This is a genomic window from Lentzea sp. NPDC102401 (assembly GCF_044765805.1).
Classification (GTDB): domain Bacteria; phylum Actinomycetota; class Actinomycetes; order Mycobacteriales; family Pseudonocardiaceae; genus Lentzea; species Lentzea sokolovensis.
The window spans coordinates 408640-465099 of record NZ_JBIWKS010000001.1; the positions used below are offsets into that span (position 1 = coordinate 408640).

57 protein-coding genes (2 of these 57 cut by a window edge) are annotated in these 56460 nt (G+C 69.0%); 24 read left to right on the forward strand and 33 right to left on the reverse strand.

The window, feature by feature from the left end:
• The 3 genes in view from ACIRG5_RS01960 to ACIRG5_RS01970 are tightly spaced (each overlapping or abutting the next) and all read left to right on the forward strand, a layout consistent with a single transcriptional unit that may run on beyond the window.
• A protein-coding gene (locus ACIRG5_RS01960; protein ID WP_402898702.1) for a thiolase domain-containing protein crosses the window boundary here: on the forward strand, nt 1-667 show its 3' portion. The gene continues 476 nt to the left of window position 1, outside the view; 667 of the gene's 1143 nt are visible here — the last part of the coding sequence; its start codon lies beyond the left edge, outside the window; its stop codon occupies nt 665-667.
• Nucleotides 664-1524: a TIGR03619 family F420-dependent LLM class oxidoreductase gene (locus tag ACIRG5_RS01965; RefSeq protein WP_402898706.1), complete on the forward strand. Its 861-nt coding sequence runs from the start codon at nt 664-666 to the stop codon at nt 1522-1524. Before ACIRG5_RS01960 ends, ACIRG5_RS01965 begins: the two co-directional genes overlap by 4 nt.
• A complete protein-coding gene (locus ACIRG5_RS01970) occupies nt 1521-1961 on the forward strand; it encodes a nuclear transport factor 2 family protein (protein WP_402898707.1) in 441 nt (146 codons plus the stop codon). Before ACIRG5_RS01965 ends, ACIRG5_RS01970 begins: the two co-directional genes overlap by 4 nt.
• Before the next feature lie 65 nt (nt 1962-2026).
• On the opposite strand, the gene ACIRG5_RS01975 is transcribed toward ACIRG5_RS01970, so the two are convergent.
• Nucleotides 2027-3253: a cytochrome P450 gene (locus ACIRG5_RS01975; protein ID WP_402898710.1), complete on the reverse strand. Its 1227-nt coding sequence runs from the start codon at nt 3251-3253 to the stop codon at nt 2027-2029.
• Nucleotides 3254-3381: 128 nt separating this feature from the next.
• On the opposite strand from ACIRG5_RS01975, the gene ACIRG5_RS01980 reads away from it, so the two are divergent.
• Nucleotides 3382-4509 (forward strand): steroid 3-ketoacyl-CoA thiolase, encoded by a 1128-nt coding sequence (locus ACIRG5_RS01980; protein WP_402898713.1) that lies wholly within the window; start codon nt 3382-3384, stop codon nt 4507-4509.
• Here ACIRG5_RS01980 and ACIRG5_RS01985 read toward each other — a convergent pair.
• Genes ACIRG5_RS01985 through ACIRG5_RS01995 form a run of 3 tightly spaced genes read right to left on the reverse strand, consistent with a single transcriptional unit; the run spans nt 4493 to nt 7060 of the window.
• Nucleotides 4493-5437, reverse strand: a complete 945-nt coding sequence (locus ACIRG5_RS01985) for a hypothetical protein (protein ID WP_402898716.1) — start codon at nt 5435-5437, stop codon at nt 4493-4495. The two genes, ACIRG5_RS01980 and ACIRG5_RS01985, sit on opposite strands and share 17 nt — an antisense overlap.
• A gap of 10 nt (nt 5438-5447) precedes the next feature.
• Entirely contained in the window at nt 5448-6302 is an 855-nt protein-coding gene (locus tag ACIRG5_RS01990; RefSeq protein ID WP_402898719.1) for an SDR family oxidoreductase, read from the reverse strand.
• Entirely contained in the window at nt 6299-7060 is a 762-nt protein-coding gene (locus ACIRG5_RS01995) for an SDR family oxidoreductase (protein WP_402898722.1), read from the reverse strand. The genes ACIRG5_RS01990 and ACIRG5_RS01995 overlap by 4 nt, the downstream gene beginning before the upstream one ends.
• Nucleotides 7061-7123: 63 nt before the next feature.
• Between ACIRG5_RS01995 and ACIRG5_RS02000 the strand changes: the two genes are divergently transcribed.
• Genes ACIRG5_RS02000 through ACIRG5_RS02015 form a run of 4 tightly spaced genes read left to right on the forward strand, consistent with a single transcriptional unit; the run spans nt 7124 to nt 10419 of the window.
• Nucleotides 7124-7891 carry an enoyl-CoA hydratase family protein gene (locus tag ACIRG5_RS02000; protein ID WP_402898724.1) on the forward strand — a complete coding sequence of 256 codons (768 nt, stop codon included), beginning with the start codon at nt 7124-7126 and terminating at the stop codon, nt 7889-7891.
• Nucleotides 7866-8663, forward strand: a complete 798-nt coding sequence (locus ACIRG5_RS02005) for a CoA transferase subunit A (protein WP_402898726.1) — start codon at nt 7866-7868, stop codon at nt 8661-8663. Before ACIRG5_RS02000 ends, ACIRG5_RS02005 begins: the two co-directional genes overlap by 26 nt.
• A complete protein-coding gene (locus ACIRG5_RS02010; protein WP_402898728.1) occupies nt 8660-9373 on the forward strand; it encodes a CoA-transferase subunit beta in 714 nt (237 codons plus the stop codon). The genes ACIRG5_RS02005 and ACIRG5_RS02010 overlap by 4 nt, the downstream gene beginning before the upstream one ends.
• Nucleotides 9370-10419 carry an NAD(P)H-dependent flavin oxidoreductase gene (locus tag ACIRG5_RS02015; protein WP_402898731.1) on the forward strand — a complete coding sequence of 350 codons (1050 nt, stop codon included), beginning with the start codon at nt 9370-9372 and terminating at the stop codon, nt 10417-10419. Before ACIRG5_RS02010 ends, ACIRG5_RS02015 begins: the two co-directional genes overlap by 4 nt.
• Here ACIRG5_RS02015 and ACIRG5_RS02020 read toward each other — a convergent pair.
• Genes ACIRG5_RS02020 through ACIRG5_RS02035 form a run of 4 tightly spaced genes read right to left on the reverse strand, consistent with a single transcriptional unit; the run spans nt 10403 to nt 13982 of the window.
• Nucleotides 10403-11533: an acetyl-CoA C-acetyltransferase gene (locus ACIRG5_RS02020; RefSeq protein ID WP_402898732.1), complete on the reverse strand. Its 1131-nt coding sequence runs from the start codon at nt 11531-11533 to the stop codon at nt 10403-10405. The two genes, ACIRG5_RS02015 and ACIRG5_RS02020, sit on opposite strands and share 17 nt — an antisense overlap.
• Before the next feature lie 24 nt (nt 11534-11557).
• A complete protein-coding gene (locus ACIRG5_RS02025) occupies nt 11558-12154 on the reverse strand; it encodes a TetR/AcrR family transcriptional regulator (RefSeq protein ID WP_402898735.1) in 597 nt (198 codons plus the stop codon).
• A 14-nt stretch (nt 12155-12168) separates the two neighbouring features.
• The gene (locus ACIRG5_RS02030) at nt 12169-12912 is read right to left on the reverse strand and encodes an SDR family oxidoreductase (protein ID WP_402898738.1); all 744 of its coding nucleotides are present in this window, start codon (nt 12910-12912) and stop codon (nt 12169-12171) included.
• Complete coding sequence (locus tag ACIRG5_RS02035; protein ID WP_402898740.1) at nt 12909-13982, reverse strand: acyl-CoA dehydrogenase family protein; 1074 nt, start codon at nt 13980-13982, stop codon at nt 12909-12911. Before ACIRG5_RS02035 ends, ACIRG5_RS02030 begins: the two co-directional genes overlap by 4 nt.
• A 55-nt stretch (nt 13983-14037) precedes the next feature.
• Here ACIRG5_RS02035 and ACIRG5_RS02040 point away from each other — a divergent pair, with 55 nt between their 5' ends.
• From ACIRG5_RS02040 to ACIRG5_RS02065, 6 genes are read left to right on the forward strand one after another with little or no spacing between them, the layout of a single operon-like run.
• On the forward strand, nt 14038-15513 hold the full coding sequence (locus ACIRG5_RS02040; protein ID WP_402898743.1) for a FadD3 family acyl-CoA ligase: 1476 nt from the start codon (nt 14038-14040) through the stop codon (nt 15511-15513).
• The gene (locus ACIRG5_RS02045; RefSeq protein ID WP_402898746.1) at nt 15510-16340 is read left to right on the forward strand and encodes an enoyl-CoA hydratase; all 831 of its coding nucleotides are present in this window, start codon (nt 15510-15512) and stop codon (nt 16338-16340) included. Before ACIRG5_RS02040 ends, ACIRG5_RS02045 begins: the two co-directional genes overlap by 4 nt.
• Nucleotides 16340-17431, forward strand: coding sequence for an acyl-CoA dehydrogenase family protein (locus tag ACIRG5_RS02050; RefSeq protein ID WP_402898749.1), 1092 nt, complete (start codon nt 16340-16342; stop codon nt 17429-17431). Before ACIRG5_RS02045 ends, ACIRG5_RS02050 begins: the two co-directional genes overlap by 1 nt.
• Nucleotides 17428-18243 (forward strand): acyl-CoA dehydrogenase family protein, encoded by an 816-nt coding sequence (locus ACIRG5_RS02055; RefSeq protein WP_402898752.1) that lies wholly within the window; start codon nt 17428-17430, stop codon nt 18241-18243. Before ACIRG5_RS02050 ends, ACIRG5_RS02055 begins: the two co-directional genes overlap by 4 nt.
• The gene (locus tag ACIRG5_RS02060) at nt 18240-19208 is read left to right on the forward strand and encodes an acyl-CoA dehydrogenase family protein (RefSeq protein WP_402898755.1); all 969 of its coding nucleotides are present in this window, start codon (nt 18240-18242) and stop codon (nt 19206-19208) included. Before ACIRG5_RS02055 ends, ACIRG5_RS02060 begins: the two co-directional genes overlap by 4 nt.
• 3 nt (nt 19209-19211) lie before the next feature.
• The gene (locus tag ACIRG5_RS02065; RefSeq protein ID WP_402898758.1) at nt 19212-19793 is read left to right on the forward strand and encodes a hypothetical protein; all 582 of its coding nucleotides are present in this window, start codon (nt 19212-19214) and stop codon (nt 19791-19793) included.
• On the opposite strand, the gene ACIRG5_RS02070 is transcribed toward ACIRG5_RS02065, so the two are convergent.
• Nucleotides 19790-20179, reverse strand: coding sequence for a helix-turn-helix domain-containing protein (locus ACIRG5_RS02070; protein ID WP_402898761.1), 390 nt, complete (start codon nt 20177-20179; stop codon nt 19790-19792). The genes ACIRG5_RS02065 and ACIRG5_RS02070 overlap by 4 nt on opposite strands.
• Before the next feature lie 42 nt (nt 20180-20221).
• Between ACIRG5_RS02070 and ACIRG5_RS02075 the strand changes: the two genes are divergently transcribed.
• Nucleotides 20222-21037 carry a class I SAM-dependent methyltransferase gene (locus ACIRG5_RS02075; protein ID WP_402898763.1) on the forward strand — a complete coding sequence of 272 codons (816 nt, stop codon included), beginning with the start codon at nt 20222-20224 and terminating at the stop codon, nt 21035-21037.
• Here ACIRG5_RS02075 and hsaB read toward each other — a convergent pair.
• The 8 genes from hsaB to ACIRG5_RS02115 are packed head-to-tail and all read right to left on the reverse strand — an operon-like array spanning nt 21023 to nt 28556.
• Nucleotides 21023-21541, reverse strand: coding sequence for a 3-hydroxy-9,10-secoandrosta-1,3,5(10)-triene-9,17-dione monooxygenase reductase subunit (gene hsaB / locus ACIRG5_RS02080; protein ID WP_402898764.1), 519 nt, complete (start codon nt 21539-21541; stop codon nt 21023-21025). The genes ACIRG5_RS02075 and hsaB overlap by 15 nt on opposite strands.
• 17 nt (nt 21542-21558) lie before the next feature.
• Nucleotides 21559-22461 carry an iron-dependent extradiol dioxygenase HsaC gene (gene hsaC / locus ACIRG5_RS02085; RefSeq protein ID WP_402900846.1) on the reverse strand — a complete coding sequence of 301 codons (903 nt, stop codon included), beginning with the start codon at nt 22459-22461 and terminating at the stop codon, nt 21559-21561.
• Nucleotides 22462-22477: 16 nt separating this feature from the next.
• Complete coding sequence (hsaD, locus tag ACIRG5_RS02090) at nt 22478-23287, reverse strand: 4,5:9,10-diseco-3-hydroxy-5,9,17-trioxoandrosta-1(10),2-diene-4-oate hydrolase (RefSeq protein WP_402898767.1); 810 nt, start codon at nt 23285-23287, stop codon at nt 22478-22480.
• Nucleotides 23288-23297: 10 nt separating this feature from the next.
• Nucleotides 23298-24464, reverse strand: coding sequence for a 3-hydroxy-9,10-secoandrosta-1,3,5(10)-triene-9,17-dione monooxygenase oxygenase subunit (hsaA, locus tag ACIRG5_RS02095; protein WP_402898770.1), 1167 nt, complete (start codon nt 24462-24464; stop codon nt 23298-23300).
• Entirely contained in the window at nt 24461-25480 is a 1020-nt protein-coding gene (gene dmpG, locus ACIRG5_RS02100; protein ID WP_402898773.1) for a 4-hydroxy-2-oxovalerate aldolase, read from the reverse strand. The genes hsaA and dmpG overlap by 4 nt, the downstream gene beginning before the upstream one ends.
• A complete protein-coding gene (locus ACIRG5_RS02105; RefSeq protein ID WP_402898776.1) occupies nt 25437-26324 on the reverse strand; it encodes an acetaldehyde dehydrogenase (acetylating) in 888 nt (295 codons plus the stop codon). The genes dmpG and ACIRG5_RS02105 overlap by 44 nt, the downstream gene beginning before the upstream one ends.
• Before the next feature lie 10 nt (nt 26325-26334).
• Nucleotides 26335-27105 carry a 2-keto-4-pentenoate hydratase gene (locus ACIRG5_RS02110; protein ID WP_402898778.1) on the reverse strand — a complete coding sequence of 257 codons (771 nt, stop codon included), beginning with the start codon at nt 27103-27105 and terminating at the stop codon, nt 26335-26337.
• Nucleotides 27099-28556, reverse strand: a complete 1458-nt coding sequence (locus ACIRG5_RS02115; RefSeq protein ID WP_402898780.1) for an FAD-binding protein — start codon at nt 28554-28556, stop codon at nt 27099-27101. Before ACIRG5_RS02115 ends, ACIRG5_RS02110 begins: the two co-directional genes overlap by 7 nt.
• Before the next feature lie 132 nt (nt 28557-28688).
• Between ACIRG5_RS02115 and ACIRG5_RS02120 the strand changes: the two genes are divergently transcribed.
• Genes ACIRG5_RS02120 through ACIRG5_RS02140 form a run of 5 tightly spaced genes read left to right on the forward strand, consistent with a single transcriptional unit; the run spans nt 28689 to nt 33437 of the window.
• Complete coding sequence (locus tag ACIRG5_RS02120; RefSeq protein ID WP_402898783.1) at nt 28689-30260, forward strand: FAD-dependent oxidoreductase; 1572 nt, start codon at nt 28689-28691, stop codon at nt 30258-30260.
• Nucleotides 30257-31393 carry a Rieske 2Fe-2S domain-containing protein gene (locus ACIRG5_RS02125; RefSeq protein WP_402898785.1) on the forward strand — a complete coding sequence of 379 codons (1137 nt, stop codon included), beginning with the start codon at nt 30257-30259 and terminating at the stop codon, nt 31391-31393. The genes ACIRG5_RS02120 and ACIRG5_RS02125 overlap by 4 nt, the downstream gene beginning before the upstream one ends.
• Nucleotides 31390-31629 carry a hypothetical protein gene (locus ACIRG5_RS02130; protein ID WP_360039310.1) on the forward strand — a complete coding sequence of 80 codons (240 nt, stop codon included), beginning with the start codon at nt 31390-31392 and terminating at the stop codon, nt 31627-31629. The genes ACIRG5_RS02125 and ACIRG5_RS02130 overlap by 4 nt, the downstream gene beginning before the upstream one ends.
• The gene (locus ACIRG5_RS02135) at nt 31622-32593 is read left to right on the forward strand and encodes a 2Fe-2S iron-sulfur cluster-binding protein (protein ID WP_402898788.1); all 972 of its coding nucleotides are present in this window, start codon (nt 31622-31624) and stop codon (nt 32591-32593) included. Before ACIRG5_RS02130 ends, ACIRG5_RS02135 begins: the two co-directional genes overlap by 8 nt.
• A gap of 10 nt (nt 32594-32603) precedes the next feature.
• Nucleotides 32604-33437, forward strand: coding sequence for a MaoC/PaaZ C-terminal domain-containing protein (locus ACIRG5_RS02140; RefSeq protein ID WP_402898790.1), 834 nt, complete (start codon nt 32604-32606; stop codon nt 33435-33437).
• Here ACIRG5_RS02140 and ACIRG5_RS02145 read toward each other — a convergent pair.
• From ACIRG5_RS02145 to ACIRG5_RS02170, 6 genes are read right to left on the reverse strand one after another with little or no spacing between them, the layout of a single operon-like run.
• The gene (locus tag ACIRG5_RS02145; protein WP_402898793.1) at nt 33417-34559 is read right to left on the reverse strand and encodes a lipid-transfer protein; all 1143 of its coding nucleotides are present in this window, start codon (nt 34557-34559) and stop codon (nt 33417-33419) included. The two genes, ACIRG5_RS02140 and ACIRG5_RS02145, sit on opposite strands and share 21 nt — an antisense overlap.
• Nucleotides 34556-34939, reverse strand: coding sequence for a MaoC family dehydratase (locus tag ACIRG5_RS02150; RefSeq protein WP_030481674.1), 384 nt, complete (start codon nt 34937-34939; stop codon nt 34556-34558). The genes ACIRG5_RS02145 and ACIRG5_RS02150 overlap by 4 nt, the downstream gene beginning before the upstream one ends.
• Entirely contained in the window at nt 34926-35810 is an 885-nt protein-coding gene (locus tag ACIRG5_RS02155; protein ID WP_402900849.1) for a bifunctional MaoC family dehydratase N-terminal/OB-fold nucleic acid binding domain-containing protein, read from the reverse strand. The genes ACIRG5_RS02150 and ACIRG5_RS02155 overlap by 14 nt, the downstream gene beginning before the upstream one ends.
• A complete protein-coding gene (locus tag ACIRG5_RS02160; RefSeq protein WP_402898796.1) occupies nt 35810-36937 on the reverse strand; it encodes an acyl-CoA dehydrogenase family protein in 1128 nt (375 codons plus the stop codon). Before ACIRG5_RS02160 ends, ACIRG5_RS02155 begins: the two co-directional genes overlap by 1 nt.
• Entirely contained in the window at nt 36927-37889 is a 963-nt protein-coding gene (locus ACIRG5_RS02165) for an acyl-CoA dehydrogenase family protein (RefSeq protein WP_402898799.1), read from the reverse strand. Before ACIRG5_RS02165 ends, ACIRG5_RS02160 begins: the two co-directional genes overlap by 11 nt.
• Nucleotides 37889-39790 carry an acyl-CoA dehydrogenase family protein gene (locus ACIRG5_RS02170; RefSeq protein ID WP_402898801.1) on the reverse strand — a complete coding sequence of 634 codons (1902 nt, stop codon included), beginning with the start codon at nt 39788-39790 and terminating at the stop codon, nt 37889-37891. The genes ACIRG5_RS02165 and ACIRG5_RS02170 overlap by 1 nt, the downstream gene beginning before the upstream one ends.
• 159 nt (nt 39791-39949) lie before the next feature.
• On the opposite strand from ACIRG5_RS02170, the gene kstR reads away from it, so the two are divergent.
• Both kstR and ACIRG5_RS02180 read left to right on the forward strand, forming a co-directional pair.
• Nucleotides 39950-40525 (forward strand): cholesterol catabolism transcriptional regulator KstR, encoded by a 576-nt coding sequence (gene kstR, locus ACIRG5_RS02175; RefSeq protein ID WP_245821835.1) that lies wholly within the window; start codon nt 39950-39952, stop codon nt 40523-40525.
• A 77-nt stretch (nt 40526-40602) separates the two neighbouring features.
• Complete coding sequence (locus ACIRG5_RS02180) at nt 40603-41004, forward strand: hypothetical protein (RefSeq protein ID WP_402898804.1); 402 nt, start codon at nt 40603-40605, stop codon at nt 41002-41004.
• Here ACIRG5_RS02180 and ACIRG5_RS02185 read toward each other — a convergent pair.
• The 8 genes from ACIRG5_RS02185 to ACIRG5_RS02220 form a co-directional block, all read right to left on the reverse strand.
• Entirely contained in the window at nt 40976-41155 is a 180-nt protein-coding gene (locus tag ACIRG5_RS02185; RefSeq protein ID WP_402898807.1) for a hypothetical protein, read from the reverse strand. The genes ACIRG5_RS02180 and ACIRG5_RS02185 overlap by 29 nt on opposite strands.
• A 190-nt stretch (nt 41156-41345) precedes the next feature.
• Complete coding sequence (locus ACIRG5_RS02190; RefSeq protein WP_402898810.1) at nt 41346-45446, reverse strand: CHAT domain-containing protein; 4101 nt, start codon at nt 45444-45446, stop codon at nt 41346-41348.
• Nucleotides 45446-48094, reverse strand: a complete 2649-nt coding sequence (locus ACIRG5_RS02195) for a hypothetical protein (protein ID WP_402898813.1) — start codon at nt 48092-48094, stop codon at nt 45446-45448. Before ACIRG5_RS02195 ends, ACIRG5_RS02190 begins: the two co-directional genes overlap by 1 nt.
• Nucleotides 48087-48818 (reverse strand): PP2C family protein-serine/threonine phosphatase, encoded by a 732-nt coding sequence (locus tag ACIRG5_RS02200; protein WP_402898816.1) that lies wholly within the window; start codon nt 48816-48818, stop codon nt 48087-48089. Before ACIRG5_RS02200 ends, ACIRG5_RS02195 begins: the two co-directional genes overlap by 8 nt.
• A complete protein-coding gene (locus ACIRG5_RS02205; RefSeq protein ID WP_402898819.1) occupies nt 48815-49297 on the reverse strand; it encodes an FHA domain-containing protein in 483 nt (160 codons plus the stop codon). The genes ACIRG5_RS02200 and ACIRG5_RS02205 overlap by 4 nt, the downstream gene beginning before the upstream one ends.
• Complete coding sequence (locus ACIRG5_RS02210) at nt 49285-49914, reverse strand: 4Fe-4S single cluster domain-containing protein (protein WP_402898822.1); 630 nt, start codon at nt 49912-49914, stop codon at nt 49285-49287. The genes ACIRG5_RS02205 and ACIRG5_RS02210 overlap by 13 nt, the downstream gene beginning before the upstream one ends.
• Nucleotides 49908-51785, reverse strand: a complete 1878-nt coding sequence (locus ACIRG5_RS02215; RefSeq protein WP_402898825.1) for an AAA family ATPase — start codon at nt 51783-51785, stop codon at nt 49908-49910. The genes ACIRG5_RS02210 and ACIRG5_RS02215 overlap by 7 nt, the downstream gene beginning before the upstream one ends.
• On the reverse strand, nt 51775-52929 hold the full coding sequence (locus ACIRG5_RS02220; protein ID WP_402898827.1) for a hypothetical protein: 1155 nt from the start codon (nt 52927-52929) through the stop codon (nt 51775-51777). The genes ACIRG5_RS02215 and ACIRG5_RS02220 overlap by 11 nt, the downstream gene beginning before the upstream one ends.
• Before the next feature lie 156 nt (nt 52930-53085).
• On the opposite strand from ACIRG5_RS02220, the gene ACIRG5_RS02225 reads away from it, so the two are divergent.
• Together ACIRG5_RS02225 and ACIRG5_RS02230 are read left to right on the forward strand one after the other, a co-directional pair.
• A complete protein-coding gene (locus ACIRG5_RS02225; RefSeq protein WP_402898830.1) occupies nt 53086-53718 on the forward strand; it encodes a hypothetical protein in 633 nt (210 codons plus the stop codon).
• A gap of 3 nt (nt 53719-53721) precedes the next feature.
• Complete coding sequence (locus ACIRG5_RS02230) at nt 53722-54825, forward strand: TIR domain-containing protein (protein ID WP_402898833.1); 1104 nt, start codon at nt 53722-53724, stop codon at nt 54823-54825.
• A 37-nt stretch (nt 54826-54862) separates the two neighbouring features.
• Here the strand turns inward: ACIRG5_RS02230 and ACIRG5_RS02235 are convergent, their stop codons facing one another.
• Entirely contained in the window at nt 54863-56230 is a 1368-nt protein-coding gene (locus tag ACIRG5_RS02235) for a cellulose binding domain-containing protein (protein ID WP_402898836.1), read from the reverse strand.
• Nucleotides 56215-56460, reverse strand: the 3' portion of a protein-coding gene (locus tag ACIRG5_RS02240) for a beta-N-acetylhexosaminidase (protein WP_402898839.1). 1158 nt of this gene lie beyond the right edge of the window; 246 of the gene's 1404 nt are visible here — the last part of the coding sequence; its start codon lies off the right edge, out of view — the gene reads right to left on this strand; the stop codon is at nt 56215-56217. The genes ACIRG5_RS02235 and ACIRG5_RS02240 overlap by 16 nt, the downstream gene beginning before the upstream one ends.

The following is a 56460-nucleotide window of genomic DNA, read 5'->3' on the forward strand; positions in this document are numbered from 1 at the left end:
CGGCGCGATGGTCGCCGCCAAGGATCGGCGCAACGGCGCCAAGAACCCCTACGCGCACCTCAAACAACCGGACATCACCGTCGAGTCGGTGCAGGCCTCCACCATGTTGTGGGACCCGATCCGTTACGACGAAACGTGTCCCTCCTCGGACGGCGCCTGTGCGGTGGTGATCAGCGCGGAACCCACGTCGGGCCAGGCCGCCTGGATCCGCGCGACCGCGATGCGCACCGAGCCGACGACGTTCGCCGGACGCGACCAGGTCAACCCTCAGGCGGGCCAGGACGCCGCGAGGGCGTTGTGGAAGCAGGCTGGCATCACCGACCCGCTGTCCGAAGTGGACGCCGCCGAGATCTACGTGCCGTTCTCGTGGTTCGAGCCGATGTGGCTCGAGAACCTCGGCTTCACCGACATCGGCCAGGGCTGGAAGCTCACCGAGGCCGGCGAGACCGAGATCGGCGGCCGCCTGCCGGTGAACCCCAGCGGCGGCGTGCTCTCGTCCAACCCGATCGGCGCCTCCGGTCTGCTGCGCTTCGCCGAAGCGGCCATGCAGGTCATGGGCACCGCGGGAGACCATCAGGTCGACGGCGCGCGGGTCGCGCTGGGCCACGCGTACGGCGGTGGTTCGCAGTTCTTCGCCATGTGGGTCGTAGGATCGGAGAGGCCGTGAAGTTCACCGTCGGTATCGCCATGAGCCCGCTCGACCAGCTGACCGAGCTGGCCCAGTGCGCCGAGGAGTGCGGCTACGCCTCGATCGCGCTGCCGGACTCCCTGTTCTTCTCGGAGAAGGTCTCCGCGGACTACCCGTACACCCCGGACGGCTCCCGCATGTGGAACGCCGAAACGCCGTGGGTGGACCCGTTCGTCGCCGCCGCCGCGATGGGCGCCGTGACGTCCAGGATCAACTTCTACACGCAGGTGCTGAAACTGGGCTCCCGCAACCCGTTGCTGCTCGCCCGCCAGGTCGGCTCGGTCGCGCACATGACCGGCAACCGCTTCGGGTTCGGCGTCGGCCTCGGCTGGTCGCCGGAGGAGTTCGAGTGGTGCGGTGTGCCGTACAAGAACCGCGGCCCGCGCGTGGACGAGATGATCGACGTCCTCAAGCTGGTGCTCGGCGGCGGAATGGTCGAGTACCACGGCGACTACTTCGACTTCGACCGGCTGCAGATGTCGCCGGCACCAACGTCGCCGGTGCCGTTCTACGTCGGCGGCCACTCCGCCGCCGCGTTGAAACGCGCCGCCCGCGTCGGTGACGGCTGGACGTCGGCGATGATCAAGTTCGAGGAGCTCAAGTCGGTGATCGCCCAGCTCACCGACCTCGGCTGCTTCGAGCGGCCGTTCGAAATCCAGGCCGTGTGCATCGACCGGTTCGGACTCGACGGCTACAAGCAGCTCGACGAGATCGGCGTGACCGACACGATCGTCGTGCCGTGGCTGTTCTACGGCGTCGGCTTCGACGGCAGCCTGCAGGCCAAGAAGGACGGACTTCGGCGCTTCGCCGACGAGGTGATCGGAGAGTTCGCGTGACCGCAGTGACCTGGACGGCGTCCAAGACCGAAACCCCCGCCCGTTTGGCCTCGTGGCGTTCCATGGAGGCCGTGTCGAGCGGTCTCAAAGAAGACTGGCTGGCGCTGTTCGCCGAGGACGCGGTGGTCGAGGACCCGGTGGGTCCGTCGATGTTCGACGCCGAGGGCAAGGGCCACCACGGCAAGGAGGCGATCGCGGCCTTCTGGGACCTCGCGATCGCGAACGTCGAACGCTTCGAGTTCGCGATGCACGACTCGTTCGCGGCGGGCTCGGAGTGCGCGAACGTGGGCACGATCAGCGCGTTCCTGCCCGGCGGTGCGCGCGTCGACACCGAAGGCGTGTTCGTCTACAACGTGGGCGAGGACGGGCTGATCAAGTCGATGCGGGCGTTCTGGGAGACCGAACGCGCCCTCGCGACGCTCCGCGTCGAACCCTGACGTTGAAGAGGCGTCTGCAAGTACTACCAACTCTGAGTTGGCGGTACTTGCAGACGCCTTGACAGCTAGGAGTACTGGACTCGGAACTCCTTGATCCCGTTGAGCCAGCCGGACCGCAGGCGGCGCGGCTCCGCGACCTGCTTGATGTTCGGCATGGCGTCCGCGATCGCGTTGAAGATCAGGTCGATCTCCAGCCGGGCGAGGTTCGCGCCGATGCAGAAGTGCGCGCCGCTGCCGCCGAACCCGAGGTGCGGGTTGGGGTCGCGGAGGATGTCGAACTTCTCGGGCGCCTCGAAGACCTCCTCGTCGAAGTTGGCCGACGAGTAGAACATCCCGATCCGCTGGCCCTGCTTGATCTCCACGCCACTCAGTTCGGTGTCGGCCATCGCGGTGCGCTGGAACGACACCACCGGCGTGGCCCACCGGACGATCTCGTCGCCGGTGGTGGCCGGCCTGGAGTCCTTGTACAGCTCCCACTGCTCGGGGTGGTCGAGCAACGCCTTCATGCCGTGCGTGATGGCGTTGCGCGTGGTTTCGTTTCCGGCCACGGCGAGCAAGAGCACGAAGAACCCGAACTCCTCCGACGCGAGCCCAGCGCCGTCCACGTCCGCCTGGACGAGCTTGGTGACGATGTCCTCACGTGGGCACTTCCGCCGATCCTCAGCCATCGTCCACGAGTAGCCGAGCAGTTCAGTGGCGGCGGTGAGCGGCTCGATCTCGAACTCGGGGTCGTCGTAGGCGATCATCTGGTTGGACCAGTCGAAGATCTTGCGGCGGTCGTCCTGCGGGATGCCGATCAGCTCCGCGATGGCCTGCAACGGCAGCTCACAGGCGACGTCCGAGACGAAGTCGCCGGTGCCCTTGTCCAGCGCCTCCGCCACGATCCGCTCGGCGCGTTCGGTCAACGCGTCACGCAGGCTGTTCACCGCCCGAGGCGTGAACCCACGCGAGACGATCGCACGCTGCTTCGTGTGCGTCGGCGGGTCCATGTTCAGCAGGAGCAGCCGCTGCATCTCGATGTTGTCGCGCGGCATGTCGTCCTTGAACCGGATGATCGCCGTGTTCTCACGGCTGGAGAACAGGTCGCTGTTGCGCGAGACCTCCTTGACGTCGTGGTGCTTCGTCACCACCCAGAAGCCCTCGTCGGGGAACCCGCCCTTGCCCAGCGGCTTGGAGTTCCACCAGATCGGCGCGGTCTGGCGCAGTTCGGCGAACTCCTCGAACGGCAGCCGGCTCGCGTACATGTCGGGGTCGGTGAAGTCGAAGCCTTCCGGGATGCGCGGCTTGCTCACAGGCACCTCCTAGGTGGAACGCGTTCTATCCGATTCAAACACGCTTGCGGCTTGTATTGAAGGCCCCAGACGGCCAATCTGGAGCAACACAGGAACGTGTTCTAGTTCTCCAGGCCTAGGAGGCTCGCGTGGGCAGTCCGGTGATCGTGGGAGCGGTGCGCACGCCCATCGGCAGGCGGAACGGCTGGTTGTCCGGCCTGCACGCCGCCGAGCTCCTCGGTGCGGCACAACGAGGTCTTCTTGACAGGACGGGTCTCGATCCGTCCACTGTCGAACAGGTCATCGGCGGCACCGTCACCCAGGCGGGCGAGCAGTCGAACAACATCACCAGGACGGCCTGGCTGCACGCGGGCCTGCCGCACACCACCGGCTGCACCACCGTCGACGCCCAGTGCGGCTCGGCGCAGCAGTCCACGCACCTCATCGCGGGTCTCATCGCGGCGGGCGCCATCGACGCCGGCATCGCGTGCGGGGTCGAGGCCATGAGCCGGGTGCCGTTGCGCAGCAACATCGGCGACACCGGCATGCCGCGGCCCGACTCGTGGACCATCGACCTGCCCAACCAGTTCGTCGCCGCGGAACGGGTGGCGGAACGGCGCGGGATCGGGCGCGAGGAGGTCGACCGGTTCGGTGTCCAGTCGCAGAACCGGGCGCGGGCGGCGTGGGCGGCGGGCCGGTTCACCGCCGAGGTGGTGCCGGTGAAGGTCGGCGAGGACCTCGTGGACACCGACCAGGGCCTCCGCGAAACCAGTCTGGAGGCGTTGGCGGCGTTGAAACCCGTCGTGCCGGACGGCGTGCACACCGCCGGGACCTCGTCGCAGATCTCGGACGGCGCGTCCGCTGTGATGGTCGTGGACGAGGAGTTCGCACGGGCGCACGGGCTCAAGCCGCGCGCTCGGATCGTCACGCAGTGCCTGGTCGGGTCGGACCCGTACTACCACCTGGACGGACCGGTCGACGCCACCGCGCGGTTGCTGAAGCGCAGCGGCATGAAGATGGCGGACATCGACCTGTTCGAGGTCAACGAGGCGTTCGCGTCCGTCGTGTTGTCGTGGGCGGCGGTGCACCGGCCGAACCTGGACCGGGTCAACGTCAACGGCGGCGCGATCGCGATCGGTCACCCCGTGGGCAGCAGCGGCACCCGGCTGATCACCACGGCGTTGCACGAGTTGGAGCGCAGGGACGCTTCGACGGCGTTGATCACGATGTGCGCGGGCGGTGCCATGGCCACCGGCACGATCATCGAGCGGATCTGAGGTCTGCTGCCGGGTAAGGGGTCCGCCGGCTCTCGTGCTGGAACCGGCGGTAGAAGTCCTTCATCACCGCTGCGACGTCGTTGTGGCGGTGGAGGATCGCCGCGACCCGTGGCGGAACTCCCTGTGAGCGCAGCTGGTACGCGAACCACATCACCAGGTGCGTGACCGTGTAGAAACGGTCGTAGTCCCGGTTCTCGGCGAAGAACGCGGTCTCCTCCTCGGACAGGTCGAACCGGGAGGAGATCGCGAGGCCGTAGTCGGCGAAGTACAGGCGTTCGCCGTCGGTCAGGACGTTCTGGAAGTGGCCGTCGAAGTGCAGCAGGCCGCGGGAGTTCATGAACTCCACCCCGGTCGCCATCTCCCGTTCGACCATCTCGCAAGCGCTTTCTAGGTCGTCCTGGGTGTTCAGCCAGTCGTGCAGGTTCTGCGGGACGTACTCCAGGAACAGCGCGATGCTCGCAGTCGACTTCTTCAGCGCCTCGATGCGGGGACCCACCTCCGGTCCCCAGTAGTCGACTGCCTGATCAAGTTCCGCGGACAACGTCTGGCCTGGGTGCGGCAGGACCCGCCAGTGGTACGTCAGCGAGAAGCCCTCGTGCTCGCCCGCCAGCACCCAGTCCGTCGTCATGGTGTGCACGGCCAGCTCACGCCAGGCGCCGAAGCCCGCCGACCCGATCAAGCCGACGCCGTAGTGGGCGTGCACGGGCAGGTCGTAGAGGTTCGCCGTCGATCCGGCGTGCCGCAGCTCCAGGTCGGTCAGCGGCAGCCGCTTCACGAAGACCGGGATCCCGCCGACGTACACCAACGCCGTCGGCCCGCCGATTCCCGCCCCTCTCGGCTCGGCGGCGTCTACCAGGTCACCGAGTTCGCGGTCGCTGAGCAGCGCCAACGCGGCCGAGACGGTCCTGTAGGAGTCCAGACGGGTCACACGATCGAAGTTACTCGGCTCCGTAGACCGGCGTCGGGTGGTCGTCGGCGACCAGCTTGCGGACGACACTCCCCAGTTCCTCGGGAGACCAGCGCTCGCCCTTGTCGATCTCCGGTCCGCGCTGCCACCCGTGCACGACGCAGACACGTCCGCCGTCGACCTCGAACATCCGGCCGGTCACGTCCCCGGCCTCCTCACTGCCGAGCCACACGACCAGCGGCGAGACGTTCTCCGGGGCCATCGCGTCGAACCCGTCCTCCGGCGCCGCCATCGTGTCCGCGAACGTCGCCTCGGTCATCCGCGTGCGGGCGGCCGGAGCGATCGCGTTGACCGTGATGCCGTACCGGGCCAGTTCGGCGGCCGCGACCAGCGTCATCGACGCGATGCCCGCCTTGGCCGCCGAGTAGTTCGCCTGCCCGACGCTGCCGAAGATCCCCGCACCGGACGACGTGTTGATCACCCGGCCGGACACCGCACCGCCTGCCTTGTGCACGGCACGCCAGTGCGCGGCGGCGTGGTGCAGCGTCGCGAAGTGGCCCTTCAGATGAACGCGGACGACCTCGTCCCACTCGTCCTCGCCGCAGCTCACGATCATGCGGTCGCGCACGATGCCGGCGTTGTTGACGAGCACGTCCAGTCCGCCGAACTCCGACACCGCGGTGTCGACCACCCGTTGCGCACCTGCCCAGGTGCCGACGTCGTCGGTGTTGACGACGGCCCGTGGCCCGATCAGCTCCGCCACCTCGCTCGCGACCGCCGCGGACAGGTCGTTCACCACGACCCGAGCCCCCGCCGCACCGAACGCCAGCGCGTGGGCACGGCCGATGCCCCGCCCGGCCCCTGTCACGATCACAACCCGGTTCATGAAGAGCCCCCATCGGCAGCGGTCAGGAACGCGGGTGTCTCTCCCCCGCCGTGCACGACCAAGGTCGCGCCGCTGACGTAGGACGCCAGCGGTGAAGCCAGGAACACCGCGCACGCGCCGATCTCGTCCGGCGACGCGAGACGCCCCAACGGCACGGTCCGCGCCACGGCCTCGATCCCCGCCTCGGAGCCGTAGTGCAGATGCGACTGTTCTGTGCGCACCATGCCCACGGCCAACGCGTTGACCCGTACCTTCGGCGCCCACTCGACGGCCAGTGACGAGGTCAGGTTGTCGAGCCCGGCCTTCGCGGCGCCGTAAGCGGCGGTTCCGGGCGACGGACGCCGTCCGCTGACGCTGCTCACGTTCACGATGGACCCGCCGGAGTCCTGCTTCTGCATGACCTCATTGGCAGCTTGAGACACCAGCAACGGCGCCAGCAGGTTCAACTCGACGATCTTGGAGTGGAACCGGGGCGAGGCCCTGTCCGCCAACGCGAACGGCGCCCCACCCGCGTTGTTGACCACGACGTCGAGCCTGCCGTGTTCGGCGACGATCCCGGACACCAAGGCAGCCACCTGCTCCGCGTCCCGCACATCGCACGACACGAAAGACGCTCCATCCACCTCCGATGGACGCCGAGCACACGTCACGACGACAGCCCCGGCCGAGAGGAACGCACGGGTGATGCCCAGACCGACACCCCGCACGCCGCCCGTCACGAGGACGACTGCTCCGTCGAGGTCCAGTTCCACCAGCACCTACCCCGGTCGCTTCGGCACTGCTAAGTTACCAAGCAATCGCTTGGTTCGGAAGGCGGCTCCATGGGAATCTCCAGCAGCCACACCGAAAACGGCATCATCGAGGTCACCGTCGACTATCCCCCGGTGAACGCCATCCCGTCGCAGGGCTGGTTCGAGCTGGCCAGGGCCATCACGGCCGCGGGCGAAGATCCAGATGCCCGCGTGGTGATCCTCAGGGCGGAGAACCGCGGCTTCTGCGCGGGCGTCGACCTCAAGGAGATCCAGCGCGCCGAGGGCTACAACGCGCTCGTCGCGGCCAATCGGGGGTGCGCCAAGGCTTTCGCGGCCGTGTACGACTGCGAGGTGCCGGTGATCGCCGCGGTGAACGGGTTCTGCCTCGGCGGAGGCGTCGGGCTGGTCGGCAACGCGGACATCATCGTCGCGTCCGACGACGCCACGTTCGGGCTGCCCGAGGTCGACCGGGGCGCGCTCGGCGCGGCCACGCACCTGGCCAGGCTCGTTCCGCAGCATCTGATGCGCACGCTCTACTACACGGCCCGCAACGTCAGCGCGCAAACGCTGCACCATCACGGCAGCGTCGTCGAGGTCGTGCCGCGCGCACAACTCGACGACGCGGCGCGCGAGATCGCCAAGGAGATCGCCAAGAAGGACACGGCGGTGATCCGCGCGGCCAAGGAGGCCATCAACGGCATCGACCCGCAGCGCGTGCACCAGAGCTACCGCTTCGAGCAGGGCTTCACCTTCGAACTGAACCTCACCGGCGTGTCCGACCACGCCCGGCAGGCCTTCCTGGACGGAAACCATGCGCGACAAGCGAATGACAGCTGACGAGGTCGTCGGCGAGATCAAGGACGGGATGACCGTCGGCATCGGCGGCTGGGGCTCGCGGCGAAAGCCGATGACCCTGGTCAAAGCGCTGCTGCGGTCCGGCGTCAAGGATCTGACGGTCGTCACGTACGGCGGTGCGGACGCCGGGTTGCTGTGCGCGGCGGGCAAGGTCCGCAAGCTCGTCTACGGCTTCGTCTCGCTCGACTCGATCCCGTACGACCCGTGGTTCAAGCGGGCGCGCGAGACCGCCGCGATCGAGGTGCTGGAGCTGGACGAGGGCATGTTCCAGACCGGGCTTCGGGCTGCCGGGCACCGGTTGCCGTTCCTGCCGATCAGGGCCGGTCTTGGCTCGGACGTGCTGAAGTACGCGCCGGAACTCAGGACCGTGCGGTCGCCCTACGACGACGGCGAAGAACTGGTCGCGATGCCGGCGTTGAAGCTCGACGTCGCGTTGGTGCACCTCAACCGCGCGGACAAGCACGGCAACGCGCAGTACCTCGGGCCGGACCCGTACTTCGACGACCTGTTCTGCCTGGCCGCGGACCGGCGTTACGTCTCGTGCGAGCAGATCGTGGAGACGTTCGACGGACCGCCACAGACGTTGCTGCTCAACCGGATGATGGTCGACGGCGTGGTGGAAGCACCGGGTGGGGCGGGGTTCACGAGCTGCGTCCCCGACTATCCGCGCGACGAAGCGCTTCAGCGTTCCTATGCCGAAGCGGCCTCCGACCTGGAGAAGTGGCCGGAGTTCTACGAGAGGTTCCTCGGATGAGCGACATCACGCGAGCCGAAGTCTGCGTGGCGGCCTGCGCCGACCTGTTCCTCGGAGCCGGGGAGACGCTGGCCAGCCCGATGGGCCTCATCCCGTCTCTCGGCGCCAAACTCGCCCGCCTCACCACCGAACCGGACCTGCTGCTGAGCGACGGTGAGGCGTTCCTGCTCACGCCCGAGTCCACTGTGGAGGGATGGCTGCCGTACCGGAAGGTGTTCGACGTCGTCGCGCACGGCCGCCGGCACGTCGTGATGGGCGCGAACCAGGTCGACAGGTTCGGCAACCAGAACATCTCCGCGATCGGCGACCACGCCAAGCCCACCCGGCAGCTGCTCGGGTTCCGCGGCGCGCCCGGCAACACCGTCAACCACCGCACCAGCTACTGGGTGCCGCGGCACAGTCCGCGCGTGCTGGTCGAGGCCGTGGACGTGGTCTCGGGCGTCGGCTACGACCGCGCCGTCGGGCCGTTCCACGACATCCACCGCGTCGTCACGAACCTCGCCGTGCTCGACTTCGACACCCCGGACCACTCGATGCGCATCGTCTCCGTGCACCCCGGTGTGTCAGTGGACGAGGTCCAGAAGCAGACGTCGTTCCAGCTCATCGCTCAGGACGTCACCGAGACCCGGCTCCCGACCGACGAGGAACTCGACCTGATCAGGACCAGGCTCGATCCGGGCAGCAAGCGCGACAGGGAAGTCCCGCAGTGAGAACCGCGCTCACCGACCTGGTCGGCGTCCGGCACCCGGTCGTGCAGACCGGCATGGGCTGGGTCGCGGGACCGCGCCTGGTCTCCGCGACCGCCGAAGCAGGCGGGCTCGGCATCCTCGCCTCGGCGACCATGACCTACCCGGAGCTGGAAGCCGCCATCAAGGAGACCCGGTCCCGCACGTCCGCGCCGTTCGGCGTGAACCTGCGGGCGGACGCCTCCGACGCGCCGGAGCGGATCGACCTGCTGATCCGCGAACAGGTGAAGGTCGCTTCCTTCGCGCTGGCACCGAAACCGGACATGATCGCGAAGCTGAACGACGCCGGGGTCGTCGTGATCCCGTCGATCGGGGCGGCGAGGCACGCGGAGAAGGTCGCGAAGTGGGGCGCCCACGCGGTGATCGTCCAGGGTGGCGAGGGCGGCGGCCACACCGGCGGCGTCGCCACGACCCTGCTGCTCCCCAGCGTGCTGGACGCCGTCGACATCCCGGTGATCGCGGCCGGTGGCTTCTTCGACGGCCGAGGCCTCGCGGCGGCGCTCGCGTACGGCGCGGCGGGCATCGCGATGGGCACCAGGTTCCTGCTCACCCGGGAGAGCACGGTCCCGGACGCGGTGAAACAGGCCTACCTGCAACGGGATCTCAACGGCACGGTCGTGACGACCCGCGTCGACGGCCTGCCGCACCGCGTCCTGCGGTCGGATCTCGTCGAGCATCTCGAAAAGTCCGGCAGGCTCAGCAGCCTGGCGCGGGCCGTCACCAACGCGGCCAGGTTCCGCCGGCACACGGGGCTGAGCTGGCGCGCGATGATCCAGGAGGGCCTGGCCATGAGGCACGGCAAGGACCTCACCTGGTCACAGGTGATCATGGCAGCGAACACGCCGATGCTGCTGCGCGCCGGCCTGGTCGAGGGCAGGACCGACGCGGGCGTGCTCGCGTCCGGCCAGGTCGCCGGACTGCTGGGCGACCTGCCGACGTGCGCCGAACTGATCGAGACCATCGTCAAGGACGCCGAGGCTGCGATCGACCGGCTCAGAGCCGTTCGATGATCGTCACGTTCGCCTGACCGCCGCCCTCGCACATCGTCTGCAGCCCGAACCGGCCACCCGTCCGCTCCAACTCGTGCAGCAACGTCGTGAACAGCTTGGTGCCGGTCGCGCCGATCGGGTGGCCCAGCGCGAGCGCTCCCCCGTTGACGTTGACCTTCCCGAGGTCGATCTTGAGCTCCTTGGCCCAGGCCAGCGCCACCGACGCGAACGCCTCGTTGATCTCGAACAGGTCGATGTCCGAAATGGACATCCCGGCCCGCTCCAGCGCGTACCGGGTGGCCCGGATCGGCGCGGTCAGCATGTAGATCGGGTCCGAACCGCGCGCCGACATGTGGTGCACCCGAGCCCGAGGCTTCAGCCTGTACTCGCGCGCCGCCTGTTCCGAGACGACCAGCACCGCCGAGGCGCCGTCGGAGATCTGCGACGACAACGCCGCCGTCGTCCTGCCCCCAGGCCGCAACGGTTGCAGCGCCGCCATCTTCTCGACGCTCGTGTCCGTGCGCGGGCACTCGTCGGCCGCGACCCCGTTGACCGGCGCGATCTCGCGGTCGAACCGGCCTTCCTTGATCGCCGTGATCGCACGGAGATGGCTCTGCAGCGCGAACTCCTCCATCTCGCGGCGCGACAGGTCCCAGCGCACGGCGATCAGGTCGGCCGCCCGGAACTGGTTGACCTCCTCGTCGCCGTAGCGGTGCCGCCAGCCCTCGCACCCCTCGAACGGACTGACGGTCATGGCCGACCCGATCGGCACCTGCGACATGTTCTGCACGCCGCCCGCGACCACGACGTCGGCCGTTCCGGACATCACCGCCTGCGCCGCGAAGTGCAGCGCCTGCTGGCTCGACCCGCACTGCCGGTCGACCGTCACGCCCGGCACCTGCTCCGGGAATCCCGCCGCCAGCCAGGACGTCCGCGCGATGTCACCCGCCTGCGGGCCGACCGCGTCCACGCATCCGAAGATCACGTCGTCCACGTCCGTCGGGTCGACGTCGACGCGGTTGAGCAGCGCCGTGATCACGTGCGCGCCGAGATCGGCGGGGTGCACGTGGCTCAGTTCGCCGCCACGCCTACCCGCCGGAGTCCGCACAGCCTCGATGATGTACGCCTCGGCCACGAGGGCCCTCCTTCTACGGCTTCGCTACGTCTTGGAGTTCTTCCTGCGGCCCGTGGCGATGCCGTCGAGCAGGATCGCCAGGTACTGGTCCGCGACCTGGTCCGCTCCCATGCCACCGTCCGGCCGGTACCACCGCACGGCCACCCACACCGTGTCGCGGATGAACCGGTACGCCACGTCAACGTCGAGGTCGGCGCGGAACACGCCCGCGCTCATGCCCTCCTCCAGCAGCACCGTCCACAGCTTGCGGAACTCCACGCTGCGATCGTCCACGTAGGAGAACCGTTCCAGCCCCATCAGGTGCTTGGACTCGTTCTGGTAGATCGCGACCGCGGCGTGCCGGGTGTCGATCGCCTCGAACGACGCCACGACCAGCGCTTTCAGCGTCTGCTTCGGGCCGAGACCGGCCTCGACGATCTCCCGGTACCGCGTGAACAGCTCGTCCAGGAAGGTCCGCAGGATCTCGTCCACCATCGACTCCTTCGAGTCGAAGTGGTGGTAGAGGCTGCCGGACAGGATGCCCGCCGCGTCCGCGATGTCCCTGACCGTGGTCTGCCCGTACCCACGCTCGGCGAACATCTTCGCGGCGAGCTCCAGCAGCTCGGCCCTCCGGCTACTCATCGGTCGTTCCTTCCTCACGGGTGCTGACTGCTCACCGAGACGACCTCGCCCGTCAGGTAGGTCGAGTAGTCGCTGGCGAGGAACACGATCACATTCGCGACCTCCCAGGGCTCGGCGGCGCGCCCAAAGGCCTCCCGGGACGCCAGTTCCGTCAGCAACTCCTCACTGGTGACCTTGGTCAAGAACGGGTGCGCCGCCAAGCTCGGGGCGACCGCGTTCACCCGGATGCCGTGCTCGGCGACGTCCATCGCGGCGCATCTGGTCAGCGCCATGACTCCGGCTTTCGCTGCCGCGTAATGGGCTTGACCCTTCTGGGCGCGCCAGCCGATCACACTGGAGTTGTTAACGACGACACCGCTTCGTTGGACGACCATTTGGCGTAACGCGGCCCTGGTGCAGCGGAAGGTGCCGTTGAGCGTGACGTCCAGGACGCGCGACCACTCGTCGTCGGCCATCTCCAGCACGGACTTCTCGCCACCGAGGCCGGCGTTGTTCACCATCACGTCGACGCGGCCGTAGCGCTCGACCGTCTCGTCGATCAGCGTCTGGACCTGCTGCTCGTTGGTGACGTCGCACGGGATCGCGTGCGCGGTGCCGAGCGTCTCGTGGGTTTCCTTGAGGCGGCGCTCGTGCCAGTCGCTGATGACCACGGTGGCGCCCTCTTCGAGGCACCTCTTCGCGGTCGCCGAGCCGATGCCGGTGCCCGCCGCGGCCGTCACGACGACGATCTTGTCCTTGAGCAGGTCGTGGCCGTTCATCGGGGCAGCCCCAGGATGCGGTGGGCGATGATCTCGCGCTGGATCTCGTCCGAGCCGCCGTAGATCGTCTCGGCACGGCTGAACAGGAACATCCGCTGCCACTCGTTGTCGTCGATCATCGACTCGGGGCCGAGCGAGTCCATCGCGAGCTCGCCGAGCCTGCGGTGCCAGCCCGCCCAGAACAGCTTCAGCACGGACGCCTCCGGCCTTGGGTCGTCGTTGAGCGTTCTCATCGTGTGCGAGCGCATGACGTGCAGTTCGAGCCACGCCCTGGTGAGGCGTTCGTCCTCGGGCGCCTTGGCCATGATCGCGTCGAGTTGGCGGCGGAAGCCGACCTGGTGGCCGAGCATGGCGGTGCCGCGTTCGAAGCCCAGGGTGGCCATGGCGATCTTCCAGCCTTCGCCCGGCTGACCGACGACGTTCTCCTTGGGCGTGACGGCGCCGTCGAAGAAGACCTCGTTGAACTCGGACGTGCCGGTGAGCTGGCGGATCGGCCGCACCTCGACGCCCGGCTGGTTCATCGGCACGAGCAGGTACGAAAGGCCCTTGTGCCGTTGCGAACCGGGTTCGGTGCGGCACAGGACGAAGATCCAGTCCGAGTAGTGCGCGTTCGACGTCCAGATCTTCTGGCCGTTGATCACCCACCGGTCGCCTTCGAGGGTGGCTTTCGTCGTGACCGAGGCGAGGTCCGAACCCGCACCCGGTTCCGAATAGCCCTGGCACCACAGCTCTTCGAGCGTGCGGATCCTGGGCAGGAAGCGTTCCTTCTGCTCTGGCGTGCCGAACGCGACGAGCGTCGGGCCGAGCAGGCCCTCGCCGACGATGTCGACCTTCGCCGGAGCGTCGGCCTCCGCGTACTCCTCGTGGAAGATCACCTGCTCTTCCACACTGCGCTCGCCGGGCCAGCCGAGGCACGTCCACCCGTTGCGCGCCAGGTGCCGATGCCACCGCAGCCGTCCCTCGAACGCCTCGTGCTCGCGACCCGGTCCACCCAGGCCGCGCAGCTCAGCGAACTCACCGACGAGGTTGGCGGACAACCATTCCCGCACCTCGCGCCGGAAGGACTCCATGCGCCATACTCTAACCTACCAAGCACTTGCTTTGGTGGGCCCCTTGGAGGCTTCTGTGGCGGACGTTCCAAGCAGGCAAACGGTTTCAGCCGTGCTCGACCGCGCTGCTGCTTCGTACATCGACGCGGAGGCGTTGGTGGACGGGGAGGTTCGCCTCACCTGGCTGGAGTTGCGTTCGGCGGTGCTGGACGCGGCGCGCGCACTCGTGGGGATGGGTGTGCGGCCGGGAGATCGCGTGGCTTTGTGCGCGCCCAACTCCGCTCACTGGGTGGTCGCGGCGCTCGGGGCGTTGCGCGCGGGTGCGGCGCTGGTTCCGATCAACACGCGCTTCACCGCGACGGAGACGGTGGACGTGCTGCAACGCAGTGCCGCTCGTGTCCTGATCGTCGAAGGCGAGTTCCTCGGGCGCGACCGGGAGGCGGAGCTGCGGGCGTTGTCGCCGGATCTGCCCGCGGTGGTGCGATTACCGGCCGAGTGGGTCACCGCGGACGCCGATCTGCCTGAACTGACTGAAGATCAGCTCTGCGACGTCATGTTCACCTCCGGCACCACCGGGCGCAGCAAAGGAGCGATGAGCGCGCACCGGCAGTCGCTCGGGGTGGCCGAGGCATGGGCCGCCTGCGGGGAGCTGACGTCCGCGGATCGCTATCTGATCGTCAACCCCTTCTTCCACACCTTTGGTTACAAGGCGGGGATTCTGGCCTGTCTGCTCACCGGGGCGACGATCGTGCCGCAGCCGGTGTTCGACGTCGTGGAGACGATGCGGCTGATCGAACGGGAACGGATCACCGTGCTGCCCGGGCCGCCGACGATCTTCCAGGCGTTGCTCGACCATCCTGAGCGCGGCTCGTTCGACCTGTCGAGTCTGCGGCTGGTGGTCACCGGCGCGGCGGTCGTGCCCGTGGTGCTGATCGAACGGCTGCGGGCGGAGCTGTCGCTGACCGTGCTCACCGCCTACGGGCTGACCGAGGCCGTCGTCGCCACCATGTGCCGCCCCGGCGACTCGCCTGAGACTGTCGCGCTCACGTGTGGCGCGCCGATGGCGGGGTTCGAGCTCCGGCTGGGCTCGCAGGACGAGGTGCTGCTGCGCGGGCCCAACGTGATGCTCGGCTACCTCGACGATCCGGAGGCGACGGCTCTTGCGATCGATGCCGACGGCTGGCTGCACACCGGCGATGTCGGTGCGGTGGACGAGCGGGGTTACCTGTCGATCACCGACCGGCTCAAGGACATGTACATCTGCGGCGGGTTCAACGTCTACCCCGCCGAGATCGAGCAGGCCCTGGCCCGGTTGCCGGGGGTCGCGGAGTCGGCCGTCGTCGGGATGGCCGACGCCCGGCTGGGTGAGGTCGGGGTGGCGCACATCGTCACCTCACCCGGGTTCTCGCTGACCTCGGACGAGGTGATCGCGTTCTGTCGCGAGCGGCTGGCCAACTACAAGGTGCCGCGCGCCGTCGAGTTCCACCCAGCGCTCGCCCGCAACGCCATGGGCAAGGTCCTCAAAACCCAACTGCGCAAGGAGAACGCGTGACAGTCTCGTATGAGCGGCGGGACGCGGTCGCCGTCGTGACCATGAACCGCCCGGAGTACCGCAACGCGCAGAACTCGGCGATGACCTACGCGTTGGACGAGGCCTTCACCCGCGCCGTGAACGACGACGAGGTCAAGGTGATCGTCCTGGCCGGCGCCGGCGACCACTTCTCCGCGGGCCACGACATCGGCTCGCCCGGCCGCGACGTCGACGTCTCCTTCGAGCGCAAGGCCGTGATGTGGTGGGACCACGTCGGCCGCGAGGGCGGTGATCTCCGCTTCGCCCGTGAGATGGAGGTCTACCTCGGCATGTGCCGGCGGTGGCGGGAGATCCCGAAGCCGACGATCGCGATGGTGCAGGGCGCGTGCGTCGCGGGTGGTCTGATGCTCGCCTGGGTGTGCGACCTGATCGTGGCCGCCGAGGACGCGTTCTTCGCCGATCCCGTGGTGCGCATGGGGATTCCGGGCGTCGAGTACTTCGCGCACCCGTGGATGCTCGGTCCGCGCGCCGCGAAGGAGGTGCTGTTCACCGGCGACCGCTTCTCGGCCCAGCGCGCCTACGAGTGGGGCATGGTGTCGCGTGTCGTGCCGCGTTCCTCGTTGGAGTCTTCGACTTTCGCGCTGGCCTCGCGCATCTCGGCGATGCCGCGCTTCGGGCTGGCGCTGGCGAAGAAGGCGGTCAACCAGTCCGAAGACCTGATGGGCCTGCGTGCCGGGATGGATTCGGTGTTCGGGCTGCACCACTTCGCCCACGCGCACAACGCCGAGGTGAACTCCGACGCGTTGGCCGGGATGGACGCCCGTTCGATGAAGAAGGCCTCCGGCTGATGGATCTCTCACTGGACGCTCGGACAGTGGAGTTCCAGGCAGAGGTGCGTTCGTGGCTGGCCGCGCACGTTCGTCCGCTGTCCTCCATGGACACTGCCGAGGGCTTCGAGGAGCACCGTTCGTGGGAACGACTGCTCGCTTCCGAACGACTGTCGGTGGTCTCGTGGCCTTCTCCGTACGGCGGCCGGGAAGCCTCACTGCTGCAGTGGCTGGTGTTCGAGGAGGAATACCACGCTTCGGGCGCGCCGGGCCGGGTCTCGCAGAACGGCATCTTCCTGCTGGCACCGACGTTGTTCGCGCACGGCACCGACGAGCAGCGTGCCCGGATCCTGCCCTCGATGGCACGTGCCGACGTGGTGTGGGCGCAGGCCTGGTCCGAGCCCGAGGCCGGATCGGACCTGGCGTCGTTGCGCAGCACCGCCGTCCGGTGCGACGGCGGCTGGCTGTTGCGCGGTCAGAAGACCTGGAGCTCGCGGGCGGCGTTCGCGGACCGGGCGTTCGGCCTGTTCCGCACCGGTCCCGGCGAACGTCACCGCGGCCTGACCTACCTGCTCTTCGACCTGCGTGCTTCCGGTGTCACCGTGCGGCCGATCAACCAGCTCGACGGCGAACCGGGCTTCGCCGAGATCTTCCTGGACGACGTGTTCGTGCCGGACCGCGACGTCGTGGGCGAGGTCGGCGACGGCTGGCGCGTGGCGATGAGCACGGCGGGCAACGAACGCGGCCTGACCTTGCGCAGCCCGGGTCGTTTCACAGCGGCGGCCTCGCGGTTGGTCGAGCTCTACCGCAAGAACCCGGACCCGGCGCTGCGCGACCGGGTGGTCGACGCGTGGATCGGCGCGCAGGCCTACCGGCTCCACACGTTCGGCGCGCTGGCCAGCCCCTTGTCCGGGCCTGCCGCCAGCGTCACGAAGGTGTTCTGGTCCGAGCTGGACGTGGCACTGCACGAGACCGCGCTCGACCTGCTGGGCGAGGTCGCGCCGGGGTGGCGGGACGGGTGGCTGTTCTCGCTGTCGGGGCCGATCTACGCCGGTACCAACGAGATCCAGCGCAACGTGATCGCCGAACGACTCCTGGGGCTGCCGCGATGATATTCACGCTCTCGCCGGAGCAGACGGACTTCGCCACCGTGCTGCACGGGTTCCTGGCCGCGGGGAGGACGGACCTGGCCTCGCTCGGGGTGGACGAGGTGACCGACCCGGTCGACCTCGTGGTGGTGTTCGAGGAGTTGGGGCATCACGCGGTCTCCGGCCCGCTGGTGGAGTCGTTGGCGGTGGTGCCGGCGCTGATGGGTGAGCCTGGAGCTGGGACCTGGTCCGTTGCCTTCCCTCCCCTGGTCCCCCACGCCGTCGAGGCCGACCGCTACCTGCTCGTCGAGGGCGACACCCTCCGCGAGGCCTCCCCCACCACCGAACTCGAGTCCGTCGACCCCGGCCGCCGCCTCGTCGAACTCTCCGCCGGCCAGATCATCGCCACCGGCGTACCGGCGGCCCGCGCCTTCGACCTCGGCGTCCTGACCTGCGCGGCCCAGCTCCTCGGACTCGGCAGGGCCATGCTGGAGATGACCACCTCGCACGCCAAGGCCCGCGCCCAGTTCGGCAAGCCGATCGGCCAGTTCCAGGCGGTCAAGCACCACCTCGCGAACGTCCTCATCGGACTCGAACTCGCCCGCCCGCTGGTGTTCGGCGCGGCCGTGACCATCTGCTCCCGCGACGTCTCCGCCGCCAAGGTCGCCACCTCCGACGCCGCCTGGCAGGCCGCCCGCACCGCGCTGCAGGTCCACGGCGCCATCGGCTACACCGCCGAGCACGACCTGGGCCGTTTCCTGTTGCAGACCCGAGCCCTGCGCACGGCGTGGGGCAGTCCGTCGATGCACCGAGCACGCGTGCTGGAGGCGTTGTGACACCGGAACAACTCGCGTTGCGTGACGCGGTCCGCAGCCTGCTCGACAAGCACTCGGACGTCCGCGCGGCCATCGAGACCCCGCACGGCTACGACAAGGCCGTGTGGGCGCGGCTGTGCGACATCGGTGTGCTCCCGATCCCCGAGCAGTACGGCGGTTCCGGCGCCGGCCTGGCCGAAACCCGCATCGCCCTGGAAGAACTGGGCCGCGCCCTGACCCCTTCACCGTTGCTGGCCTCGATGCTGGCGGCTCAGGCACTGCTGGCGACGGGGAACGAGGAGGCGTGCGAACGACTGTTGCCCCGAATCGCGGACGGGACCGTCGCCACCCTCGTCTGGCCGTGGGACGACGGCCGGACCAGCCTCAACGGCACGGCGCGCTACGTTCTGGACGGCGACCTCGCCGATATCCTCCTCGCCACCGACGGCACCGACCTGTACGAGGTGGACCTCGGCCACCCCGGCGTCAGCCGCGAGCACACACCGACGATGGACCAGACCCGCCGCCTCGCCACCCTCCACCTGACCGACGCCGCCACCCACCGGTTGGGCCCGTGGTCGCCCCACGTCCGTGACATCGCACTGGCCGCACTCAGCGCGGAACAGGTCGGCGCCGCCACGAGAGCCCTCGAACTCACCGTCGAGTACACCAAGACCCGCGTGCAGTTCGGCAAACCCATCGGCTCGTTCCAGGCGTTGAAGCACCGCATGGCGGACATGCACGTCCTCGTCGAAACCGCCAGGTCAGCCGCCGGAGCCGCGATCGACGAGGTGTCCGCGGCGGTGGCGAAGGTCTACTGCTCGGAGGCGTTCTTCAAGGTCGCCGCCGAGATGGTCCAGTTGCACGGCGGCATCGCGATCACCTGGGAGCACGACGCTCACCTGTACCTCAAACGGGCGCACGGCAGCGGCCAGCTGTTCGGCAGCCCGGCCGTGCACCTCGAACGGCTACGGGCGAAGATCTGATCCGTGGATGTGCAGACCTACGCGACGGTCACCGACCTGTGTGCGCGGTTCGCGGGGCGGCTGGAGGACGACGTCCTGCGGTCGGTGCGCGAGGACTACTTCGGCGGCGAGCCCGCGCAGGCCGAGGCCGCGTTGTTGCTGACCATGGCGCACGAGAACATCGGCATCACGCAGGAGGAACACGACCTCGTTCGATCCACGTTGGACGATCCGCACAGCTCGGACCTGGCCGCCGTGCGGATCATCGCCGCCGTACCGCCTGTGCCGTACCGGTTCAGCCCCTGCGGTCCCGCCGACGCGCCGGATCCGAGCCGGGCGGACCGCGTGCTGGCCGACGAGGCGGCGCGGTACGGCGGACGCGTCCTGCGGCGCGCCTGGAGGGAACCGCTCGCCGGCGCACCGGACGTCGCGAAGTGGACCTACCTCCTGGAGGTGTCCGATGCCGACGTGCTCGGCGTTTTCGCCGGACTCTCCGGACGGCTGTGGGTCACGCTGCGGGAGAAGTGGCCGCTGGAGGTGGTCGGGACCAGGCTCTCGCCGTACCAGGCGGCTGCCTCCTTGGCGCCGCGGATCTGGGTCGCCTAGGCCTGTCCCAGCACGCGGCGGAACGACGGGCACTCCATGTGCGTCGGCGCCGGACAGGCTGCCGCGTGCCGCAGGTCGTCGCGCATCGACGCCAGCTTCTGGATCGTCACGTCCAGCTCGTCCGCCTTGGCCGCGAGCATCGCGCGGTTCGGCGACGGGCGGCCGTCGGGCGAGAACATCAGCGTGATCTCGTCCAGCGAGAACCCCGCCGTGCGGCAGACTGCGATCAACGCCAGCTGTTCCAGCACGGCCGGTGCGAACACGCGGGTCAGGCCCTGCCGCCGCACGGACGCGATCAGGCCGCGTTCCTCGTAGTAGCGCAGGGTCGACGCGGGTACACCGGAACGCCGGACCACTTCGCCGATGCCGATCTCGGTTTTGTCCACGACACTTGACCTCAAGCCGACTTGAAGTAGGACGGTAGGAGCATGACAGCAGAGGTGAACAGCGAGCAGGCCGCCTGGTGGAACGCCGCGGGGCAGGGCTGGGTGAACGTGCAGGACATCGTCGACATGATGCTGCGCCCGTTCCAGGACCTGCTCGTCCAGGCCGCGCTCGAACGGCCGCGCGAACGGGTTCTCGACGTCGGGTGCGGCACGGGCGGCGTCACGAGGGCGATCACCGAGGCCACTGGAGCGACCTGCGTGGGCGTCGACATCTCTCGGACGATGCTCGCCGCCGCACGCGAGCACGGAAAAGCGGAGTACCTCCTGGCCGACGCACAGGTGCACGCGTTCGACACGAGCTTCGACCTGATCGTGAGCAGGTTCGGGGTCATGTTCTTCGACGACCCCGCCGCCGCCTTCCGCAACCTGCTGCGAGCGACGTCGCCCGGGGGTGAGCTCTGCTTCATCACGTGGCGCTCCGCGGACGAGAACCCGTTCATGACCACCGCGTCGAAGGCCGCCGCCCCGTTGCTGCCGGAAGCGCCCGCGCCGGACCCGCACGGGCCAGGTCCGTTCGCCTTCACCGATCCTGACAGGACGCGCGGGATCCTCGAAGAGGCCGGCTGGGGCGGGATCGACATCCGCCCGGTGGACCACATCCGCTCCCTGCCCGAGGAACTGCTGGTCCCGTATCTGAGCAACCTCGGACCGATCTCCCGTGCGCTCAAGGAAGTGGAGGAGTCCGAACGGCCCCGGATCATGGCGGCTGTCCGGAGCGCGTTCGACGGCTTCGTGCACGGGGACGAGGTGCGGATTCCCGCCGCGGTCTGGCAGGTCACCGCGTCAGCTCCACTCTGATTGACGCTGCCAGGTCAAAAGGTTGTCGAGGACCTCACCGGACCAGCCGCGGGTGTCCAGCTCGGCGTGCGAGGCGTAGCGGCCGCGGTAGAACAGCAGCGGCTGCGCCTCGCGCACCGGACCGAGTTCCACGACGGAGCCGACGACCATGTGGTGGTCGCCGGCGTCGTGCACGACCGACACCTGGCAGTCGACCCACGTCAAGGCGCCGTCGAGCACCGGAGCGCCGGTCGCCGAAGGCGTCCACGACACGGTGGAGAACTTGTCCGTGCCTGCCTTCCCGAACACCGTCGACACCTCGCGCTGGTCCTCCGCCAGCACGTTCACGCAGAACGAGCCGGACTCCGCCATCGCCGCCCAGCTGCGCGAAGTCCGTTGTGGACAGAACACCACCAGCGGCGGGTCCAGCGACAACGCGGCGAACGCCTGGCAGGCGAACCCGACCGGCCCGTCCGACGACATGCCGGTCACCACGGTCACCCCGGTGCAGAAGTGACCGAGCACGGTACGGTAGCGAGCGACTATTTCTGGACGCCCACGCTGAAGTCGTGTCCCCACAGGCTCACCGCCGTGCTTTCGCGTGCGATCCAGTCCTCATCGTCGACCTGCCGTCCCTCGCAACCGAACTCGACGTCGAACCCGCCGGGCGTCTTCATGTAGAACGACAGCATCAGGTCGTTGACGTGCCTGCCCAACGTCGCCGACATCGGAACCTTGCGCCGCTGAGCCCGGTCCAGCGTCAGGCCCACGTCGTCGGTGTTCTCGACCTCGACCATCAGGTGCACGATCCCGCTCGGCGTCGGCATCGGCAGGAACGCGAGGCTGTGGTGGCGCGGGTTGCAGCCGAAGAACCGCAGCCACGCGGGCGGTCCGTCGGCGGGCCTGCCGACGAACTGCGGTGGCAGGCGCATCGAGTCCCGCAACCGGAACCCCAGCACGTCGCGGTAGAAGTGCAGCGCGGCCTCGTCGTCCGAAGTGGACAGCACGACGTGGCCGAGGCCCTGCTCCTCCGTCACGAACCGGTGCCCGTACGGCGACACGACCCGGCGGTGTTCCAAAGCCGCGCCGTGGAAGACCTCCAGGACGTTGCCGGACGGGTCCTCGAACCTGATCAGCCCGTTCACCCGCCGCTCCGCCAGGTCCTCCGCCGATCCCTCGACGTACGCGACCCCGGCAGAGGCCAGCCGTTTCGCGATCTCTTCGACCTCGGCCTCGGTGGCGGCCTCCCAGCCGGAGGCCAGCAGCCGATCAGACTCCCCCGGCACGATCACCAGACGTGCCGGGAAGTCGTCCATTCGCAGGTACAGAGCACCTTCGACAGAACCCTTGCCCTCGACCATGCCGAGGACCTTCAGCCCGAACTCGCGCCACCGGTTCATGTCGGTGGCCTCGATCCGGAGATAGGCCAGCGACCGGATGCCCATCACGCCTCCCGCCAGGTCATGACTCACTCAGAAAGTCGAGGGCGAGCCGGTTGAACTCGTCGAACTTCTCCAGCTGCGCCCAGTGCCCGCACCCGCCGAACACGTGCAGCTGCACGCGCGGGATCAGCTTCGTCGCCAGCAACGCGCCGTCCAGCGGGTTCACCCGGTCCTCGCGACCCCACACCAGCAGCACCCGTTGGCGCAGCTTGTAAGCCTCGCGCCAGAGCATGCCCTGCTCGAAGTCGGGACCGGAGAACGACTTGCCCAGCGCGGCCATGGCCCGCAACGACTCCGGCTTCGACGCGGCCTCGAACCGTTCGTCGATCAGCTCGTCGGTGATCAGCGACTGGTCGAACACCATGATCCGCAGGAACTCCTCGATCTTCTCCCGCGTGGGTGTGCGGGCGAAGGCGCTGAGCTTGCGCACGCCCTCGGTCGGATCAGGCGAGAAGACGTTCAACGACAACCCGCCAGGTCCCATCAGAACCAGTCGACCGGCACGTTTCCCGTTGTCCAACGCGAATCGGACGGCGGTGCCACCGCCGAGCGAGTTGCCCAGGATGTGCGCCTGTTCGATCTCCAACGAGTCCAGGAGATCCTTCAACGCCCTGGAGGCGAAGGAGAAGTACTGGTCGTGCTCGGCGGGTTTGTCCGACTGGCCGTAGCCCGGCATGTCGACCGCCAGCACGCGGAACGACTTCGCGAACACCGGGATGTTCGCGCGGAAGTTGCTCAACGCCGACGCGCCTGGCCCGCCGCCGTGCAGCAGAACCAGCGTCTCGGCGTTGTCGGTACCGGCCTCGTGGTAGTGCAACCGCACGCTCATCAACGCTCCCTCAGAACAAGCCGTCGCGGACCGGGATGCCGAGCTCGTTCTTGCCGTACAGCACGAGCACGCGCTCCGGGTCGTTGCCCGCGTGCACCCGCGCGGCGTGGGCGTCGCGCCAGAAGCGGGGCAACGGCAGACCGGCGTTGATCGCCTTGCCGCCCGCGCTCTCGAAGAGCAGGTCGATCGCGGCCAGCGCCCGCCCGCTGCCGAGCACCTGGTCGCGCCGGGCCCTCAGGCGCAGGTCGATCGGAATCTTCGTGTCGGCGACGGCGTGCTCCCACTCGTCGTTGATGTCCTTCTCCAGCGTCCACCACGCCACGTCGACGTCGGCTGCCGCGGTCGCGATCCTGACCTGGGCGAACGGGTCGTCGACCGACTTCTCTCCCAGGTACGCCGCCCGGACGCGTTCACGGGTCGCGTCGACGTGCAGCGCGTACGCCCCGGTCGCCATGCCGATGATCGGCGCCGTCACCGCGTACGGGTGGATCGTCCCGTACGGCATGCGGAACAACGGGCCGGGGTTGACCTCCTGGCCAGGGCACTTGCACCGCGCGGTGTTCGACATGCTCAACGCCCGGTACTCCGGCACGAACACGTCGTTCACCACGATGTCGTTGCTACCGGTGCCACGCAGGCCGACCGTGTCCCAGACGTCGTTGATCGTGTAGTCGGCGATCGGCAGCAGGAACGTCCGGAAGTCGATCGGCTTGCCCTCGTCGTTCATCACGAGGCCGCCCAGCAGCACCCACGTCGCGTGGTCGCAGCCGGACGAGAAGCTCCACTTGCCGCTGAACCGGAACCCGCCCTCCACCGCTGTCGCACGACCGGTCGGCGCGTAGGACGAGGAGATCCGGGTGTCCTGGTCCTCGCCGAACACCTCCTCCTGCGCCCGCACGTCGAACAGCCCGACGTGCCACGGGTGCACGCCCAGCACGGACGCGACCCAGCCCGTCGACCCGCACGCGCTGCCGATCATCCGGACCGCGGTGTAGAAGTCGAGCGGATGCGACTCGAAGCCGCCGTACCGCGCGGGTTGCAGCATCCGGAAGAAACCGGTCTCCTGCAACGCCTTCACCGACTCCGGTGGCACCTTGCGCAGCTCCTCCGCCTCGGCCGCGCGTTCGGCCAGCGCCGGCAGCAGTTCCCGCACCTTGCCGAGGATTTCCTCGCTCATCGGACTTTCTCCCTGCTCAGCTCCAGTGCGATGTCGATCAGCTGGTCCTCTTGCCCGCCCACGAGCTTGCGCTCGCCCGCGCGGACGAGGATCTGCGCGCCGGACACGCCATAGCGTTGCGCCTGCGTGTACGCGTGTTTGAGGAAGCTGGAGTAGACGCCCGCGTACCCCATCATCAGCGCCATCCGGTCGAGCAGGCACTCGTCGGGCATGACGGGCCGGACGACGTCCTCGGCCGCGTCCACGATCTTGAAGAAGTCGACGCCGGTCTCGAACCCCAGCTTGTCGCAGACGCCGACGAACGCTTCGAGAGGCGTGTTCCCCGCGCCCGCCCCGAATCCGCGCACGCTGCCGTCGATCTGCTTCGCGCCCGCCCGTGCCGCGGCGACGGAGTTCGCGACGCTCAGACCGAGGTTCTCGTGCCCGTGGAAGCCGACCTGGGCATCGTCACCAAGTTCCGCTACCAGTGCTTCAACCCGCTCCGAAACCTGTTCCAGGACAAGAGCTCCGGCCGAGTCGACCACGTACACGCACTGACACCCGGCATCGGCCATGATGCGCGCCTGCTTCGCCAACGCCTCCGGCGGCTGCGAGTGCGCCATCATCAGGAACCCGACGGTCTCCAGGCCTCGTTCGCGAGCCAATGCGAAGTGCTGCACGGAGACGTCGGCCTCGGTGCAGTGCGTGGCGATCCGGACGATCGAGGCGCCGTTGTCCTGCGACACCAGGATGTCGTCCTTGACCCCGACACCCGGCAGCATCAGCACGGCGATCTTGGCCTGCTGAGCCGTCTCGACCGCGACCTTGATCAGTTCCTGTTCGGGCGTGTGGCTGAAGCCGTAGTTGAACGACGACCCGCCCAGCCCGTCGCCGTGCGTCACCTCGATCACCGGCACGCCGGCGCCGTCCAGTGCCGCCACGATCGAGCGCACGTCGTCGACCGTGAACTGGTGCCGCTTGTGGTGCGAGCCGTCACGCAGTGACGTGTCGGTCAACCGCAGACTCAGATGCTGCACGAGCGATCTCCTCCCCCACCTTGGTCGCGGCTGCCGTCATGATGTCGAGGTTCCCGGCGTACTCGGGCAGGAAGTCGCCCGCGCCCGCTACCTCCACGAAGATCGCCACCCGGCCGGCGTCGAACTGCGGTTCCCTCAGCAACCGGAAGCCCGGCACGTACGACCGGATGTCGGTCTCCATCCGCGCGATCGAGTCCGTGATCGGGCCGGGATCGGCGTCCTCGGGGATCGCGCAGAAGATCGTGTCGCGCATGATCATCGGCGGATCGGCCGGGTTCAGCACGATGATCGCCTTGCCGCGATCCGCTCCCCCGATCGCCTCGATGCCGCGGCTGGTCGTGCGGGTGAACTCGTCGATGTTGGCCCGCGTGCCCGGTCCCGCCGACACCGACGCGACGCTCGCGACGATCTCCGCGTACGACACCGGCACCACCCGCGAAACGGCGTGCACCATGGGAATCGTGGCCTGGCCACCGCACGTGATCAGGTTGATGTTGGGCGCGTCCTGGTGCTCGCCGAGGTTCACCGGCGGCACGACGCAGGGCCCGACCGCGGCCGGTGTCAGGTCGATCGCCCGGATGCCCGCCTCGGCGTAGCGCGGGGCGTTGGCCCTGTGCACCGCCGCGGACGTCGCCTCGAAGACGATGTCCGGCAGCTCGTCCTGACGCAGCAACCACTCCGCGCCGTCGACCGAGACCTCAAGCCCGAGATCGGCCGCACGGCGCAGTCCCTCGCTGGCCGGGTCGATGCCCACCATCCAGCGCGGTTCCAGCACCTGCGAGCGCAGGAGCTTGTAGAGCAGGTCGGTGCCGATGTTGCCGGAGCCGACGATGGCCGCCTTCACCCAGTCACCCCTATTCGAACTTCAGGTCAACGGAGCCGAGTCCGGCGAACTCGGCGTGGAACTCGTCACCCGGCCGGGCGTCGATGGCACGCGTGCACGAACCGGGCAGCACGATGTCCCCGGCCAGCAACCGGACGCCGAAGCTCGCGACCTTGGCCGCCAGCCACGCCACCGCGATCGCCGGATCACCCAGCACGGCGTCACCACGTCCCTCGGCGACCACCTCGCCGTTGCGTCGCAACGTGGCCGCGACGGCGCCGATGTCCAGTTCGGACGGACGCACGCGCTCGGAGCCCAGCATGAACCCGGCCGACGACGCGTTGTCCGCGATGGTGTCCTGCAGGCCGATCCGCCAGTTCTCGATCCGGCTGTCGATCAGCTCGATGGCGGGCGCGACGAACTCGGTGGCCGCCAGCACGTCCTCGACCGTGCAGCCCTCGCCAGGCAGGTCGCGGGCCAGCAGGAACGCGATCTCCACCTCGACCCGCGGGTACAGGTACGCCGACGCGTCCGCGGTTCCGGCGAGCTGCATGTCGTCGAGCAGGTGGCCGTAGTCGGGTTCGTCGACACCCATCATCTGCTGCATCGCCAACGACGAGAGGCCGACCTTGTGGCCGATCACGTCCCTGTTGCGGTGCCGGACGTTGAGCAGCTGGATCTCGTAGGCGTCCACCACGTCGATGTCGGGATACAGCTCCACCAGCGGTTTGATCGGCACGCGGTCGCGTTCCGCCATCCGCAGCAGTTCGGCGGCCGCCTCCCGTTTCTGGATCGTCAGCACCGGGCCTCCTTGGCTACGTGTTGCCCCGCACGGCGGCCCGAGAAGACGCAGTCGGCGAGCGCGAGGCCGCTGACGTAGGACTCCGAGCACACCCCGACCGCCGACCGGCCCGCCGCGTACAGGCCTGCGACTCCTTGCACCTGACCGGTGTCCTCGTCCACGACGAGCCCGCCGAGCGTGAGCATCGGGCACGGGTAGCCGAACCCCGCGCGCACCGACACGTTGATCAACGAATAGGGCGGCGTCCCGAACGGCTCTGGCGGCGCGATTCCGGCTTTGGCGGCCACTTCCTCGATGGTCGGCGCGGTCACCATGCCGCGTCCCAGCAGGTAGCGGACCTGCCAGCGCTGAAACGGCGAAGTCTGCGTCTTCACCTGGGCTCGCGCGACCTGGAGGATCTCGTCGTCGATCAGCAGCCAGGCCTTGCCGCCGCGTTCGACGATCGCACCTCCGTTGGCGGCGCCGTACAGGGTCGCGTCCCCGAACCGCTGCCCGGCCGGGTCGACCAGCACCCCGCGCTGCAACGCGCTGGGCGGCGTGATGAACCGCCACACCGAGATCTTGTCCATCCGCGCCGTCCTGCCACCGGCGCTCACACCGAGCCGAATCCCGCCACCGTCGTCGCCGGGCGTGCCCAGTGCGAGGCCACCGCGGTGGGCAGGAGCGTTCTCGTGCACCAAACCGCGGTCGGCGATGAAGCCGCCGGCCGCGATGATCACGCCCTGCCCGGCGTTGATCATCAACGGCCGGCTGAACCGTTCGAGCCACGCTGCCAGCCCGAACAGCCTCTTGCCCAAAGGCGGGTAGTAGAGCCACGGCTTCGCGCCCGCCTTGGACAACGCTCCGTGCAGAACCCGTGGAAGTCCGCTGAGAGTCCGGCATCGCGCGCCGGTCACCCGGCCGTCCGTGACGACCAGTTCGACGGCCCGGGTCTGCGGCATGATCCGCACGCCCGCGCGCCGGGTGGCTTCGGCCAGACGAGTGAAGAAAGCCTTGCCCGACGTGCCTTTCGCCCTGGTCCGATGTCCGCGCGGCGCCGGGTCTGGCCAGGCGTCCTCGCTGCCGGACAGGTAGAGGTAGTAGTCGTCGGTCGGGTACGAGGTCTTGAACGGCGACACCCGCGCGTCGAACGGCACGCCCTGGTCCTCCAGCCAGGCCAGCATCTTCGCGCTGTCCTCGCAGAACCTCCGCAGGGTCCCTGGCGACACCGCGTCCCGGACCTCGTGCCGCAGGTAGGAGAACATCGCGTCGACCGAGTCGGTGACACCGGCCTCGACCTGCTGCCGCGTCCCACCGCCCGCGTAGACGACGCCGCCGGACAACGCGGTCGCGCCACCACCGGCGAACCGGTCCAGCACCACCACGGACGCACCAGCCGCCGCGGCCTCGATCGCGGCGCACGCGCCGGCCGCACCGAAGCCGATGACGACCACGTCAGCGGTGACCTCCACGCAACCCTCCTGGAACAGGTTCTTGGCCAGAAACAGGTTCTTGGTGAGTCGACTTGCCTGGAACTCCTACACCATAGCGCCAAACCGCCTCAGAACTATAACCTGTTCTAGTTGGAGCCCCGTGGAGGTGTGATGTACGACGTGATCGTCGTCGGCAGCGGCGCGGCGGGCATGACAGCCGCGCTCTGCACCGCTCGAAACGGCTTGCGGACCTTGGTCATCGAGAAGGCCGAGCACTACGGCGGCTCGACCGCGCGGTCGGGCGGCGGCATCTGGGTGCCGAACAACGCCGTGGTCGCCGCCAACGGCATACCCGACTCGCCGGAGCGGGCCAGCACCTATCTCGCGCACATCGCGAGCGAGGTCCCGGCCGAGCTGCGGGAGGCGTTCCTGGACGCCGGACCGGCCATGCTGGCGTTCGTCAGCGCCCACACGCCGCTGAAGTTCCGGTGGGTCCGCGAGTACTCCGACTACTACCCGGAGGCGCCAGGAGGGCAGCCACGCGGCCGCTCGGTCGAGCCCCTGCCGTTCAAGGCGGCGCTGCTCGGCGACGAGCTCAAGGACCTCGAACCGCCGTACGTGCCGACGCCCGCGGGCATCGTGATCACCCAGACCGACTACCGCTGGCTGACGCTGATCGGACGGCACCCGCGCGGCATCGTCACCGCCGCCAAGGTCTTCGCCCGCCGGTTCCTGCCCGGCCGCCGGCTGACCATGGGCCAGGCGCTGTCCGCGGGGCTGCGGGCAGGGCTGAAAGCGCTGAACGTCGAGGTCAGACTCAACACCGCGATGACCGACCTGCACTTCGAGAACGGCCGCGTGGCCGGAGTCGTCGTCGGCGAGAAGGTGATCCTGGCGAACCACGTGGTGCTGGCGTCCGGCGGGTTCGAGAACAACGAACGGATGCGCAAGCAGCACCAGGACATCGGTACGGAGTGGACGGTCGGCGCCAAGGCCAACACCGGTGACGGCATCGAGGCCGGGCAACGGGCGGGCGCGGCCGTCGGGCTGATGGACGACGCCTGGTGGGGCCCGTCCGTCCCGTTGCCGCGCGGCCCGTTCTTCCTGCTCGCGGAGCGGTCCCTGCCCGGCTGCGTGCTGGTCGACAAGACCGGCCGCCGGTTCGTGAACGAGGCCGCGCCCTACATCGACGTGGTCAACGCGATGACCGGCGACACCTGGCTCGTCTTCGACCACTCCTACCGCAGCCGCTACCCGTTCTGCGGCATCCCACCACGCAGACCGCTCCCCCGGCGCTGGAAGGACTCCGTGCTCACCGCGCCCGGTCTGGACGAACTCGCCCACGCGGCCGACCTGCCGGAACTGGTGGACACCGTGCGGCGGTTCAACACCCTGACCGTGGAAGGCAAGGATGCCGACTTCCACCGCGGCGACAGCGCGTACGACCGCTATTACGGCGATCCGCGCAACAGACCGAATCCCAACCTGGCGCCACTGACGACCGGCCCGTTCTACGCGGTCAAGATCGTGCCCGGCGATCTCGGCACCAAGGGCGGCCTGCGCACCGACACCCACGCGCGGGTGCTGCGCGAGGACGGTTCGGTGATCGACGGCCTGTACGCGGCGGGCAACACCAGCGCGTCCGTCATGGGCCACACCTACGCGGGCGCGGGCGCCACCCTCGGACCGGCGATGACGTTCGGATATCTGGCCGGCCTCGACATCTCTGGAGGAAAGCGATGACGCAGGACAGCGTGCGGACGATCGACGCCGGCGCGCCTCCAGCGAGGTTCGCGCGCGGCTGGCACTGTCTCGGTCTCGCCAGTCACTTCCGCGACGGCGAACCTCATGCCGTGGAGGCGTTCGGCACCAAGCTCGTGGTGTTCACCTCGGAGGACGGAAAGATCAACGTCCTGGACGGGTACTGCCGGCACATGGGCGGCGACCTCACCCAGGGCACGGTCAAGGGCAACAACATCGCCTGCCCGTTCCACGACTGGCGCTGGGCGGGCAACGGCAAGTGCGTCGACATCCCCTACGCCAAGCGGGTTCCGCTGCGCGCACGCACCCGGTCGTGGATCACGCTCGAGGAGAACAAGCAGCTCTTCGTGTGGAACGACCCGCAGGGCAACCCGCCGCCCGAGCACATCACGATCCCGCGCATCGAGTCGGCGTTCAGCGACGAGTGGAGCAACTGGACCTGGGACTCGGTGGTGATCGACAACGCGAACTGCCGCGAGATCATCGACAACGTCGTCGACATGGCCCACTTCTTCTACATCCACTTCGCGTTCCCGACGTACTTCAAGAACGTGATGGAGGGTCACGTCGCCTCGCAGTACCTGACCACACGTGGCCGTCCGGACGTCGCGATGGGCTCGAACTACACCGGTGACGTGGAAGTGCGTTCCGAGGCCGCGTACTACGGGCCGTCGTACATGATCGACTACCTGTGGAACGACTACAAGGGCCTCGAGATCGAGACGGTGCTGATCAACTGCCACTACCCGATCTCGCCGACCTCGTTCAAGCTCCAGTGGGGCGCGATCGTGAAGAAGCTGCCCGGCGTGGACGACGAGCACGCGGACAAGATCGCGAGGAAGTTCGCGCGCGGCATCGGTGTCGGGTTCCTGCAGGACGTGGAGATCTGGCAGAACAAGTCGCGCGTCGACAACCCGTTGCTGTGCGAGGAGGACGGGCCGGTCTACCAGCTTCGCCGCTGGTACGAGCAGTTCTACGTCGACGTGGAGGACGTCAGCGACGACATGGTGCGGCGCTTCGAGTTCGAGGTCGACACGAGCCGGGCGATCGAGGTCTGGGAGAAGGAGGTCGCGGAGAACCTCGCCAAGCAGCAACCCCAGGAGCAGGCGACGTGAGCGAGCGCGACGAGTTCCTCGTCGGTGGCATGGTTCCGGTCCGGTGCGACTGCGGGAACCGGGTGCTGGTCAAGAAGAACAGCCCGCAGCACACCAGCGTGCAGTGGCTCTCCGACACCTCCACGTGCGTCGAGCTGTGCGGGCCGCGGTCCGCCTTCGTGCCCACGTGTCTGCGGCTGCGGGACGGCATCGAGAAAGCCGTGCGCGAGGGGACGCTGGAGGTCGCCGATGGCTGAGGTGCACCGGCTGCGGGTCGACGCCGTGATCGAGGAGACCGCCGACGCGCGTTCGTTCGTGTTGTCGGGGGTGGACTTCGCGGTGAAGCCCGGCCAGTTCCTGACCGTGCGGGCCGGTGACGTGGCCCGGTGCTACTCGCTGTCCAGCGCGCCGGGCGAGCCGTTGAAGATCACGGTCAAGCGGACGCCGGACGGGTACGGGTCGCACTGGATGTGCTCGTCGCTGTCCGCCGGGATGGAACTGGACGTGCTGGCGCCGGCCGGGGTGTTCACGCCGTCGTCGCTGGACGGGTCGTTGCTGGCCTTCGCCGCCGGGAGCGGGATCACGCCGGTCATGTCGATCATCCGGGCCGTGCTCGGTGAAGGCGCCGGGCGGGTGTTCCTGGTGTACGCCAACCGGGACGAGGCTTCGGTGATCTTCGCCCGCGAGCTCGCCGAACTGGCTCGCGCGCATCCGGAACGACTGACCGTCGTGCATTGGCTGGAGTCGGTGCAGGGACTGCCTTCCGCGGCGGGACTGCGGGCGTTCGTCCGGTCGTGCGACGAGGCGTTCGTGTGCGGGCCCGGGCCGTTCATGGAGGCTGCTCGCAAGGCGTTGCACGACGTTTCGGTCGTGCACATCGAGAAGTTCGTGTCGCTGTCCAGTGATCCCTTCTCCACAGTCGAAGAGCCGATCACGGACGATCGGCCGGACGCGGTGGTCGAGGTCGACCTGGACGGTGAGCAGCACCGGTTTCCGTGGCCCGCGCGGACGAAGTTGCTCGACCTGTTGCTGGAGAAGGGACTCGACGCGCCGTACTCGTGCCGGGAGGGCGCGTGCAGTGCGTGCGCGTGCCGGCTGGTCGAGGGCGAGGTCAAGATGCTCAACAACGACGTGCTCGACTCCGACGACATCGCCGAGGGCATCGTGCTGGCGTGCCAGTCGGTTCCGGTCACCGACATCGTGAAGATCAGCTACGAGTGAGGGGCGCCTGATGCCGATCGATCCCGCTGTCGCGATCGGGGCGGAACTTCCCGAGATCAAGTTCTCCTGGTCCGAGTCCGACGTGCTGCTCTACCACCTGGCTCTGGGGGCGACGGAACTCCGTTACGTCTACGAGCGGGGTCTGCGGGTGCTGCCGACTTTCGGCGTTGTCGCGCCGCGCTTCCACGAGACCGCACCGCCTGCCGTGTCGTTCCCCGGTGTCGACATCGACCTGGCCCGCGTTCTGCACGGAACGCAGGAGATCACGGTGCACGCTCCGCTGCCCGCTGAGGGCGAGGCCGTGTTGCGGACTCGGATCGCGGACGTGTGGGACAAGGGCAAGGCCGCGGTCATCGTGCAGGAGTCGACCGCTGTCACCCCTGCCGGGACCGCGCTCTACACGACCCGGTCCAGCATCTTCGCTCGTGGCGAGGGCGGGTTCGACGGAGACCGCGGGCCTTCTGGCAAGGTCGAGGTGCCTCCGCGCGCGCCCGACTTCGTGATCGAGACCCCGACTCTGCCGCAGCAGGCCTACCTGTATCGGCTGTGCGGCGACCGGAATCCGCTGCACGCCGATCCTGATTTCGCTCTGCGTGCTGGATTTGATCAGCCGATCCTGCACGGGCTGTGCACGTACGGGGTGGTGTGCAAGGCCGTGATCGACGCGATGCTCGACGGACCGGAGCAGGTGTCGTCGTTCGGGGCGAAGTTCGCGGGCGTGGTCTTCCCCGGCGAGACGCTGACGACGCGGGTGTGGCGGGACGGCCCGCGGCTGGTGCTGACGACCTTCGCCGGGGACCGTCCCGTTCTCGCTGACGCGGTGCTAACCCTGACCGAGGACTAGGCCGCTGGTCGGGACGCCGGTGCCGGCGGTGACCAGGACGTGCTCGACGTCCGCGACCTGGTTCACCGCGGTGCCGCGCACTTGGCGCACGCCCTCGGCGATGCCGTTCATGCCGTGCAGGTAGGCCTCGCCGAGCTGGCCGCCGTGCGGGTTGAGCGGGAGCGTCCCGTCGAGTTCGAGCGCCCCGGATTTGATGAAGTCCTTGGCCTCGCCGCGTCCGCAGAAGCCCAGTTCTTCGAGTTGGACCAGGACGAACGGCGTGAAGTGGTCGTAGAGCACGGCCACGTCCACATCGGACGGACCGATGCCCGACTTCTCCCACAGTCCCCTCGCCACCACGCCCATCTCGGGCAGCCTGGTCAGGTCGTCGCGGTAGTAGCTGGTCATCGTGAACTGGTCCACGCCGCTGCCCTGCGTCGCCGCCTTGACGTGGGCGGGCTTGTTCGGCAGGTCACGGGCTCGTTCGGCCGAGGTGACGACCAGCGCTACTCCGCCGTCGCTTTCCTGGCAGCAGTCCAGGAGCCGGAGCGGTTCGGCGATCCAGCGGGACGACTGGTGGTCCTCCAGGGTGATCGGCCGGTCGTGGAACCAGGCGTGCGGGTTCGTGGCGGCGTGCTTGCGGTCGATCACCGCGATCCGGCCGAAGTCCTCACTCGTGGCGCCGTACTCGTGCATGTACCGGCGGGCGAACATGGCGACCATCGCGGCCGGCGTGCCCAGACCCATCGGGTACGACCAGCTGTTGTCGATGTTGGCCGCGGCCGCCGTCTGCACCTGCCCGAACCGGTGCCCGGAGCGTTCGTTGAACGCCCGATAGCAGACGACGACCTTCGCCGCGCCGGTCTCGACGGCCATCGCGGCCTGCTGCACCGTCGCGCACGCCGCCCCGCCGCCGTAGTGGACGCGGCTGAAGAACGTCAGCTCCGGGATGCCCAGCTCACGGGCGACCGCGATCTCGGCGTTGGTGTCCATGGTGAAGCTGACCAGGCCGTCCACATCGGACGGTTCGAGGCGGGCGTCCTCCAGTGCGGCCCTGACCGCCTCGGCCGCCAGCTGGAGTTCGCTGCGGCCGGAGTCCTTCGAGAAGTCGGTCGCGCCGATTCCGACGATCGCGGCGTTCACGCGGGCACCTCGATCTTCACGGTTCCGGTGACGTGGTCGCCGTGCGCGGTCCGGCCGACGACCTCGATGGTCAGGTCCTGCTGCTCGCGTTCGATGACCTGGCCGAAGAACTTCAACGTGTCGTAGGCGAAGCAGGGCGCGCCGAGCTTGATGTTCACCTGCCGCACGAGCACTTCCGGGCCCGCCCAGTCCGTGACGTAGCGCTGCACCAGGCCGGTGGTGGTGAGGATGTTGATGAAGATGTCCTTCGAGCCGCGCTGGATCGCCAGGTCGCGGTCGTGGTGCACGTCCTGGAAGTCACGGGTGGCCAGCGCGGTGCTGATCACGAACGTCGGCGTGGCCTCGACGTGCCACTCGGGCAGGGAATCACCGATCCGCACGGGGCCTCCAGCTCGGCATCGTCAGGTCGTCGTCGACCTTGGTGAACACGACCTCGACCCGTTGCCCGACACTCGGCTCGCCGTCCAGCTCGCCCAGCATCCGCACGCCCTCGTCCAGTTCGACCAGGGCGATGACGAACGGGGTCTGCTTGCCGGGCACCTGCGGGTGGTGGTGCACGACGTAGCTGTAGACCACGCCGTAGCCCTCCGAGACGAGGTACTTCGGTTTCGTGGCACCGCATTCAGGGCACATCGGGCCTGGTGGGTGGCGCAGGAGACCGCAACCGCCGCACCGTTGGATGCGGAGTTCGCCCTGCCGCGTGCCTTCCCAGAAGTACTCGGTGTCGCGGTTGACGGACGGCCGGATCGCTTGTGTCTTCGGGGTTTCCTTCTGTGGTTCGGGCTTCTGGGCGGGCTTGAACTTCAGCACGCGGAACCGCATCTCGGCCACGGCCTCGTCGCCGACCCACCAGGTGCTCCTGGTCGTGACGAACCAGCCCTCGCCCAGCCCGGTCCTCTTCGGCCCGGTCACGTCCTCCAGGCTCGTCGTCACCGACAGGTGCTCGCCGACCTTGAGATAGCGGTGGTAGGTCTGGTCGCTGTTGGTCGCGACGACCGAGGTGTAGCCGGCCTCGTCCAGGATCGTCATCATCGCGCCGAGCGGGTCGTCCAGGGTGCGCTGGCCGTGCAGTCCCGCCATCGTCCAGACCTGGACCATCGCGGGCGGCGCCGTCCCGGTGTAGCCGGGGTGTTCGTCGCCGATGGCCTCCAGCCAGTTGTTGATCATCGGCTGGTTGACGGGGTCGCGGGCCAGTCGTGGCGCGCACTCGCCCTGTTCGGCGATGCGGGCGGCCTCCTTCTCGATGTCGATCATCGCACCACCCGCGGTAGTCCGAGCCCGATGTTCGCGATCAGCTCGCGCTGGATCTCCTGCACTCCCCCGCCGAACGTCAGCACGAGGTTGCGGCGGGCCTGGACGTCCAGCCAGCGCACCAGTTCCGCGTCGGCGCCATGGCGTCCGACCAGCTCTTCCAGCAATCGTCCGATGCGCTGGGTCCTGTCCGCGGCGAACACCTTCGTCGCCGAAGCGTCCGCGACCTCCAACTCGCCACCGGCGACCTGCCAGTTGAGCAGCTCGTTCACCCGGTGGACCGCCCGCGCCTCGGCGAGTGCCCGCCGCACGTCCGGTTCGTCGAGGAGCTGACGTTCCGCGGCCCAGCCGTGGACCCGTTCGACCAGCGCGCCGAGCCGTCCGGACGGGCCGAGCATCACGCGCTCGTGGTTGAGCTGGGTGGTGATGAGCCGCCAGCCCTTGTTCTCCTCGCCGACCCTGCGGGCCTCTGGCACGCGAACGTCGTTGTAGTAGGTGGCGTTGACGTGGTGCGCGCCGTCGCAGGTGATGATCGGCGTCCACGAGTAGCCGGGATCGGTGGTGTCGACGATCAGGATCGTGATGCCCTTGTGCCGCGAGTCGGCTGCTCCGGTGCGACAGGCGAGCCACACGTAATCCGCGTCGTGGCCGCCCGTCGTGAACGTCTTCTGCCCGTTGACGACGTAGTGATCGTCTTCGCGGATCGCCTTGGTGCGCAACGCGGCCAGGTCGGTGCCCGCGTCCGGCTCGGTGTAGCCGATGGCGAAGTGGAGGTCACCGCTGAGGATCTTGGGCAGGAAGAAGTCCTTCTGCTCCTGGGTTCCGTACGTCTGGAGCGTCGGGCCGACGGTCTGCAGCGTCACGTACGGCAGCGGGACGTCGGCGCGGGCGGCCTCGTTGACGAAGATCTGCTGCTCGATCGGCCCGAACCCCAGCCCGCCGTACTCCTTCGGCCAGCCGACGCCGAGCCTGCCGTCGCGACCCAGTCTTCTGACCAGCTCGCGGTAGGTCTCGCCGTGCCGTTCGGTGAGCATCGCCTCGCGTTCGGCGTCGGACATGACCGTCGCGAAGTACTCGCGGAGCTCGTCGCGCAGCTTGAGCTGCTCGGCGGTGAGGTCAATGAACATCGATGGCTCCCAAGCGGTGCTCCACTCCGCCGACGAACCGCGTCAGCTCCTTGGCCATGCCGTAGTAGCGGTGCATCGGGTAGGTGATGTCGAGCCCGAGGCCGCCGTGCAGGTGGTGGCAGGTGTGCACGGCCGGCAGGGCTTCCGCCGCGAGCCAGTAGGCGGCCGTGTCGAGGTCGTTGTCGTCAAGGCTCCAAGCGGCGGTCAGCGCGGCGAGGTGCAGGGTGCGGGAGGCGATGTAGACGTCCGCGACCAGGCACGCCGCTGCCTGGAAGGTGGCGAGGGGTTTGCCGAACTGGTGACGGGTGCCGACGTGCGCGACGGTGAGGTCGAGGGCTCCGGCCAGGACGCCGTCCGCCATCGCCGCCGCTCCGGCCAGGGCGAACCTGCGGATGCCCTCCTCGGCGCCTTCCAGCAGTTCGCCCTGAGCGCCGTCCAGACGCACGGTTCCGTCCGATGTGGACACTCCGGGTTGCGCCGGGTCCACGACGAAGATTCCGTTGTTCGTGCTGACGAGGATTCGTCGCGCCTCGGCGGCGTACGGCACGTTGATCTTCACGCCGGAGATGCCGTCCGGTCCTGCCGTGGTTTCCGGCGCGGAAGGAAGGGGTCTCGATGGTTCACTCAACGCCGCTGTCAGCACGCCGTGCTGTTCGGTCACCAACGGCAGCAAGGCGTCCTGCTGCTCGGGGGTTCCGTGACGAACGATCGGCAACACGCCCAGCGCGAGCGTGGCCAGCGCCGGAACCTCCACCGCCCGCCGGCCGACCTCGGTGAGCAGCACGGCCGTCTCCAGCACGCCGAGCCCGTCGCCACCGAGCCGTTCCGGAACGGCCAGGGCCAGCAGTCCCGCCTCCCCCAGGGCCTTCCAGGGGGTCGCGCTCTCCCTGCCCAGCACGTCGGCCGCCAGAGCGGCGATCTCCTGCTGGGTCTCGTCGAGCTTGAAGTCCATCAAAGCTCCCTCGGTAGACCGAGAATTCGCTCGCCTGCCAGGTTCATCAGCACTTGCGTCGTTCCGCCCGCGATGCTCAGGCACCTCGTGAGCAGGAACTCGTGGATCAGCTCACCTTCCACCGCGGCGTCCGGACCGAGCAGCTCGACCGCGAACTCGGCGACGTCCTGCCGCTGCCGCACCCCGGCCAACTTGCGCACACTGGACTCCGCGCCCGGCTCCTGCCCGCTCAGCACCCGCAGGCTCGCCCGCAGGTCCAGCACGGACACCGCCAGTCCCTGGGCCACCAGGGCACCCAGCCGTTCCGCGTGGTCCGGAGCCGACGGTGACTTCAGGACCTGTTCCAGCGGCTCGCCGAGCGCCGAGCCCATCGCGACGCGTTCGTTCGCGAGGGTGGTGCGGGCCAGCCGCCAGCCGTCGTTCACCGCGCCGACCACGCAGTCGTCCGGCACGAACACGTCGTCCAGGAAGACCTCGTTGAACCGCGCGTCACCGGTGATCTCCCGCAACGGCCGCACGTCCACACCGGTCGCGCGCATGTCGACCAGGAAGTACGTGATGCCCTTGTGCTTCGGGACGCTGGAGTCCGTGCGGGCCAGGCAGATCGCCCAGTCGGCCTGGTGCGCGAGCGACGTCCACACCTTCTGCCCGGTGAGCTTCCAGCCGCCGTCGACGCGCACGGCCCTGGTGCGCAACGAGGCCAGGTCCGAGCCGGCCTCGGGTTCGCTGAACAGCTGGCACCAGGTCAGCTCACCGCTCAGCGTCGGCGGCACGAACCGTTCCTGCTGCTCCGGCGTGCCGTGGCGGAGGATCGTCGGGCCCGCCCAGCCGCCGATGATCAGGTCCGGCCTGCGCACCCCGGCGCGGACGAACTCGCTGTCGATGACCATCTGCCTGGCCTGGTCGGCGTCCTGTCCGTACGGCTTCGGCCAGTGCGGCACGAGGAACCCGCTGTCCGCCAGCCGTTCCCGTTGAGCGGCGGCGTCGAGTCCGGCGATCTCCTCAGCGAACTTCCGCACGTCCGGATCCGACCCGACCTGGACGGTGAGCGAACGGCGTGCTCCCGCCAGCGCCAGCCCGGCGACACGTCGGCGCCAGAAAGCCACACCGCCCGCGAGTTGCTGCAGCGCCAACGCCCGGCGCAGGTAGCGGTGCGCGTCGTGCTCCCAGGTGAAGCCGATGCCGCCGAGCACCTGGATGCAGTCCTTGGCGTTGCGGACGGCCGCGTCGAACGCCACCGCCGCCGCGACCGCCGCCGCCAGCGGATGTTCGGGCTCACCGACCGACCGCGCCGCGTCCCAGGCCACCGACGACGCCTGCTCCGCGCGGCACAGCATCTCCACGCAGAGGTGCTTCACGGCCTGGAACGAGCCGATGACACGCCCGAACTGCTGACGCTGTTTCGCGTACTCCACAGCGGTGTTCAGGCACCACGCCGCGACCCCGCTCGCCTCGGCGGCCATCAACGTCACCGCGAGGTCGGTCGGGTCGTCCACGGTCCGCCCAGGCTCGTCGACCACCACCGATCCCAGCGAACGTGAGTGGTCCACGGCTTCCAGCGCGGTGAGCGACACCTGCTCGACCGGCACGAGCATCCAACTGTCCGTTTTGAGCAACAGGTGCGTCGCTTCGGCGGCACCGACCACGTGCCGGGACGAGAACCCGAACCCGGCGATCCCCTCGAAGCCCGGGACCAGCACCGACACGAGCGCCGTGGACAGCAACGGCCCCGGCACGAGGTTCTCGGCCGCCCGCTCCAGCATCACCGCGAGATCGGCGACCGTGCCGCCCTCCCGCGTCACCTCGAAGAACCCGACCCTGACGAGATCGGCCCACTCACCCTTGGCGGCGTCCACGCTGTCGCGCAGGGCGCGTTGTTCCCCGGTCGTGGCGATCGGCATGCGGCCTCCTCCAGTACGTGAAGAAGTTTATAGAACGTGTTCTATTTCCGGCAACAGATCATGGCTGGGAAACCGATCGAGTATGATGCGAAGGCAGCTGCAACACGTTCCAGGAGGATCATCTCCGTGTCACCTTCGAAGTCGCGCACGGACGCGCTCATGGCGGGCGACGAGCTCAGCTCGGCCGCCCAGCGCGAGCGTCGCAAGCGGATCGTCGACGCGACCATCGCGCTGGCGTCCAAGGGCGGGTTCGACGCCGTCCAGATGCGCGCCGTGGCCGACCGCGCGGACGTCGCGCTGGGCACGTTGTACCGCTACTTCCCCTCGAAGGTCCACCTGCTCGTGTCGAGCCTCGCGGTGGAACTGGAACGCGCCCAGGAGAAGATGGACCGCACCACCGTCCCCGGCGAGAGCCCGTACGAGCGCGTCCTGTTCGTGCTCGGCCGCATCACCAGGGGCCTGCAGCGCAACCCGCACCTCACCGAGGCCATGACGCGCGCGTTCACGTTCGCCGACGCCTCCGCGGGCGCCGAGATCGACCGGGTCTCGCTGCTCATGGAGAGCATGTTCACCAAGGCGATGAGCGACGACGCGCCGACCGAGGAGCAGAAGGCCATCGCCCGCGTCATCGGCGACGTGTGGCTGTCCAACCTGGTCGCCTGGGTCACCCGCCGCGCCACCGCCACGGACGTCGCGAACCGCCTCGAACTCACGGTGCGACTGCTGCTGAAGTGAGTCGTCCCGTGGGATGACCCGCGAGTCACACCGCCGAACGATGCCGGTGCACGGCGTTCACCCCTACCGTCTGTCCTATGAAGACGCTCGTGGTGGTCCTCGTCGTGCTGGCCGTGCTCGGCGGCGGAACCGTTGCCCTGGTGAACCACTTCGGCGGCTGGACGACGCTCACCGGCAAGGCCTGGGCGATCACCTACGAGGTCTCGTCCCAACCGGCCGAGTCACTCGTGGACGTGACGTACACCGAGTCGCCCACCCGCTACCGCAAGGAGACGCCGCAGAACGTCAGCGTCTCGAAGCCACTGCCGTGGACGTCCGAGGTCGTGATCAACGCGGGCGAGAAGGCGCAGGTCACCGCCACGCCCAAGGGCGATCAGGTGCTGACGTGCCGCATCCTGCTCGACGGTGTGAAGGAGCTGGCGTCCGCGACGGGCGCGCCCGGCCAGAAGGTCAGTTGCGATGCCGTGACCGGTACCTGATGATCGGCGGTACCACGATGATCACGAGGACAGCTTCGATCACGTAGATCCACGGTCTTCCGATCCCGAGCACGCCGACGACAGCACCTGCCACCAGCCCGAGCAGGATCAGTCCGAGCACGATCAGCGCGAATCGGCCGCGTTGCGTCACGAACTCCGCCCCTTCCCCAGCATCGGCACCCCCACGTGCCGATGATCTGCCTCCGGATCGGCCCGGTGTGCGCCCACCAAACCCCGGCGGCGGTTCGCGCTGGTGAACCTCGTACCGGAACCAGGGCATCGGCGAGCTCGGCATCGTCGGCGCGGCCGGCGCGAACGCACCGGAGAAACTGCTGACCTGATCACCAGCCGTGGTGCGCGAAGGCCGCCCAGTAGACGGGATCCGCGAGCGAGGCCGCCCGGCCGCGCTCGGCGAGGTGCCTGGCCACCCCCGCGGGGACGACGCGGTCGTGATCGAGCGCCCAGAGCTGCACCGCGCGCAACGCGTCGCGAGGCCGCATGCCGTTGTTCGCGAGGAAGTCGTAGAAGACGCACATCAGCAACGCCGACTCGACGTCGTCGACCTTCCACTTCGTACCGACGACGCCGGTGGCACCCGCCGTCACGTACGCCGCCGCCAACGTCAACACCTCGTCGTGCAGACTCGCCGTCAGGTCGCTCTCGCAGGCCGCCAGCACGACAAGGCCACCGGGCGCATCGTTTCGGCGTGCGGCGGCATGACGCAGCATCCGTTCAACCGACAGATCCGCTCGTGCCAGCTCCAACGCCGACTGGGCAGGCGTCGCCCCGGCTCGGGCGTGACATCCCAGGTGCTGCAACGAAGCCCCGCTCTCCTCCAGCACGTCGTCAGGCGTGCCCGCACCGCGCACGGGCACGCCCGGCCCGGCTTGACCGTAGAAGTGCCCGTGCGGGTAGAGACCGTGCAGGAACTCCGCCTCGTACTGCGCTGCGACGAGGGTGCCCGCCGGGTCGCTCACCACGACCGGTGAGGCGGCCACCGGCTGGCGGGTGCGTTGTGCCAGCTCGCACAGCTGGCGGGCGGACGCGGCATAGGTGAACCCCGCCTCCCGCAATGCCGTCCTGCCCCCGCCCGCGGCCGCGTGCCACGGCACCACTCCCAACGCACCGGTCGGCACCAGCACGATCCAGGGCATGCCACCGGAGACCCTGTGCAGCAGCGGTTCCACCGCGACCCGCCACGCCCACGCGCACAACGAAGGCAGTGCTTCACGCCGCTGCTGATCGTTCATCGTGAGGTAGCGGCCCACCTCGCTACCCGGACCGTCCACGAGCAACGGCAACAGCACCTCGTAGACCGCGCCTTCCGCCGTCGTCACGAGCGCCCGTCCGGTGTGGTCGTCCTGACCGGGCACCAGATGCACGAGCGCGACGGCGTCCAGGGCTCGAAGCGCGCAGGCGATCTCGTCCAACGTCGGTGGTGTCAGTGCCTCCAGATCGTTGCCCAGCGCGGACAACACGCGGCGGCGCACGTCACTGGGCGCGAAGCCGATCTCCATGCCGGCGGCCGTCTTCGTCTCGGACTCGCGTTCCCACTCCTGCACCAGCTCGGCATGCCCGCCCGCCCGCAGCTTCGCGGCGATGCCGGACGTGAAGGTCGCGCTGTGCAACACCAGTCCGCGACCCCACTCGATCGCCTCGACGGCCCGGCCCGGCTCTCCCGAGGCGGCACACCGCAACGCCACCCGCTGGCCGCGAGCGGCGCCATCGGCCGCAAGCTCCGCCGCGTGGTCCCCGTCGGTCTGCAGCAGGACGTTCCGAGCCCGTTGCCGCAAGGAGTCGAACCCGATGGACACGGCCGGCTGCCCGTATCCCAGCGAGGCCAGCTTCCAGCAGCTGTCCGCCAGGCTGTCCAGCAGGCCGGTGGTGTCACGCCCTTTCAGGGTGGTGAGGTCGACCTGGGCGTAGCGGCGCAACAACTCGTCGAGGTCCGCCGTGCTCCGGGTGACCTTGTGCCGGGCGAGCCACAGCAGGGCGAGACCGAACACGACGAACGCACGATCGGCGGCAGGTATCGCGGTGTCGTCGCGGAGCACCTCCAACTTGGCGATGCCTTCGAAGAACTTCTCGGTGTCACCTCTCGCGGCGGCCGCGGTCGTCCGGCTGTACAGGGCGACCACGGTGGCGACGGAGTACATCGCCGAGCCGCCCTCGATGTCGGTCGCGATGGAGGCGAGCAGGTCGAGCGCGTCCGCCGACATGGACACGTCGCCGGCCTCGCTCGCCCGGTTCAACAGCACCTGTCCGAGCAGGAACTTCTCCGATGCCAGCAGCACCGGGTCGCCCACGCTCCTCTCCAGCTCCGCCAGCCGTTCGTACACCTCGGCCGGGCTCATCTCCTGGTCGAACACGCCTCCGTCCAGCAACGGCCGCAACTGCCGCACCACCTGGTCGATGTCCGTGACGTCGAGGCCGCGCTCGATCTTCGACGCCCGCAGCTCCTGCAGGTGACGAAAGCCCGCATCGTGGTCGTGACGCTCCCCGTACTCGTGGTAGCGGTTCAGCAACACGGCGGCCAGCATGAACCAGGCTCGGTCGTGTTCCTCGCTGCCCTTCTCCACCAGGCGCATAGCTTGACGGCAGTGTTCGATCGCGGACCTGTGGAGATCGACCCGATCCTGCACCATCTGCAGCAACTGAGCGCGGACGAGCTGTATCAGGAGGGTCGATCGAAAGCCCGGGTCGATGTCCGTGTCAGCACATGCCTTCGTCAACGCGGTCACGGCGTTGCCCAGCGGAACCGCCGCTGCCGCGCCCCAGGCGTGCACTTCGGCCAGCACCATCCCGTGAACACCCAGGGCGACGGTCCACAGTGGATGTTCGTCGCTCGCGCGGCCGAAGAACTCGTCCATCAGCGCGGCGGCGTCCACGATCAGGTCCCGGTCGTCCGTGTGCGCGCCGACGGTGCACGACATGAGTGCGTGCTGAGCGAGCAACTCCAGATCCAGCGGATCCGACGGGGAAAGCGAACCGCGGGCGGCGATCGTCGCTCGCAGCGCGACCAGGTGGGAGTCCGGTCCGTCGGCCAGCTGGAAGGTCAGCCCGGCCACCGCGCAAAGCCAGTCCGAACCCTGCTGCTCGTGCTGTTCGAGCCACCGCAGCAGCTCTCCGGCGATCTCCTTCTCCGGACCCTCGCCCAGCACGGACGCGGCGAGGGACTCCGGCGCACTGCCCTGCCCGTGCACCACCATCGCCAGCAGCGCGAGCGGCAACTGCTTCGTCCAGCCCAGAACGGACGGTTGCCGCGTGACCTCCCGCAACAGGCGCTCTGCGTCGGCCCGTCCGGCACGTCCGCACAGAGCCAGCGACGCCACCGCGACGGCCCGGTACGGCAGAACGACCTCACGTGGCGGAATGTCCTCACCGTCCGTGGCTGCCTCCAGCCGGTCCATCACCCGGACCACGCCCTCGGCGTCACCTGCCAGCCAGTACGCCTCGATCAGCGTCACCCCGACGAGTCCCTGCACGGGTTCCGCCGCGAACACGTCGGCGAGGTAGTCGACCAGCGCGGGCAGTTCCGCGCGGTCCTCCCGCGCGCGGCTGAGCAACAGCTCGCTCCGTCTGACCGCGTACTCCGCCGCACGGGCCTTCATCTGGGGGTCGTGCTCGATCGTGTCCAGCCACCTCAACGCCTCCGTGCGAGCGAACACGTCGCCGGAGTCGTCGAAACGCCCCGACCACATCCCGGCCAGCTCGAACGCGGCGACCGGGTCCTCGAAGGCCACCGGCTCGTAGAGCGCGATCGCCTCCTCCCCGTCCGCCTCCGGGTCGCGCCGGTACGACTCGACCGTCGTGCCGGCCCGGAACGACCGCAGCCGGGCCAGGTCCAGCATCGCCTCGGCGCGCCAGTACTCCGCATCGCCGTCGAACAGGTCGAGACTGCTGTCGAGGCAGCGTTCGGCCTCGTCCAGGAGCTCGGGCACCGGGTTCTCCCCGGCGTCGAGCTCCCGGCTGAACTGTTCGCGCAGTGTCTGACCGAGCAGCGACAGCACCTTGCCGCGGTCCTGCTCGTCGTCCGGTTCCCGTGCGGCGAGAGCCCGCAGCTCCACCACGATCTCGTCGAGGTAGGGACGATCGCCGGAGTCGGTGGCGACGTACCGGATCTGGATCAGCTCGACCAGGTCGAGCCTGAAGTAGAACGTGTCGGAGTAGCCGACCACGAGGCGCAGCTCCGCGACCGCGAAGTCGATCTCGCGGACGTCCTGCAGCATCCGTGCCCGGCAGCGGTGCCATTGCGCGCTCAGGTAGTGCGCCCACAGCCAGTCGAACGACGGTTCGCCCGCGACTGCCTGGATCCAGTCGAGGTGATAGCGGACCTCGTCGAGCAGCGCCTGGTCGGCGGGCTTTCCCTCGTCGAGCAGCGCGTCGAACTCCTGGAGCAGCAGCTCGACCCGGTCGAACCGCTCGCGGTGATCGTCCGTCATCAGACTCCTGCCGCCCTGCGCAGCCCGCGCACGCACAGCACCGTCAACGGCAGGTGCACGAGCAACGCCGCCCAGAACGCGCTCGTTCCCCACAGCCCCGCGAACCACAGGAGCGGTTCACGAAGGTACGGCAACCACAGGAAGTCGAGCGCGGGAACCGGTTTCGCGAACGCGGCGATGGCGAGCACGGCCAGTACACCGATCGTCAGCACACCGACCGCGTTCCTCCCGGACAACGCCACCACGGCGGCAACACCGGCGATCGCCAACAGGTATCCGCTCTGCATGGACGCCGCGTAGCCGCCGAAGTCGGTGGTGGCGACATCGGCCGAATGGACCGTCAACCGCACGACGAGGGCAGCCCAGAACAGCAGGGCCAGTGCCATGAGCGTCAGCGCGTAGGCCGCGTACCGCCGCGCGAACACCGGCCGCCGCGCTCTCCCGTCCCGCGACACCGAGCCCGGCAACCACGACCGGGCCAGCCCCGCCAGACCCAGGCTGCCACCAGCCATGACGACCAGTCCGACCACGATTCCCTCGGCCCACACCTCGGCGAGCGAGCTCACCTGGTCGTCCACGAGGCCCGGTGACACACCAGCGGTGAACAACGGGAGGTAAGGCGCGGCGAGGCCGAGAGCCGCGGCCAGCACCATCCCGGCGACCACGGACGCCTTGGTGCGCATCAGCAGCACCAGTTCGATCGCCAGCACCACCAGTTGAGGTCCCAGTCCCATCTGGGCCGTGGCTCCGAGCTCGGCGGCCTGGCGCTCACCCTCCGGTCCACCGTCGAAGGCCAGTTCCGCATTCCGCAACACGGTGACGACCCACACGGCGGAGGTCATCGCGAACCACAGGATCGCGATCGCGCCGACCCTCTTCGTCACGGCACGGGCGGAGAACCTGGTCGTGTCCCGTCTCGGACGCTCTCGCACGACCCGCTCGCGCAGGATGCCCTGAGCGAGCAACATCGCCCTGCCCTCGGCGGTCGTCGCGTCCGGAAAGCGTTTCGCGATCGGGCGCCACCAGGGCACGTTCGCGATCCGCAGCCACCACGACGGCCGTAGCACCCGTGCCGCCGCGTCCGGACGCAGCACGAGCAGCAAAGCCATGCCGTGCAGGCGTTCCCGTTCAGCGGAAGTGAGCGCGCCGGTCCCCGTACCGCTGACGATCCGTTCGACGTCCTGCACCAGTGGCGGAAGCACGCCGGCGGCGTGATCGAGCACGGCGCACCGCGGTCCGCACCCGGTGTGCCCGCACCGATAGCCGGCGGCCGTGCCGAGCACGTCGCCCAGGACGACCTCGCCCGCGAACTCGAACCCGTCCGGATCCGAGAGCACCGCGACCAGTCCGTCGCTGCTGACCGGGCGCCCTCGGTAGCGCGGCGTGACCTCAGGAGCGAACTCCGCACCGAACGCGAGCACCGCGCTGTGCAGCCGTGCCGAGCCGGCGGCGGCCCGGCTCAGGCGCACCATGTCGAAACGGCGGTGCAGCCCTTCTTCCTCCAGCCAGTCGGCGAGGTCCTGACGACCCTCGCCGGTCAGCCAGCGTTCGGCGGCGTGCGGGTTGTCGAGCATGGCCACCGCGAGGGCCGCCGGGTCGGTGAACGTCCTGCCATCCACGAACGTGATCGGCGAGTGGGCCGGAACCGCGTTCGGCGAGGTCGTGCGAGCCGTCACCGCCGGAGCGCCGCCGCCCAGCCAGCTCTCGACCTCTGCCCACCCCCACCGGTCCTGCGGATCGGTGGTGAGCAGACCGGTGATCAGCAACCTCCACCGGGCGTCGGCGACCTCGCTCAGATCGAGCTCTCCGAGCGCACGGCCTCGCGCGATCGTCTGGTCGGACAGCATCTCGCCGTTGGGACGCTGGAACCGCCCGTGCCCGGTGACGAGCAGGTAGGCGATCTCACCCAGAGTCCACCACGGCCACGGCCAGCTCTTCTCGTGCCATTGCTGTTCCGGTGGCGTGTAGGCGACGGCCGCCATGGTGGCGCTGCCGACCTGCTTGCTGGCGGTGAACCCGACAACGCCACCGAAGTCGACCACGACGAACTCACCGTTGGCCCGCCGCATCAGGTTGTCCGGCTTGACGTCGATCGGGTTGCGCCGCACGGTGGTCTGCCAGAAGTGCAGTGCCTGGGCGACCTCGCGCAGCACGCCCAGAGCCCAGCGTTCCGACCAGCCCGACGCGAACCGGTCGGCGATCGTCCTGTCCAGCGTGGCGGTGAGCAGTTCCATCGCCGCCCAGCAGATCTGGCCGTGCGGGCCGTAGAACGAACCATGCCCGTACAACCGGGGCACGTGCCGCCGGAACGCGCTGTTGTCCAGGTGCTCCAACAGGTTGGTGTCGGCCGGATGCCCAGCCCAGTGCACCTTCACGGCGACCTCGTCGCACTCGGCCGTGCGGCGGCAGCACCAGACGACACCTTCGGTTCCGGTGCCGAGAACTCGCAACGGCTCGAACCGGTCCCGCAACTGGCCGGGAAACTCGGGCGCGCCCGGATCCTCCTGTGGTGCCACGCCTTGCTGCACGGTCGGCACCGCGCCCTGTTGCACCGTGGGGACGGTCCCGCGGTCCGGATCTCGCGCGACCGCGGGCGTGGAACCCTGCTGCACGGTCGGCGTGCTCGGTCTCGGTACCGGCTCAGTCATGTCCTTCTCCTTCGAGCCACACGTCCACCACGCACAGGGACACGTTGTCCGGTGCACCGGACTCGACCGCCGCCTCGTGCAATCCCGTCGCCGCTTCGAACACCGTTCCCAGTGCCACGCGCCTGCGGATCACCGCGGGGTCCACATAGGAGTGAAGGCCGTCCGTGCACAGCAGGAACCGCAGGCTGTCGGCCTGGTCCACCGTTCGCACCTGGGCCACGACGTCGCGGCCCGGCAGACCGCCCAGCACCTGGGTGAGCGCTCCGCCCGCGACCGGATCGACGTCGTCCGCGGTGAGCTGCGAGACGAGGCCTGGTTCGACGTAGTACGCCCGGCTGTCGCCCACGTGACAGATCATGATCAGGTCGTCGGCCACCAGGAGTGCCGTCGCGGTCGTCGCCATGCCGGACAGCTCCGTCCGCGCCTCACCGAGTTCCAGCAGGTCCTGATGGACGCGGGCGAACACCCCTGCCGCGTCCTCGGCCAGTTCGCGCAGCGCGGTGCTCAGTGCCGTCACCGCGAACTCACTGGCCACCTCACCCGCCTGATGGCCGCCGAGGCCGTCCGCGACCACCATCAGCAGAGGTTCGGCGGTCCGTCGCACGAGCACGACAGGTTCGTGCATCTCCTGTGGCGCGAGCCAGCCGAAGACGGCGACGCGATCCTCGTTGCCGCCGCGCACGAGCCCTCGGTTGGTGATCGCCGCGACGTCGACCCGCTTCACGACGGCAAGCCGAACTCGTCGTACTGCGCAGCCTCGACGTGCAGTTCCACGTCACGGCCCAGCCGCACGACCTGGCCTGGTTCCAGCCGCCTGGCCGTGGTCAGCTCCCGACCGTCCAGATAGGTGTGGTTGAGCGAGTGCTCGTCCCGGATGTAGAGGTGGCCGTTCAGCAGCTGAATCCTGGCGTGCAACCGCGAGACCTGGGTCAGCTCCGCCATTCCCGGTACGGCGGCGAGCGGCCCGGTCTCCCTGCCGATCTCCATTCCCTCCGCGGGAACGGCGATCACGCGTCCGAGGAACCGCAGCGTCAGCGCGGCCGGGGTGGGTACGGCCGCCGCCACCGGCGCCTCGGTGACGATGAACGCCGCCACGCGCACCGCTTCGAGCACGGTGGCCGGGTGCGTGACGCAGAATCCCGGGGTGGCCGAGGCCTGGCAGCCGTCCGGATCGTCCGGACAGCGGTAGGTCACGGTCGCCATGCGGCCTCCTCGAAGACGATCCCCTTGTCGCGCAGGCGCCGTTCGACCTTCGCCAGCACGCCCGGTGGTGGCACGCCCACCAGCCACAGCAGTCCGTCGTCCACCCGGACCTGCACCTGCGCCCGCTCACAGGTCACGTCTGCGAACGGCCCGTAGCGCTGCTCGCCGCGCGAGGTGAGCGGCACGAGCCGCTGGTTGGCCGAGCCGCGCCAGATCAACCCGGTCGGCGCTCCCACCACGTACCGGCCGGTGATCACCGCGTCGACGTGATCGAGCACGCCGCGCTGGGCGTCGTCCAGCTCATCGAGCTCGTATCCCGTGTAGAGCAGGACATCCCGGTCTTCGACGGGCAACGACGCCAGGAACTCCGTGAGAGCCGCCGGTTGTTGCAACGGTTCTCCCCCGCTGACGGTCAGCCCGTCGGCTCCCGCGCTCACCGCCTCCTGCCACAGGGCTCGCAGGTGATCGAGACCGACCTCAGTGCCGGCGCCGGGGTCCCAGGTGTCCCTCGACATGCAGCCCTTGCAGGCCAAAGTGCAGCCCTGCAACCAGATTCCGAGGCGGCGGCCAGGCCCCAGCGAGGTGATCGGGTGCAGCACCCGGCTCACCCTCAGCACCGCGTCACCTCGGCCTGCCAGCCCTGTGCCCCGACGACGAGCTGATCCACCCGCCACGTCTCGTCCGGCGCAGGAGGCTGACGCAGCACCATCTCGGACAACGGGTTGATCAACGTCGTCTCGACCGCGTTGTTCACCCCTCGCCCACCGTGGCTGAGGTTCTCGATCGCCTTGTCGTACAACGTCCTGCGCGCGGCCTGCCCGATCTCCAGGCGTACCCGGTGCACGACGTCCATCCTGCGCACGACCGACGACAACGCCTTCTCCAGGAGCGCGGGCACGATCTCCGGCTGGATGAAGTCCAGGGCGATGAACGCGTCGCCGAGCCGGTTGCGCAGCTCCGGCCTGCCGATCTTGTTGTCGAAGAACGACTCGAACGACTGCTGCAGCACGCGGCGCACCTCCGCAGGGTCGTCGCGGTAGGTGAAGCGCGGTGGGGCGCCGGGCGGTGCCATGGGGTCGGCCACGCCGAGGTTCGAGGTGAAGATCAGCACGCTCTCGGTGAAGTACACCGTCGAGCCACGGCCGTCGGTCAGTCTGCCGTCCTCCAGCACCTGCAGGAACAGGTCGAACAACCGCTCGTGCGCCTTGTCGATCTCGTCGAACAGCAGCACGCTCATCGGGTTCGACCGCACCGCGTTCGTGAGTTCGCCACCCGCGTCGAACCCGACGTAGCCGGGCGGGGCGCCGACGAGCCGTTCACGGGCGTGCTCCTGCTGGAACTCGCTCATGTCGAACCTGACCGGCTCGGCGTCCCTGCCGAAGATCAGTCGTGCCACTCCTTTGGCCAGCTCGGTCTTGCCCACTCCCGTGGGCCCGGCGAGGAAGAGCACGCCGCGCGGCCGGTTCGGGGAGCTGGACGACTGCGCGCCGGTCAGTCCCGCCGCCGACCGCATGAAGATCTCGATCGCCTTCCGGACGGCCCGGTCCTGGCCGATCACGCCGATGGCGGCGGGATCGGCGCCGGCGATGGTCTCCCGGATGGACGACACCGCCCACGGGTTGTCACGCACGCCCACGCGATAGAGCCGCGCGGCCTCGTCGAGCCTGCTGACCGGGAGACCGCGGTCGACGGCGACGCTGCTCACCGCCAGCACCTCGGCGCTGCTCATGCCGTGCGTCACGGAGACGAGGTTCTGCGCGGCGGTGTCGACGGTGCGCTGGTCCGCGGTGCCCTGCCCGCTCTTGCTCAGCACGATCGTGACAGCGTGTCGCGCCGCCGCGAGCCGTTGCTCGACGGGTGCGGCCGGGACGGTGATCACTTTCACCGTGCGCGGCGAGATGGCGAACTCGACGGGAAGCTGCTCCTGCCGCTCTGCCACCCAGAACACCGTGTTGTACGGCATGACCGGCGCGGATCCCGGTACCGGGCGTGCTTCGTGCGCCAACGCCTCCGCCGCGGCCATGAGCAGCTTTCCCTCCCCGGTCAGCTCCGCGCGCGGCGAACCCAGCCGGGCCGCGAACGGGAACAGCAGCCCGATCGGGGCGGTGCGGAACAGGACGATCTCCCTGAGCACGCGGCGGGTCCGGCGCAGCACCAGGTCATCAGGCCCGCCGCTGTCCCTGCCCGGCGCGGACAGCGCGTCCTCGGTGATGAACTCGCGCAACGCCTCCGGCAGCGGCAGGTCGTCGTCGCACAGTCGCCACACGTCCATGCGGTCGCGGGCGATGTCGAACACCGCGAGTGCCACGAACCCGCGCCGGCGGCACGCACGTTCGACCACCTGCGGCAGGTCCAGTGGCACGAGCGCGGATCCGGTCTCGGCAGGCAGGAAGTACCTGTCGCGGACGTTGCCCACGAAGAGGATCTGGGGATGGGTCACGAGCGAGAGCTCGAGTTCGCGGACCCAGGCGGGAATGTCAGCGCTCACGGTGACGCACCTCCACCCTCGCCTGCGACTTCGGCTTTTCGGCAAGACGACGGCCTGGCAACGGCATGGGGGCCGTCGGCACCGTCAGGACCGGATCGCCGAGAAGGAACGGCTCGTCGTCGAGGCGCACTCCGCGCTCGCGCAGCTTGGTGTGCAGCTCCGGCAGGGTCTCGGCGCAGTACGCCGCTTGCACCGCTTCGGCCTGCGCGCCGCTCGCTGCCTGGTCGTCGGCGCGGACCACCGCGGTGAGCAACCTCGTGCCGTCCTCGGGCAGGCGGACGAGCAGCCCGTAGCCGTCCCGCGCGCGGAAGCCGACCACGGCCTGGGTGTGTGTCAGCAGCAGCGACTCGAAGTCCTCGCCGACCGCGCACCCGAGTTCCGTCAACGCCTCCGCGGCGGCGTCCGCGACCTTCTGGCGGTGGCGTGCGAGGTCTTCGCGTTCGACCGCCTGGTAAACGGTGTCCGCCACGGCGTCGAGGTCCGCGGCCCCGGTGATCAGTTCGCGCAGTCGCTCCTGATCGGCAGAGGGTGCGTCGCGCACCAGCTCCAGCAGGCGCACCCGGCCGTCGTCCAGCGCCGCGGCGGCACGGCGGCGCGCGATCGACTTGCTGATGATCACCGCGATCTCCAGTGACAACGCTCTGGCCCGTGCGACGGAACCCGCCGTGACAAGTTCCGCGAACACGCCGCGCGCAGAGGCGATGCCGTCCTCGTCGCAGCGGTGACCGGAACCGGCGATCAGCGACTCGGCGTCGGCGACGGCACCCCGCAGCGCCGAGGTGTCGCGGTCCGGTTCGGACTTCGAGCGCGCGAGCTCGTCCTGGGCGGACAGTCCGGACACGACGGTGCCGCTGGTGGCCTTGCCGATCTCGGCCCTCCACCGCTCCTGCCACGCCGCGTTGACCGACTCGTCGGCGCCGGCGAGCGCCACGGTCACCCGGTCCAGAAGTTCCTGCAGCTCAACACTGTCAGCCTGCTCGGTCACACGGCCCTTCACCTCCGGGATCGCGAGCCCGATCCGGCGGGCATGCGCACGCGCCGCGGCCAGTCTCGCGAGTGCCGAGGCGACGTCACCGCGCAACTCCCGCCTTCGCCGTGCCTCGATGTCGGCGGCTGTGACGTAGTAACCGACAGATGAGCTCATTGATCCTCGCGGCGGTCCTGGGGGTGCGGACGGACAACGAAGCTACGTCCGGTTGCGCGCGATTCCCGGGCACGACGGGCAATTGTCCTGTTTCTGTCCAAATATTCACGGTTTCCGCGGGGCAGAATGTCCCCTCTACGGAACGGGAGTGGTGCCGTGGCGGTGCAGCACATCATCGACGCGCTCGTTGCGGACTGGGACAGGGTCACGGACTTGCTCGGGACCGACGGGCGTAACCGATTGCGCAAGCTGATCGACGCGTTGAGGGACGCCCAGAGCGCTGACGGGCGTGCTGCCGTCGCAACCAGGATCACCCGCGTGCTCGGCGACTTCCTCCCGCATGACGACCCGGTTTTCGCGGACGCCGGCGTCCGCTATTCCAACCCGGGTCAGGTACACGAGCTGGACAAGCTTCTGGTCTCGATCTCCGGTGACCCTCGGTTGTACGGACGTCCGCGCAGCGCCGAAGAACGCATTCTCACCCATGCACGGGAATCGGCGGCCGCTCTGCGCGAGCGTGGGCACATGCCGGACGCCTTCGGCGTGATCCAGTTCCACTTCGACAACGGCAGCGCGTCCGTGCCGCTGTTCCAGTTCGACGAGTCGGGCGCACCGCTGGAGGTCGTGTTGCGGGTGAACTGGTTGCTGCGCGCCCACGAGGACCCTTGGGGCGCGGCAGACTGGTGGTTCAGCGCGAACGCCTGGCTCACCGAGCCGCCGTACGAGCTGATCGGACGAACACCGGACGACCTCTTGGTGGCGGCCGCCGTCGCGCTGACGGAGGGCTGAGCCTTGCCCGACATCGCCCCTCCCCCGCGCCTCACCGGCACCCCCACCCGCGAGATCATCCCGGCCGGACAGATCTTCTACCGCGTCCACTCCGCCACGCTGAGCCCGTTGCTCTTCGACCCTCAGCACTCCGGCGCGTTCGGTGGCGGCCGGTTCGACGCGTGCACGGGCTCCACCCACCGCACGCTCTGCCTGTCCGCCGCACCGGAAACCGCAGTCGCCGAACGATTCCTGCGCGAGTTCGCGGTCACCCGCGGTGTCCAGCGAATCCTGCCCAGGGCCGCGCTCACCGGTCAGGTCCTGAGCGAGGTGCGGACCACCAGCCCGCTCACCCTCATCCGCCTGTACGCAGCGCCGGAACTCGCCCAGGTGCACCAGGACACCTGGCTCACGACGACCTCACCGGACAGGTTCCCCGCGACCCGGCAGTGGGCGGCCTGGCTGCACGACCAGGTGCCGTGGGCGGACGGGATCCTCTGGCAGTCGATCGAGGACATGCCCAGGCAGACAGTCGTGCTCTTCGATGACCGGTGCACCGCGCCACCGGACTCGGGGGTCCGCCGCGCGCTTGACGCCCCGGACCAGTTGTCGTGGCTCGCCGACCTGCTCAAGCCGTACGGCGTGGAGGTCGACGCGCCGTTGCCCCCGTCGCCGAGGTTCTTCATCAACTTCCGCACCGGTGACGCGGAGTCCGTTCCCGAGCTGCTGCATCGGGAACTGGCCGGTCGCCTCGGCGAGAAAGCCGTGTTCTACGACATCCGCTCGATGAGGCCCGGCACGCCGGACTTCGCCCAGACCCTCGAAGCCAACGTGCGCAACTGCGAGACGCTGATCGCGGTCATCGGCAGGCGGTGGGAACACCAGCTGAACAACGACGGAGTGCGGTTCCTGGAAGACCCGGAGGACTGGGTGCGCAGGGAGCTGATCCTCGCGCGCGAGGCCGGCAGGAAGGTGGTGCCGGTGCTCGTCGGCTTGCGGGGTGCGCTGAGGGTCGAGTCCTTGCCGCCGGAACTGCACCACCTCGTGAGGATCCAACTCCACCACCTGCGTCGCGGGTTCACGGACCACGACATCGCGGTGCTGGTGGACGAGCTGATCAGGGAGTGAACGGGCGCCCCGAAGACCACCGGGGCACCCGTCGTGATCACACGTTGTCGACGTGCGCGACGCCCGCGGTGCGGTAGTCCTGCACCGCCGTCTTCACCTGCGCCGGGCTCAGCACCTGGTCCTTGGCGAAGTACACGTAGTCGACCTCCTGCTGGTAGGCCCGTTCTGCGCTGCTGCCCTGCAGGCCGCCCGAGATGAACCAGAGGTTGAAGTTGATCGACATCGGCGTCTCCGGGTAGTACTTGTCGCCGTGGTCGGCGACCAGCACGCCGTCGATGTAGTACTTCACGCGGCCGTTCGCCACCTGGAACACGAGGTCGTGCCAGCCGTTGTAGCTGACGCGCTGCTCGTTGTGGATGTTGTCGGCGACCCACGGTTCGTTCTGGTAGGTCTCCCAGGTGGTCTCGTACATGACGTTGGCCGGTTCGCCCCAGCCGCCGTTGGGCAGATACTCGAAGTCGATCTCGCCGTAGTTCGGGGCCATCGGCGCGTCGAGCGGAGTGATGGTGAAGAACGTCTGCACGACGTGGTCACCGTCCGGGCCGAAGACGGGCGCGTCGCTGAACTTCACGCGTGACGCGTAGGTGCCCTCGAAGAACTTCCGCTGGTGGTACAGCTCGGTCTGCCTGGCGGCCGAACCGTTGTTCCACGAGTCGAGGCGCATCACCTTCTGGCCGTCGACGGTCGGGAACGTGATGCGCGACGGGTCCCAGGTCGCGCCCGGCACACCGGGGCCGCCACCGCCGGAGCGGACGGTCCAGCCGCGCTGGCTGATCCGCGAGTCGCTCGAGTTGTCGTAGGCGAAGTCGTCGAACATCTTGGGGCCGTTGGGGTTCGGCTGCGTCGTCGTGGTCGTCGTGGTGGTGGGCGGGCTGCCGCCGGGCGGGGTGCCCCACAGCAGCGTGCTGCCGCGGTGGACCGTGACGCGGTTCCACGCCGAGTAGGTGCTCTCGCCGCGGAACGAGTAGTCGTCGGACTGGGCGATCGGGCCCCAGTTGGTGCGGTAGAAGCGGAGTTGCAGGTCTCCGGAGTCGGCGCCGGCGTTCAGCGTGCCCGCGCCGGAGGTGAAGCCGACCTCCAGGTAGCGGTCGGCCGGGCCGCCGGTCAGGGTGCCGAACTGGCCGGTCACGTTGCCGCAGCCGCGCACGGCCCACGAGCAGGCGAACCGGTAGCCGACGTCCGGGGTGTCGCTCTTGAAGTAGTAGCGGATCTTCACGTCGGACAGCGGCACGCTCGTGGTGCCCGAGTTAACCAGTTTCAACCACGGTTCGGCCTGGTCGGTCGTCGCACCGGACGCGCTGGTCCGGTACTGGGCGGTGATCGCGTCGGCGGCGAACGCGCTGGGCGCCACGGCCAGTGCTGCCACCGCCAGGGCCGCGCAGGACGCGGCTAGGAGTGCTCGCAACGTTCTCTCCTCATTTCGGCAGGGATGGACAGGGCGGCGAGCCTTGACGAGTGGAGGCGCATCCTGGTGGTGAAGCCCTCCCACTCGGGGCGCTGGGACCAGAGGGTGTCGGCCAGCGCGGCAAGACGGGGAAATGCCAGGTATTCCAGGTGGTCGCGGGAACGGGCGTGCTCGGTCCACAGCTGGCACTGGGCGCCGAGCACGCCGTCGGGCAGCGGCACGTGGTAGAC

Bases quoted from the DNA above. Each gene is read 5' to 3' on its own strand.
- ACIRG5_RS01990 (WP_402898719.1), bottom strand. From the start codon at position 6,302: ATGAACCGGGTTGTGATCGTGACAGGGGCCGGGCGGGGCATCGGCCGT.
- ACIRG5_RS02000 (WP_402898724.1), top strand. From the start codon at position 7,124: ATGGGAATCTCCAGCAGCCACACCGAAAACGGCATCATCGAGGTCACC.
- ACIRG5_RS02005 (WP_402898726.1), top strand. From the start codon at position 7,866: ATGCGCGACAAGCGAATGACAGCTGACGAGGTCGTCGGCGAGATCAAG.
- ACIRG5_RS02010 (WP_402898728.1), top strand. From the start codon at position 8,660: ATGAGCGACATCACGCGAGCCGAAGTCTGCGTGGCGGCCTGCGCCGAC.
- ACIRG5_RS02025 (WP_402898735.1), bottom strand. From the start codon at position 12,154: ATGAGTAGCCGGAGGGCCGAGCTGCTGGAGCTCGCCGCGAAGATGTTC.
- ACIRG5_RS02030 (WP_402898738.1), bottom strand. From the start codon at position 12,912: ATGAACGGCCACGACCTGCTCAAGGACAAGATCGTCGTCGTGACGGCC.
- ACIRG5_RS02035 (WP_402898740.1), bottom strand. From the start codon at position 13,982: ATGGAGTCCTTCCGGCGCGAGGTGCGGGAATGGTTGTCCGCCAACCTC.
- ACIRG5_RS02050 (WP_402898749.1), top strand. From the start codon at position 16,340: ATGGATCTCTCACTGGACGCTCGGACAGTGGAGTTCCAGGCAGAGGTG.
- ACIRG5_RS02055 (WP_402898752.1), top strand. From the start codon at position 17,428: ATGATATTCACGCTCTCGCCGGAGCAGACGGACTTCGCCACCGTGCTG.
- ACIRG5_RS02075 (WP_402898763.1), top strand. From the start codon at position 20,222: ATGACAGCAGAGGTGAACAGCGAGCAGGCCGCCTGGTGGAACGCCGCG.
- hsaC (WP_402900846.1), bottom strand. From the start codon at position 22,461: ATGGGCATCCGGTCGCTGGCCTATCTCCGGATCGAGGCCACCGACATG.
- hsaD (WP_402898767.1), bottom strand. From the start codon at position 23,287: ATGAGCGTGCGGTTGCACTACCACGAGGCCGGTACCGACAACGCCGAG.
- hsaA (WP_402898770.1), bottom strand. From the start codon at position 24,464: ATGAGCGAGGAAATCCTCGGCAAGGTGCGGGAACTGCTGCCGGCGCTG.
- ACIRG5_RS02120 (WP_402898783.1), top strand. From the start codon at position 28,689: ATGTACGACGTGATCGTCGTCGGCAGCGGCGCGGCGGGCATGACAGCC.
- ACIRG5_RS02125 (WP_402898785.1), top strand. From the start codon at position 30,257: ATGACGCAGGACAGCGTGCGGACGATCGACGCCGGCGCGCCTCCAGCG.
- ACIRG5_RS02135 (WP_402898788.1), top strand. From the start codon at position 31,622: ATGGCTGAGGTGCACCGGCTGCGGGTCGACGCCGTGATCGAGGAGACC.
- ACIRG5_RS02140 (WP_402898790.1), top strand. From the start codon at position 32,604: ATGCCGATCGATCCCGCTGTCGCGATCGGGGCGGAACTTCCCGAGATC.
- ACIRG5_RS02160 (WP_402898796.1), bottom strand. From the start codon at position 36,937: ATGTTCATTGACCTCACCGCCGAGCAGCTCAAGCTGCGCGACGAGCTC.
- ACIRG5_RS02165 (WP_402898799.1), bottom strand. From the start codon at position 37,889: ATGGACTTCAAGCTCGACGAGACCCAGCAGGAGATCGCCGCTCTGGCG.
- ACIRG5_RS02170 (WP_402898801.1), bottom strand. From the start codon at position 39,790: ATGCCGATCGCCACGACCGGGGAACAACGCGCCCTGCGCGACAGCGTG.
- kstR (WP_245821835.1), top strand. From the start codon at position 39,950: ATGGCGGGCGACGAGCTCAGCTCGGCCGCCCAGCGCGAGCGTCGCAAG.
- ACIRG5_RS02180 (WP_402898804.1), top strand. From the start codon at position 40,603: ATGAAGACGCTCGTGGTGGTCCTCGTCGTGCTGGCCGTGCTCGGCGGC.
- ACIRG5_RS02190 (WP_402898810.1), bottom strand. From the start codon at position 45,446: ATGACGGACGATCACCGCGAGCGGTTCGACCGGGTCGAGCTGCTGCTC.
- ACIRG5_RS02195 (WP_402898813.1), bottom strand. From the start codon at position 48,094: ATGACTGAGCCGGTACCGAGACCGAGCACGCCGACCGTGCAGCAGGGT.
- ACIRG5_RS02205 (WP_402898819.1), bottom strand. From the start codon at position 49,297: ATGGCGACCGTGACCTACCGCTGTCCGGACGATCCGGACGGCTGCCAG.
- ACIRG5_RS02220 (WP_402898827.1), bottom strand. From the start codon at position 52,929: ATGAGCTCATCTGTCGGTTACTACGTCACAGCCGCCGACATCGAGGCA.